This is a genomic window from Streptomyces sp. NPDC060366 (assembly GCF_042725135.1).
GTDB lineage: Bacteria > Actinomycetota > Actinomycetes > Streptomycetales > Streptomycetaceae > Streptomyces.
Genome location: NZ_JBHXDC010000004.1, coordinates 455798 through 512377, shown reverse-complemented (window position 1 = coordinate 512377; position 56580 = coordinate 455798). Strand labels below are relative to the sequence as shown.

Genomic DNA, 56580 nt, shown 5'->3' with positions numbered 1-56580 from the left:
GTGAAGGTCTTCCGCGAGTCGGCGAGGCCCATCTCCAGCTTGAACTCGGCGGTGGCGTTCGCCGGATCGTGCTCCACGCGGTCGCGCGCGGCACGGCCGACGTGGACCCTGCCCTCCTTGGGCATCCACACCGCCGAGGGCGTGATGTCCCAGCCGTCGTTGTTCTTGATGACGGAGACGGTGCCGCCCTCGACGAGGGCGATGGCGCTGTTGGTGGTACCCAGGTCGATACCGAAGTCGACGGTGTCACGCATGATCGGTCCTCTCGTGGTCCGAGCTGGACGGTGTTTCGCGGGCAGAAGCGGGAGCAGGGACGGCGTCCTCGGGCTCCGGTACGGGAACGGGCCCCGGTACGGGCTCTGGTACGGGCTCCCGCTCCGGTACGGGAACGGGCTCCGGTGCGGGATCCGGCTCCGGTGCGGAAACGGAAGCCGGCGCCGGAGGGCAGCCGACGATCACCTGGCCCATCTGGATACGACGGCCGTGCAGATAGATCGTCGGCCTGATGGTCTCCAGGACCGTCTCGGCCGTCAGCGACGGATCCTCCTGAAAGGTCAGCGCCTCCAGCGATCGACCGGTGTGGAACGCGTCGCCCTCGTGTTCCTGTACGAGCAGACCGGCGTCGTCCAGCGCCTCGCGGCACGACCGCAGATAGCGCCCGGTCTGCCGGGAGCGCGAGGACGCCGCCTCGCCCTGCCGGGTGAGCCTGCGCTGGGCGCGCCACAGATTCGTCGCGGCGTCGGCGAGCGCCTTCGCGTCCAACGGATCATCGGCGCCCGGGAGTTGTGGCCCGCCGTCGCCGCCCGGCCCTCCCGCCGAATCCGCCGAATCCGCTGCCGAATCAGTCCCCGTACCAGTCCCTGTACCAGCCGCCGTATCAACAGCCGCGACCGACGCCGCCACCGATGCCAGCAGCCGCTCCAGCTCCTCGCGCGACGGTTCGTCCCACGGCAGCGGTGCGATCCGGAAGGCGCGGTGGTGCCGACGCTGCCGGAGGTCCTCCCTCAGCCGGGACAGTCGCCCGCTCACATCATCACCCCCCGGCGCCACAGCGTGAGCTTGGACAGATACCGGTCGCGCAGGTACGGCGACAAGTTGACGGCCTCCTCCATGAGGTCGGCGGCGCGGTCGAGTTCCCCCGGCGAGCGGGCCAGTGCGAGTGCTTCTTCGGCCAGTCGTCGCGCACGTTCCGTGGGCGGCCTGACGGGACGTCTGGTGGCGGGCTTGGGCTGCTCGCCCGCCGTGTGCGAGGCGCCGGGCGTACCGGAGCCGGCGGCACCGGCCGCCGCGCCGGCCATCGACTCCGCGCGCTCGCGCAGCGCGTCCGCGAGGAACTGGGCCGTGGCCGGCCTGTTCTGCGGATCGAGTTCGAGAGTGGCCAGCACGATGCGGTCCAGGTCCGCGTCGACCTCGTCGTTGTAGCTGCTCGGCGGGAGCAGCGACCGGTTGAACCGCCCGAAGGAGAACGACGAGAACTCCTCGCCGCCCTGATGGAACGGGAAGCGGTTGGTGAGCAGCAGATACGCGATCACACCGACCGACCACACGTCGCTGGCACACGAATAGCCCTGGTTACGCATCACTTCGGGCGCCATGAAGGCGTACGTCCCCTGGGCGCTGGCCAGATGCGTGAACGGGTCGGCCCGCTTCGCCAGCCCGAAGTCGCTGACCCGCACCCGCATGCCCGCTCCGTCATAACCGATCAGGACGTTGGCCAGGGTCACGTCCCGGTGCACGATCGGCGGGTCCTGGTCGTGGGCGACGGCGAGACCGCTCGCGATCTGTGTCATCACCTCGGCGACCAGATCCCTGGGCACCATCGACTTGTGTGCGGCGGCGAGCCGTTCGAGGCTGCCGCCCGCGACGTACTCCATCGTGAAGAAGCCCCGCAGCCCTTCCGGCGTGCGGACGGTGTTCGCGTCGAAGAGGCGGACGATGTTCGGGTGCCCGAGAGTCGACAGCAACCGCGCCTCGTCCAGCATCCGGCGCGTCTCCTCCAGGGACGCGACGCGCTTGAACAGCTTCATCGCCTGCCAGCCGAGATATTCGTGGCGCACCCGGTGGACCTCGGCGAACGCCCCCTCGCCCAGCGGACGGTCGATCACGAGGGTGTCGCTGACCCGGTCACCACTGACGAGCAGTGTCATAGCCCTGACGCCCCCTGTTCACCCGTACTCCCCCCACCCGCCAGCACGTTGAGCCGGTAGCCGATCCCCGTGACCGTCTCCAGGATCTTCGGATTCGACGGGTCCGCCTCGACGCAGCGGCGTACGGCGCGTACGACGCCCGCGATGTCGGCCCTGCTGTACGAGCGGTGTGGTGCCCATTCCTCGTGCGCGCCCCACAACGCCGTGATCAGCTCGGCGTGTTCACAGGCGACGGCCGCCCCGCTGGTGCTGCGACCCGCCATGTAGCGCAGCAACTGGTGTCCCTGCGGCCGCAGTCCGGTGATCAGGGTCTCCTCACCGTCCTCGTTGCGGTACGCCCGGGCGGCGACCCAGTCGTAGCGCAGGCACGGTCCGGTGTGGAGTACGTCGGACGGGGAGCCGAACGGCGCCGGGCGGGTGGTGTGCGGGTCCAGGAAGGTCAACTCCCAGTACACCGGCTCCCCTTCGGGGTCCATGTCGCCGAGGATCAGCAGGGTGTCCCCGTGCTGGATGCGTTTGCGCGCCTGGAGCCGTTCGATGGTGTCGCCGTGCTTCAGCAGCGTTCCGTTGACGCTCGCGTTGTCCGTCACCGACCACATGCCGTCGGCGAAGTCGAGCGTGCAGTGCAGCCGACCGACCCAGCGCTGTGGATCGGGCCCGAGTCCGACATCGGGTGCCCGCTCCGGTACGGCGCGGCCGATGGTCACCGACACTCCCGCCAGTTCGAAGACGGCCTGTGCCTTCTCCGGCGAACTGACCCGCAGCGCGGCCCCCTTGACCCCCACCACCCGTTTCTCCTCCATGGTCATCATCGGTAGTCGTGCGTCGGACGGGCTTGTTCCGCCGGACGGGCTTGTTCCGTCCGACCGGCGCGTCATCGGAGCCCGCCGGTGAATGTGCCGTCGCCCATGTAGGACAGGGCGCACATGGTGTATATCGGGCTGTCCTTGGCGTTCCACGTCCACCAGTCCTGGGCCGGATAGGTGACGTTCAGGGCCATGGCGCCCTCATAGCCTTCCGTCTCCTTCTCGCACGCCGACTTCGCGCGCACGTAGACGGTGTCGTTACCCGGCCACTCACCGGTGCCGTCGGGGTACAGGACGGGATAGGCCACGATCTCGGCCCAGTGGGGTTCCTCGCAGGGCACGATGGGGATGCCGACCGACTCGAGGGACAGGTCCTTCTTGGTCTGGACGCACGACCCCACGGGCGCGTTGTCCTCGATGCGCTGGCCGAACGTGCCCATCAGCGCCGGATCGGTCGTGACCGTTCCGTCCAGCGGCACCTGGTCCTCTTCCGTCATGAACCGGTCGTCCGGCCAGTGCGCCACACACGTCGTGTACTCGTCCAGCAGGGGTCCCTTCGGGTCCCAGGCGTCCTCACCGGGCACAGTGAAGGTCACCTTCAGCCCCTTCGCCTCCGGACCGAGCCGCGCCAGGGCGAGTTCGCACCGGAACCGGGAGAGCGCCGTCGCCTGCTCCGCCCCCGGATACTTCCCCGTCAGATATCTGGACGCACTGTCCGCCAGCAGTTCGTACGCCACCACCTCACCCCAGTGCGACTCGTCGCACGGGACCACGTCCACCTCGCGTTCGCCGACCCGCCAGTCCGACTTGCTCCCGATGCACCCGCCCGGCGGGTCATTGTCCTCCACCTTCTCCGCGGAGATGACGACTGTGCCGCCCTGCGGCCGGTAGCCGTCGTTGCCACCGTCGTCGTCGAAGGCCCCCGTGATCTTCGCCACCAGGAAGCCCAGGAGGACGAGTGCCAACAGCGCCCAGGCGAGCGTCCGCCCGCGCCGGGGGCGCGGACTGTATGTCCCCGGCCTCGGATCGCGGAGACCGGCCAGCATGCGGTCGATCTCGTCGGCCCCCGGGCCGCCGGCCAACTGGCGTTTGACGTTCAGCAGCAGTGTTCTTGCCAGGCTGATCTGTCCGGCGGCGACCAACTGGTCGACCTGGGACCGGATCTGATTGAACGTCGTCATCATGTCGCGCAGACCGTCGCGGTTGGTCCTGACCGTCTGCTTGGTGACCGGGTCCGTCGCCAGTTCGGCCGCCGTACGGAACCATTTCGACGCGTTCAGGTTCGCGGCCGGACCGAGCCCGTCCGTGGCGGCGGTGGCGCAGTTGTTGAGCAGGACAGCGATGTCGTTGCGGGCGCTCGCGGTACGCCGGTGCCGGGCGTGCGGGACGAGCGACTCCAGCAGCGCCAGTGCGGGCAGGGCGTGGTCGTACACCTCGGCCGCGGCGCCGTCCCAGTTCCCCCCGTCCAACTGGGACGACGCCCGTTTCGCGGTCGCGCGCAGCGACTCGTAGTGAGGCGCGGCGGCCTCTTCCAGCTGGTCGTCGACCATGCCGGACGGTACGAGTGGCCAGTCGCGCGCCAGTTTGGCGAGCCGGAGTCGGTCGGCGGGCGCCGAAGCCCCTGCGGCGAGCTCGATGAGCGGTTTGACGAGGGTGCCCGGCATCGCGTCGCGGAACGTGTCGATCACCGACTCGTCGAGCTGCCGGTCGTCGAGTACGGCGATCCGGTGCCGCACGTGGTCCCAGAAGACGGCGCGTCTGAGGACCTGGCCCCAGAGCCGGGCGGCGTTGGACCAGAGCCGGACGGCTTCGTCGAGTTGGGGTCCGGCCGACACCGCGTCGTTCTCGACCTCCAGGTCGAGTGCGGCGCTGTGGGCGCGGACGGCGGCGTCGTGGTCGTGGTGCAGGGTCTTGGGGCACGAGCAGGCGGCAGTGGTCGTGGCGGTGACCGTTGTCGTCGCGGCGCCCGCGCCGTTCGAGGAACCGTCGGCCGCCGCGTCCCACAGCCAGAACAGCTCGTCGACCAGCCGACGTCGCGGATCGCCGAGTATGCGGTCGAAGGCGCCGCGGACATCGTCGAGCCGGACGGGGAGCGAGTGCCCGAGGTCGACGTCGGCGCCCAGCTCCAGCGCGGGCGTGATGCGCTGCTGACGCTGCCGCACGGCCCGCCGGTCGGCGTTCGTGGGCAGGCCGGTGATACGGAAGGCGTTACGCCGGTACATCTGCGGACCTGCCGCGTCCAGCAGTCCGGCTGTCGTCTCGTCGATCACAGCACGCTCCGAATCGACCATGTCGAGGGTTGTCCCTCTGGAAAGTATGGCGATCCCGCGCGCCCTGCTCCATGGCAACTGAATGGAATTCACATGGGTAACGCCCCCTTCGCCGGGCCCGGTTGACCGATGAACCGGGGCTGGGCGAAGGGGGCGGGAGAGGTGGTGAAGAAGGTGCGGAAGTTACGGGGCGGACGGCTACCGTCCCGGTTGGCCCGGACACCGCCGCGTGCGCGGGTCGGTCTGTGAGCGCGTACCAGCCGTCGGTCGCCGGGCGTCAGTCGTCGTGCACGTGCGTGGAGGACGTGTCCTCCGGCGGTACGGTACGCCCGCCGTCACGTCCCGAGGCGATCACCGCGACCAGGACACCGATGACGGCCACGGCCGCCACCCGGCCCGTCAGACGCACACTCCAGCCGGCCTTCGAACCGCGGTGCGCGCTCGGCGACACGAGGCGTTCCGAGCGGCGGGCCGGACGGAGGAGCCGGAGCAGGAAGAGGGCGGCGATGGGGAGTTGGAGCAGCCACACGGTGTTGCGGAAGGCCCCGTCGTACCAGACGTTCGTGCCGTACAGCAGGGTGTGCCACACGCTCAGGACGTACACGACGAGCACGAAGCGGTGCAGGATCCGCCAGGTCTTCGGGCCGATGCGGTGGCGTACGTAGAAGAGCAGGCCGAGCGGGATGGCGAGGTAGAGGGCCGCCTGGCCGATCGGCATGGCCCAGACGCCGGTGCCGGAGTTGTAGCCGCCGGGGATGAACGTCTCCAGTACGGCGGTGCCCACCCGTGAGGGCCAGGCGTCCGTGTCCTGGTAGATCAACTCGGCGGCGAACAGCAGCGCGTGGGCGACGATGAGCGCGATCGTGTTGAGGCTGGTGGTGCGGTGCAGGCGCTCCAGGCGGGGGCCCGAGAGTGGCAGGCGCGCGGGGCGCGGACCGGAGAGCAGCAGTCCGATGATGACGGTGCCCCACGCCCAGAGCAGGGCTGACCAGCCGAACGCCTGGCTGAGGTAGTACATCCAGAAGGCACCCGTGTCCGCCATGAACGGCATGACCGTCAGGGTGGACGACGTCTCCGCCTTGATCCTTATGAAGAGGATGACGAAGACGGCGGCCGTCACGACCAGGGCGACCAGGCCGTCGAGCCAGCTCGCCCGGATGTCCGAACGGAGGGTGACGCGCGAGGGCGTGGCGGCGGCCGGGGCGGCGCTTTCGCCGGCGGCGGCGCCAACGGCGGGGATCATGGGCGAGGCCGGGGCCGGGGCCGGGGTCTTCTCTGCGTCGGGCGTCGCGGGCTCTGGGGGCGGATTCATCGGGCGGTCTCCGGTTCCGTCATCTTCCGTCGTACGGATTGGTGCGCGGTCGTACTGTTGGAGGTGTCGGTGGCCGGACCCGATAAGTTCCCGAGGCTTTCATGTGAGCTGGATCACACCAACTCCTTGTCCCCGCATAGCGCGTGAACATCCGATGTATGCCCATCAGGTGGGCTTTACCGACAGCCCTGTCACGCTGGCACCATGACGGCCATGGGAGCCGGACCCGCACTCCGCCTCGCACGCACCGCGGTCTTCGCCGCCGTGTGTGTCGTGGTGTCCGGGCTCGGCCACGCCCTGTCGTCCGGTGGCCCACTGCCGCCGCGCGTCCTCGCCCTCGCCTTCCTGCCGGTGTGCGCGGCCGGCTGGTGGCTGTCCCGGAGGGAACGCGGCGGCGCGGTGATCGTCGGCGCGAGCGTCGCCGGACAACTGCTGCTGCACGCCGTGTTCAGCGGACTGCATCCCCTCCCGCCCGGCGGTCACGTCGGACACGGAGGCCACGGGAGCGGCGAGCGCGGTGGCGTCGGTACGTCTGCGAGCGACGCCGGTACGCCTGTGACCGACGGCGGTACGCCCCTGCCCGACGGCGGCGAGATCTCGCACGAGGCCTTCGGCGAACTCCTCAGCCTGAACGGGCTGTCCGGGCTGCTCCAGAGCTCCGGCTTCACCTCCGGCATGCTCGGCGCCCACCTGCTCGCCGGCCTCGTGTGCGGCTGGTGGCTGTGGCGCGGCGACCGCGCCTTCGTACGACTGGTGGGCGCCCTCGCGCTGTTCGCCTGCGAGTTCGCGTACGGCTTCGCGTACGCGCGGCTCCGGTTCGCCCACGAGGTGCTGAGCGGCGGCGCGCCGACCTATCTCCGGGTGCTCGCACCCCCGGTGCCGTACCGGCCGATCCGGCCCCCGGCCCAACTCCCGGCCCCGCACGTCGTGTCGCGGCGCGGACCGCCACTCCTTCCGTCCTGAGCGATTTCCCCACTCCACGCACTCCCCCGCTCCGATCCACGGGCCCGGCGGCCCGGACGCGAAGGACTTTCCGTGATACCTGCTGCCCGGCACACACCTGTGCCCACGCGCGTACCTCCTACACACATACCCCCCACCCGCATACATCCGACGACCAACCACCGTGCGCGCGTCGGCGACTCGGTCGGAAACTCCGCCGACGACTCCGAGATCACCGCGTGGGCCCTGGCCGCCGGTCTCGGTGACCGCAGAGCAGCCGAACTGTTCGTACGGGCGACGTATGACGACGTACGCCGGTTCGTCGCGCACCTCAGCGCCGACGTGCGCGGCGCCGACGACCTCACGCAGGAGACGTATCTGCGGGCGCTGGCGAGCCTCGCGCGGTTCGCCGGGCGCTCCTGCGCGCGGGTGTGGCTGCTGGCGATCGCGCGCCGTGTGGTCGTCGACCGTTACCGGCGGGCGGCCGCACGGCCGCGGATCGCCGACACCGCGGACTGGGTGACCGTCGCGGACCGGGCCCAGCCGCGGCATCTGCCCGGCTTCGAGGAGTCCGTGGCGCTCGCGGACGCGCTGGCCGCGATGGACCCGGGGCGCCGGCAGGCGTTCGTGCTGACGCGGCTCATCGGGCTCTCGTACGCGGAGGCCGCCGACGCCCTGGGCTGCCCGGTCGGGACGATCCGGTCCCGCGTCGCGCGCGCCCGGCGCGATCTCGCGGCGGTCTGGGAGCCGGAGGCCGAGGGCGCGGAAGCCGAGAGCGCGGAGGCGGCGGAGCCGACGGTGGCCGTTCCCGTCTAGGTCCTGTCCGGCGGATCTTCGGGGATAAGCCCGGGGCGTCCGGTGCGGTACATCGCAAGGCGGAGGATCGTGCTCGTACTGGACGTACTTGGATGATGCGACAACGCGGCGAGGTGCCGTGCCAGGCGTCCCGGGCCCCCGAAGATCCGCCGGACAGGGCCTAGCACGCACGTCCACGTCAGCGCGGGTGGCGAGCCCCCACAAGCTCGCCACCCGCGCGGCGCCGCGCCCGCGCCCGCCGCCGTGTCCCCGCCACGCACACCACCAGCAGCGCGGGCAGCACCACCGCCTGCGCGCTGACGACCAGCCAGAACACCGGTACCGCCGAGGCCCGTTCGGCCGCCCCGTACAACTGCCCGCCGATCACGGCCGCCGCGAACGCCCCCAGCCCGGCCGCCAGCCGCTGTCTGCCGAAGACCGTCGCGGAGGGGGCGGCGGACCGGTCGAGCGCTTCCAGGTCGTTCTTCAGGAAGAGGACGATCTCGCCGAGGCAGAGCAGTACCGCCCCGACCGCGATCCCCGCCCGCCCGCCGAGCGCGAGCACCGCCGTACCCGCGGCCATCGCGCCGAAGCCGATCCGGAGCGCGGACGCGTACGGCAGCGCGGCGAGGCGGCGCGCGAAGAGCGGCTGGGCGACGACGAGAAGGATGGCGTAGCCCATGAGGACGGCGCCGTAGAAGGCGGTGGAGGTGCGGGGAACGGCGTAGAGGGCGAGGTAGTGCTGGAAGAACATGAAGACGTAGACGGCGAGCACGGTGAACGCGAACGGCGGGAGGGCTGAGGGGCTTGGAAGGTGTCGACCGGAGGCCCCGCCACCCTTGGCCCCGCCGTCCTCGGCCCCACCCTCCTCCGCCTTCTCCTCCGCCTTCTCCACTCCTCCCGCCTCGTCCGCCACCCGCGGCAGCAGCGCATGCCCCGCCCCCACCAGCGCGAACAGCACCGCGACGCCCGTGAACAGTCCTGCGGGCGACGTCAGTACGAACGGAGCCGCCGCGGGCGGTCCGAGCGCGATGCCCGCGTTGAATGCGGAACCACTCGCCGCCAGCAGCCCCGGCCGCCGCTCGTGCCCGCAACCCGCCACCAGATAGGCCTTGTTGGCGGGCAGATACAGCGCCGCCCCGCACGACACCAGGAACAGCGCGCCCACCGCGACGAGCGGCCGGGTCAGCCCCGGTACGAACGCGGCGAAGCCCACCGTACGTACCGCGAGCGCCACCAGCATCGTCGCCCGCAGCCCGATCCGGGCCGCAAGCGCGGCCCCGACGACACCGCCGGAGAACTGCACCAGCGACGCGACCGCCAGTACGACGCCCACCACCCCGAGGCCGAGCCCGAACCGGTCGTGGAGCAGGACCGACATGTACGGGAGGACGGCGAAGCTGCCGAGTGTGATCAGGAACGAGGCCCCGAGCAGGAAGACTTGGGGCATCGTCAAGGCCGACGTCGGCGTCGACACCGGGGTCGGCCTCGGCGTCGACACCGGCGTCAGGTTCGACGCGGACCGGAGCAGCCTCGGCAGCCGCACACCTCACCCCCGCTCGGCCGTCTTCATCACGGGCCGCACCGTCGTCGCCGCGCTCCACGCCCGGTGCTGGGCCAGCTCCGCCGTCGGCGCCTCGGCGAGCACCATGCCCGTGCAGCCGCGCTGGTCGCCCACGTGCCGCACGGTGTCGCCCGCCGCCCGGACCGGATACCAACCCACCTCGCCCGGAAAGGCGTTCAGGCCCTCCAGCCCGGCCCACCCCTCCAGAACGCCCGGCTCGTCCGCGTACACGAGGACGAAGGCGACGGCCGGTCCGGTCGGGCGTAGCGGCGCGTCCAGCAGGCGTGGGCGCCGGCCGAGCGTGACGTCCACCAGCGCCTCGTACACATTGACGTCGAGCGTGCGGCACATGGCCTCGGCGACCAGGGCGCCGCCGATCCTGCGGTTGATCTCCACCAGCTCGGGTCCGCTCCGCGTGAGGACGAACTCGACGTGCGCGAAGCCCTGTTCGTGCCCGGCCGCCGCCAGCACGTCGCCCACCCACCGTTCGATCGCGGCCAGTTCGCCGGGCGGGAGAGCCACCGGGAAGGCGGCGGCCTCCTCCCGTACGGCGGGACGGCGCGACGTCTGGCGGCTCAGTACTCCCAGCAGCCGTGTGTGCCCCTCCCAGCTCAGGGTCTCCGCGCTGTAGAGCGGCCCGGCGAGGAAGGGCTCGGCGAACAGATCCCCGTTCAGCCCGCCCGCACCACCGGCCCCGCCCGCACCGCCGGCACCACCCGCCCCGCTCACCCCTCCCGCACGCTCCTCGGCGTCCCCGAGCGCCGCGCGCAGCCCCTCGTAGTCGTGCACGATCCACACGTCCCGCGAGGACGTCCCGGCGGACACCTTCAGCACGGCGGGCAGCCCTACGGCTTCGCGCACCAACTCCGCGCTCTCCGGCCGGGGTTCGATCTCCACCGCCGTGCCCGCGCTCAAACCCGACCGGTGCAGCGTCCGCCGTACGCGCGCCTTGTCACGAAGCAGTTTTACGGCCTCCGGATCGGGACCCGGCAGACCGAGTTCCTGTGCGAGGTCGGCCGCGGGCACGCTCCAGGTGTCCGTCGTGTTGATCAGCCCGGCGAGGTCGGGCAGGCTCGCGAGCGCGTCGCGCACCGCGACCGGGTCGAAGGTGTCGACGTCGATGACGTCCACCCCGTAGGCCCCGTCCGCGGTGGCCAGTTCATGGCGGTACACACTCCGGTCACCGGTCAGCAGGACGAACCGGTGACCGGCGGCGTGGGCGGCCCGCGCCGTGCGTCCGAGTCCGAAGGAGAGCGCTTCGAGGGCGGCGATGGTCATCGGACCGCCTCGCTCTCGGGCGTGACGACCGCGGCGGGCGGCGCGGGTCGGCCCGCCCACTCCAACACGGCCCATGGCGGGCGGAGTTCGGCGAGCTCGTCGATGCGCTCGGGCCGCAGGGTGCTCGGATCGGACGCCTCGGCGTGCCGCGCGAACACCCGCTCCGCGTAACGGTGTCCGGTGTCGGCGCCGAGGACCAGATGCGTACGGCGCGGATCGCGGGCCGCCTCCCAGCCGGCGACGAGATGCGCGGCGCCGGTGGACAGCCCCGCGAACACCGCGTGCTGCCGCAGCAGTGCGACCGAACCGGCCATGGCGTGCCGGAAGTCGAGCCAGTGCATGGTGTCGTACAGCTCGTGCCGCACGTTCCCGAAGGGGATGGAGCTGCCGATGCCCGCGATGATCGCTTCCGGGTCGCTGAAGCCCTCGCTGCCGAACGTCACACTGCCGAAGGGCTGGATGCCCACCAGCCGGACCGTGCGGCCGTCGGCGCGCAGCGCCCGCGTGAGCCCGCCGGTCGAGGCGCCGGTGCCGACGGTGCCGACGACGGTCAGGTCCTCCCCGGGCAGCGCGGCGGCGGCCAGGTCGGCCAGCTCGCGGTAGCCGGTGTGGTGGACTCCGTCGTGGTACTGCCGCATCCAGTGGAAGTCCGGTCGTTCGGCGAGGAGTTGGCGCACGTGCCGTACGCGCCGCTCCTGATCGAGCCGCAGGCTCCGCGAGGGCGGCATCTGGTCGACGGTGGCGCCGAGGACCTCCAACTGGGCGCGCATCGTGGCGTCCACGGTGGTGGAGGCCACGATGTGGCAGCGCAGACCGTGGCGGTGGCAGGCCATCGCGAGCGCGAGGGCGTAGATGCCGCTCGAACTGTCCACGAGGGTCTGGCCGGGCACGATCCGGCCGCGTTCGAGCAGCGCGCGTACGGCGCCGAGCGCCGCGTACACCTTCATGGTCTCGAAGCGGGCCAGCACCACGTTCTCGGAGAGCCGGAGGAAGGCCGGGGCTTTCATGGCGTCGGTGATGTGATCGTGCACGGGGACCGTGAGTTGGGGGGTGGCGGGGCTGAGCTGGGGCATGGCGTACGGGTCCTCCAGAACTGTGGAGCGTGGCGTACGGACGTGGTGACGGGGTGTGCGGCCGGAGGCGGGCCCCGTACGCGGTCGTCGCCGGGCGTCACTTCTTCAGGCCCCGGACGATCAGCCGGCGCGAACTCTGGTCGTACGGACCGCCGTCGAAGTCCCCGAAGCACTCGACGTCCGCGAACCCGGCGGCCACGAACAGGTCGTGCAGTTCGGCGGCGCTGTAGAGGAACGACCTGATGGACGCGGTGCGGGCGGTCTCCCCACGGACGAGCGTCCAGTCGGTGCGGAGCCTGCGCCAGCTGTCCAGGACGGTGTCGCGTTGCACGATGTACGAACCGTCCGGCAGGTCCACAGCCTGTGGACGGCCGATCCAGCCCGCGAGCACCTCCTTGCCCATGACGTCGACCAGCAGCCGGCCGCCGGGGGCGAGGCTCCGCCACGCGTTGCGCAGGACCTGGGCGTTGTCGTCAGCGTCCTCGAAGTAGCCGAAGGAGGTGAAGACGTTGAGGATCACGTCGTAGCTCTCGGGGGCCGCGTACGTGAGCATGTCCTCGCGTACGAGCCGGACATCCGCCGCCGCCTCCCGGCAGGCCGCTTCGGCGCGCTCCAGCATGGCCGGGCTCAGGTCGACGCCGGTCACATGGTGGCCGCGAGCCGCCAGGGGGACGAGGAAGAGGCCGGGGCCGCAGCACAGGTCGAGGACCCGCGAGCCGGGCGGGAAGTCCAGCAGCGGGGCGGTGCGGACCAGCTCGGCGACGGTCTCGGCGCGGGCGCCGGAGAACATGGCGGGGGCGAAGTCGACCCACAGGCTGTCGTCGTCGTACCAGTCGCCGCTCGTCGCCCCGCTCGTCGCCCCGCTCCTCACGTCGCCGGTCACATCGCTCGGCACATCGGCCTCCAGGTTGTCCGTCCCCGCTCTTGTCGGTCCTTGTGAGTTGTCGCGGCGTGGCGGGCCCGAGTTCCCGGAGTGCGCGAAATGGCGAGAGATGGCCACGACGGGTGGGGCGGGAACCCGGCCGCTCGCGCCGGGCGTTCTACCGTCGACCGTCCGGAACAGACAGCCGACGCATACGGCCGGAACGGAGAAAGGGGGCCGCACGATGCTCGACCTGATCCCGGGCGGAAACGTGTCCCTGCCCGGCGGTGTCCTCGCGATCCGGGTGCCGGGCCCCTTCGATCTGTCCGTCCTGATCACCGGCGACGACGGAAAAGTGTCCGGTGACGGGGACTTCGTCTTCTACAACCAGCCGTCGGCGCCCGGCGCGCGTCTGCGGGGCGACACGGTCACGGTGGACGTGGGGCGGCTGCGCGCCGGGGCGAGCCGGGTCACGGTGGTCGTGAGCGCAGCCGACCCCGCCGTCCCGCTGGGCCGGCTGCCCGCGCCCACGCTTTCGGTGACGCGAGCGGACGGACCGGGTCCGCCGCTCGCCCGGTTCGCTCCGCCACGCCCGGCGCACGAGAGCGTCCTGCTGCTCGCGGAGATCTACCGCCGGGGCGGCGGGTGGAAGCTGCGGGCGCTGGGCCAGGGGTACGCGGACGGACTGGCGGGGGTCGCACGCGACTTCGGCATCGAGGTGGCCGAGGACAGCGCCCCGGCCACCGCCTCCACCGCCTCGGTCCCCGGCGACGGCATAGTCTCCCTCGTCAACGCCGAGCGCTCACGCTCCGGTGCGCCGCCCGTCACGGCCGACGCCCGCCTCGCGGCGGCCGCACAGGCGCACTGCGCCGGCATGGCGGCCGAGGGCCGGCTGGGTGCCGCTTCCCGGTCGGGTACGTCCCTCTACCAACGGGTCACGGCCCAGGGATACGCGTATCTGATCGTCGCCGAGCAGCTGGTCTCCGGTCCTCGTACGGAGGCCGACTTCCTGGCGTACTGCCTGACCTACGCGCGCATGGGCCGTACGGTCCGCGACCCGGCCCTCTCGCAGATGGGCCTCGGCCGGGCCCCGGCCCCCGGCGGCGACATCTTCTGGACGGCGGTGTGGGCCCGCCCGCTGACCCCGCACGGCCTGGCGTCCGTGGCGTCCGACGTCGTCGCGCTCACGAACCGGGAGCGTACGGCCGCCGGTCTGCGCCCGCTGGCCGGCGACCCCCGGCTGACGACGGCCGCGCAGGCGCACAGCGACGAGATGGTCGCGCGGGGCTTCTACTCGCACACGAGCCCGGACGGGCGGCAGCCCTGGGACCGGGCCGCCGCCGCGGGCTGCACCCACCGGGGCATAGGCGAGAACATCGCGTGCGGCCAGCGCTCCGCCGCCGAGGTGGTCCGGGGCTGGATGGACAGCCCCGGACACCGCGCCAACATCCTCAAGCCGGACTTCACCCACATAGGCATCGGCTTCCGCGGCGGCGGTGAGGCCGGGACGTACTGGACCCAGCTGTTCGGCATGTCGGGCTAGGAAGACCCGGAAGGCACCGGCACGACTGTGCAGGGCGGCCGGGCCCAGGGCTCAACTCGCGCAGTACACGTCCCGCTCCGGGCGCTCGCCCGTCGTCAGGAACGTGGTGACCTTGCTGTCGCCGCACGCGTTGCCGTTGGCCAGGTACATGCCGTGGCCGCCCTGGTCGACGGTGACGAGCCTGGCCCGGTCGCCCAGCGCCTCACGCATCTTCAGAGCGCCGAAGTACGGGGTGGACGGGTCACGCAGGCTCTGGATCATCAGGATGTTGGACGGGCCCCGGTCCGTGATCCGGGTCGGCTTCTCCGCCGGACCGCTCTTCCAGAAGGCACAGGCCAGGACGTTCTTGGGCATGCCCGCGGTGAGCGGATAACGGGCGCGGTCCTCCTTCATGGCCCGCGCGTATCCGCCCACGGAGGACGGCCAGCGCACGTCGTTGCAGACGACGGCGATCATGACCGACGCGTCCTCGTCACGGATCGGCTGGGCGATGTCCGGGGACAGGACGGGCTTGGCGGCCGGGTCCTGGGCCGCCTGGACGAGCCGCGCGAGCTGGGGAAAGACCGAGTCGCTGTAGAGGCCGTTCAGGAACGCCTGCCGCAGCATGCTGCCGGTCAGCGGATTGCCCTCGGTGGTCGACTCCTTGGGCGCGTGGTCCAGCTCCGCCGCGAGCGCGATGAACAACGGCCGTACGTCCTCGGCCCGTTCGGCCAGCCGCAGCCCTTCGTCGTCCCGTTCCGGGTCGGCGGCCCAGGCCGCGAAGTCGGGGAAGCGGTCCTCCACGGCTCTCGACGTGTTCGCCATCCAGCCCCGCTCGACACGCGTCGGGTCCGGGTCACCGCTGCTGTCCAGCACCCAGCGGTCGGTCCGCTCCGGGTACTTCTGCGCGTACACGGCACCGATGTACGTACCGTACGAGGTCCCCCACGCCGACAGCTTCTCCTCCCCCAGCGCCTGCCGGAACCGCTCGATGTCCCGTACCTCGTTGGCGGAGGTGAAGCTCCGCAGCACCGCGCCCCCGTTCTCGTCGCATGCCTCGGCGGTACGGCGCGAGCGGGCCACGTTCTCGCCGATCCGCCCGTCGGCGCCGGGCCACGACCGCAGCTTCGCCACATACCGGTCGTCGGCTTCGAGCCCGCAACTCGCCGTCGTACTGCCGCCGACCCCGCGCGGATCGAAGCTCACGACGTCGTACGCCCCGTCCAGCTCCGGGAGCAACGCGTTGCCCTTCCTGGTCAGCGCCTGCACCCCGGATCCGCCGGGCCCGCCGGGGATGAACAGCAACGTCCCGCGCCGCGCCGCCGGGTTCTCGCTCCGCACCCGCGACACGGCGAGCGTCAACTGCCGCCCATCGGGCTTCCCGTAGTCCAGCGGCACCTCCAACTCCGCACACTCCTGCCCCGCGGGCCCCCCGGCCTGCGCACACGGCTGCCACTTCAGCCCACCCCCACCCTCGACGGCCCGCGCACCCCCGACGGGCCCGGCGACGGCCAGCGAGCCGGCCACGGCGGCGGTGGAGAGGGTGAGGAGGAGGGTCTTTCGGCTGTTTTTCCGGTAAGTCGTCATGGTGCAAGGGTTGTTGAGCGGGCCGCTGTTTCCCATGCGGCAGGCAGGCATCCAGGGGGTGGGGGTAGCCCCCGAGGGTTCCCGCACGTGTCCGGGGACCCCGACCCGATATGAAAAAGTGCTCGGACCACCTACCGGGTGGCCGGGCCGGACCGCCCGGCCGGACCAAGCCCGCCGGGACCGCACCACACGGGGGATTTCCATGCGCGGTACGACCGCCTCGCTGTGCCTTGCCACAGCCCTGCTCCTGGCCACCGGCGCCACCGGCTGTTCCGGCGACGGGGAGGACCCGCCGCTGGCGGTCGGGACCACCGTCACCCGGGAGTTGGAGGGCGGCGGCAAGGCCGCCTACACGCTCAAGAGTGTGATCGATCCGGCCGAGATGAAGCCCGGGGAACTGGGGCCGCTCCTCGAGGGAGGGTCCTGGGCCGCATTGGAATTGAGCTTTGAGAATGTGGGGGAGAAGGACATCGAGGAGCGGCCCCTCTATCGGACGGCTGTCGGGCCGCGCGAGGGCGAGAAGCCGTTCGGCACGACCGCCACCGACTTCGAACCCGTTCAGGGACCCGCACTGCCCCAGGTCGTACGGCTGAAGCCCGGCGAGAGCGTCGAAGGGTTCCTCGTCATGGAGGTTGGGCGGCCGGGGCCGGTTGTCGGCACGGTGACGTACTCGCCCGGCCGCAGCGGGGACATCGTCTGGCAGGTCGACTGACCGCTCCGGGCGCCGTCACCAGTCGCGCTCGGCCACCACCTCTTCCAGATCCGCGTCCGCGAACCCGTAGGCAGACGCCACGAACCCGAAGTCCCCGGCTATCTCGTCACGGGCCATGGTCTCGATCTCACTCCCCGCCGCCCAGAACTCCTCCTGGAGCCGGTTGAACTCCTCCGTCGCGACCGCGGTGAGCACGTACAGCCCCGCCAGATCGGCCGGCCGCTCCGCCTCGATGCGCTCGCACAGCCGCAGCAGGATGTCCCGCCCCTTGTCGAGGAGCCGATCCGGGAAGTACTCGTCCCCGTACAGCCCCCGCAGAAACTCACGCCCGGCGACCTGCTGGTTCGTGATCGACATGGTGATCCCCATCCCCTTCGAAGAGCCGACGCGCCGATCCTGCACCACGGGTCTGACACCGCCGGGCCCGTCAGGTGGAGCAGCAGGTGTCCGGTGGGCTCGTCGTGTCGAGGCGGCAGAAGCAGGACGCGGTGATCGGGACGTCCGCCAGCGCGGTCGCGGTCGTGAGTTGGTGGGACACGATCTGGGCCTCGCCCGTCTTGCCCAGCCGCACCAGGCACTCGTAGAAGCCGTGCAGTGCCCATACGTTCCCGGGGTGCCGGGAGGGTCTGGGGAGTGTGTCGTCGAGGCCGAGGTCCGCGCGGTAGACGGCTTCGGCCTCCGCGACGCGGCCCTGTTCGAGCAGCAGCGCCCCGTACGCGTGGCGGGTCGGTTGCATCCAGCCCCAGGGCTCGTCGAAGGGGAGGCTGTCGTCGAGCGCGATCGAGCGTTCCAGCGAGGCGAAGGCCAGGTCGTACTCGCCCTTGCGGTAGTGCAGTTCGCCGTCCAGCATCGCGGACGCGACGCCGAGGATGTCCCGGCAGGTGTTGTTGAACAGCATCCGGCTCTCGGGCACCCGCTCGACGGCGAGGTGGAAGGCGCCGCGCTCGGCCTCGGCCTCGGGGATGCGGCCGGTCGCCGAGTACGCCACTCCCCGGGCGTAGCGGATCATCGCGGTGGTCACGCAGTACAGATCGGCGTCGGCCGGCAGCGGCAGGGCGAGGATGTCCGCCCACCGGCCGAACCGGATGAGCACATGCACCCGCATGGCCAGGAAGCCTTCGAGCCAGTCCGCCATGGGCGGGCTCTCCACGCGCAGCAACTCCTCCGGGATGGAGGCTTCGAGCTGTGCTGCGGTTTCCAGCGCTGTCCCGGACTGTCCCAGGAACATCGCGCCGTAGATCTTGAAATGGTAGTTGTGCGAGCGGTAGAGCGTGTAGAAGTTCATCGCGCCGGCCCGCCGCCGGTACCGCTCGTCGGCCCTGATGGCCTCGCTGTTGGCCGATACGACGCGCCGGTAGTCACCGCACAGGACGTCGAGATGCGACGGCATGTGGTGCAGGTGCCCCGCGTCGGGCATGGATCCGCGCAACCGGTCGGCGACCACCAGAGCGTCCTCCGGAGTCGGAGACATCTCCATCAGATGGATGTACAGGTGCAGGGCGCCGGGGTGGTCGGTCCCGGCGTCGCTCAGCAGCACCCGGTCGAGGACCGCCTTCGCCTCCGGTGTACGGGCGTCGGCGGCGGGCTCGCCCGTACGCAGATCCCAGAGCCGCCAGGGGGTGAGGTTCATCAGCGCGTCGGCGTAGAGCGTGGCGACGTCGGGGTCGTCGGGCGCGAGTTCGTAGACGCCACGCATGGCCTCGGCGTAAGGCAGGTTCCAGACCGAGCAGTCCGCCACGGCCTGTGAACGCGGGTAGCGCGCGAGGAGCGCCTCGATGAGGGCGCGCTCGGTCGGTGTCGCGCCGGCGCGACAGGCGCGGGCCCGCTCGACGGCTGCACGGGTCCTGCGGACGGTCCGCTCCAGGTCGAGCGGGTCGAACGAGTCCCACGGCTTGTTGTAGTTGGGCCCCATCGCGTACGCGATGCCCCAGTGCGCCATGGCGCAGCCGGGATCGGCCTCCGCCGCCTCTTCGAAGCAGCTGACGGCCTCCTCGTGGTTGAACGCGTACGTCCACGCCAGCCCGCGGTCGAACCAGCGCTGCGCCTCGGCCGAACGCGTCGACACAGGCCGTGTGAGAGTCCCGAGGTCGAAGTACTCCATGAACATCTCCTTCGAAGGGTGGTGCCGCCCGCCCGACCGACGCGCGCGTGATCTTACGGTCCCGTGACATGCCGTGGCGGGTACCGACCGCTCCGTGATCGCGCGCCTAGCGTGGGCCGTATGCGTGTACTTGTCACCGGCGGAGCCGGATTCATCGGGTCGGAGATCGCCCGCACCCTCGTGTCGCGTGGTCATGAGGCCGTCGTGTACGACGCGATGCTGCCCTCCGCGCACGGCGGGGCCCCGCCGCGGCAAATGCGGGACGGGGAGCGGCTGGTCGTCGGGGACGTGCGGGACCGGGAGGCCTTGGCGGGGGTGCTCGCCGGGGTGGACGCCGTCTGTCATCAGGCCGCGATGGTCGGGCTCGGCAAGGACTTCGCCGACGCGCCCGCGTACGTGGGGTGCAACGACCTCGGCACGGCGGTGCTCCTCGCCGCCATGGCCGAGGTGGGCGTGCCCTCCCTGGTGCTCGCCGGGTCGATGGTCGTCTACGGCGAGGGGCGCTACGACTGCCCGCGCCACGGCCTGGTCCGGCCGGGGCCGCGCGCCGCCGCCGATCTGGACGCCGGGCGGTTCGAGCCCAACTGCCCCGACTGCGGCGCCGAGTTGGTGCCGGGTCTGGTGGCGGAGGACGCGCCCGTCGATCCGCGCAACGTGTACGCCGCGACCAAGCTCACTCAGGAGCACCTGGCCTCGTCGTGGGCGCGGGCCACGGGCGGGCGGGCCGTGTCCCTGCGCTACCACAACGTCTACGGGCCTGGCATGCCCCGCGACACCCCGTACGCGGGGGTCGCCTCCTTCTTCCGGTCCTCGCTGGCGCGCGGCGAGGCGCCCCGTGTCTACGAGGACGGCGGCCAGCGGCGGGACTTCGTACACGTACGGGACGTGGCCGCCGCCAACGCGGCCGCCCTGGACGCGGTGTGCGCTGCGGGGCCCGCCGGCTTCGCCGCGTACAACACCGGCAGCGGCGAGCCGCACACCATCGGCGAGATGGCCGCCGCGCTGGCCTCGGCGCACGGCGGGCCCGCGCCCGTCGTCACCGGCGAGTACCGCCTGGGGGACGTACGCCATGTCACCGCCGATTCACGGGCGTTGCGCGACGAGCTGGGCTGGAAGCCTGAGGTGGGCTTCGCCGACGGCATGGCGGAGTTCGCGACGGCGCCGCTACGCGAGCCGGGACGCGTAGTCGACGAGCCGCGCCTGTAGCTCCGGATACGGCGTCGCCTCGGGGACGGCGCCGCCACCGCCACGTACCGTGTCCGCCACCCGTACGGCGGCGTGCAACGCGGCCCGGTACGGCAGGGATCCCGTACTCACGCGGCGAACGCCCAGCCCCGCAAGCTCGGTGAGCGAAAGGGCCGGGACGGCGAGGACGTTGAGGGGGACGGTGACGGCCGCGGCCAGTTCGCGCAGTACGCCGGGCTCCGTGACGCCGGGGACGAACACGCCGTCCGCGCCCGCCTCGACGTAACGCGCGGCGCGTTCGAGCGTCGCGTCGACGGTGGCGTCCTGCCCGAGCCAGTACGTGTCGACGCGGGCGTTGACGAACACCTCCGGGCAACGCCGCTTCACCGCCGCGACCTTCGCGGCGTGCGCGGCCGGGTCGATCAGCGTCTCGGCGGTGCTGTCCTCGATGTTGACGCCCGCGACGTCCGCGACATCGGCACCGGCCGCGGCGAGCGTGGAGACGTACGCGGCGACCTCGTCCGGGTCGACGGAGTAGCCGTCCTCAATGTCCACGCTGACATGCACCGGCAGCGGCGCCAGGGCCCTGGCCAGCGCGACATTCGCGTCACGCGTCGACCGCCCGCCGTCCGGACGGCCGAGCCCGGAGGCGACACCGAAGCTCGTCGTGCCGACGGCCTCGAACCCGGCGTCGACGAAGGCGAGCGCCGAGGGGACGTCCCAGGCGTTGGGGAGCACCAAGGGCGCGGTGCGGTGGTGCAGTTCGCGGAAGCTGAGGGCCGGGGGAGTGGGCGGGGAGGCAGGGGAAGTCATGGATGAACCGTACGGAGCGCCGGCCGCGCGGCGCGGACCGCGGGGCTTCGGGCGTGTCCGGCCTCTCCGGCCTCTTCGGCGGGTCGAGCGGGGACAGCCGTGACGCGGGTCAGGCGGCGGGGAGTGTCACTTCGAAGCAGCAGCCTCCCGCCACGTTGCGGACCGCCGCACGGCCCGCGTGGGCCTCCACGATGCCTCGTACGATCGCGAGACCGAGGCCCGCGCCCGCCGGGGGTGTGCGGGCGTCGCTCCCGCGCCAGCCCGTGTCGAAGACGCGCGGCAGGTCCTCCTCCGGGATTCCGCCGCAGCCGTCGGTCACCGAGAGCACCACGCCGTCCTCGGCGTGCCGCGCGGTGACCGCGACCGTGCCGTCGGCCGGGGTCCGGCGGATGGCGTTGACCAGCAGGTTGCCGAGGACCCGGCTCATCTCCTTGCTGTCGACCTCCACCGGTACGGCGTCGATACGGTCCCCCACGAGCCGTACGCCCAGCTCGCGCGCCAGCGGATCGGCACCGGCCAGGGCGTCGCCGACCAGGTCGTACACGGATATCCGGGTGGGGGTCAGGGTGAGCGATCCGGCGTGGATCCGGGAGAGTTCGAAGAGGTCGCCGACCATGTCGTTCATGCGCTCGACCTCGGTACGTATCTGCCGCAGATAACGCGGGGAGTCGACGGCCATACCGTCCTCCAGCGCCTCCGACATGGCGCGCAGCCCGGCGAGGGGCGTGCGCAGATCGTGCGAGATCCACGCGACGAGTTCGCGCCGCGAGGTCTCCAGCGCGCGTTCACGCTCACGCGAGCTGTCGAGCTTGGCGCTCGTGGCCGCCAACTCGCGTGTCAGCGCGTCCAGTTCGGCCGTCGCGGGCTCGACGGGCGCGGCGAAGACGCCGCCGTCGCCGAACGATCGGGCGGCCAGGGTCAGATCCCTGCTGCGGGCGACCATCCATCTCCCGAGGAGGACGGCGGTGACGAGCGAGACGACGGCGGCCATCGCGACGACCGTGGTGACGACGCTCAGATCGTGCGGTGACAGGAACATCGCCCAGGCGACGGCGAGCGTCCCGGCGAGCATCGCGGTCACGGCGACGGCTGCGACGACGGTCACGGACACGACGAGCGACCGGTGGCGGAACAGGCGCAGGGCGAGGGCCCCGAGCAGGCCGGCGGCCGCGGCGCCGAGAAACGCGATGAGAGCGATGAGGAGCATGTCGGTCATGGCCGGTCGGACCTCCGGGGGCTGGGTGACGGGTCCGGTGATCGGCGGGGCGGGTCCTGCGACGACGGTGACGTATCCGGAACGCCTTCCGCGTCGGATGCGGTCCACGTGTCCGGCGGCGGATGGTCAACACCCGCATCCGCGCCCGCACTCTCACCGACGCCCGCGCTCTCCCCCGTGTCCGCGCTCTCCGTCTCCGCCAAGCGGTAACCGACCCCCCACACCGTCTGGATCAACCGCGGTCGCGCCGGGTCGTGTTCGATCTTGGCGCGCAGGCGGCGGACATGGACCGTGACCGTCGACAGGTCGCCGAAGTCCCAGCCCCAGACCTCGCTCATCAGCTCCTCCCGCGAGAACGCCCGCCCCGGGTTCCGCAGGAAGAAGGCCAGCAGGTCGAACTCCCTCAGGGTGAGCGCCAGTTCGCCGCCCTCGCGGGTGGCGCGGCGCGCCACCGGGTCCAGGGAGAGGGTCGCCGTACGCAGCGCGCCCGCCGTCGGCGACGTACCGGGCGCGGGCACCGGCAGCCGCGCCCGGCGCAGCACCGACTCCACACGCAGCACCAACTCCCGCGGGCTGAACGGCTTGGTGACGTAGTCGTCCGCTCCCGTCTCCAGCCCCAGTACGCGGTCCTCCTCGTCCCCGCGCGCCGTCAGCATGATCACCGGTACGGGGCCGCCCTGTTCGCGCATCCGGCGGCAGACCTCGAAGCCGTCCATGCCGGGCAGCATCAGGTCCAGGACGACCAAGTCCGGCCGCCTGCGGGCGAATCGCGCGAGCGCGGACGGGCCGTCGGCGGCGCGTGCGACGTCGTGACCGGCCCGGTCGAGGTAGCCGGCGACGACCTCGGCGACGGTCGGATCGTCGTCGACGACGAGAACATGGGCGGGCGCCCGCCCGTTCGCGCCGTCACCGCGGTCACCGCCGTTACCGCCGTTGCCGCCGGTGGGATTGCTCTGCATACGTCCACCTTCGCACCGCGCCCGGCGCGACAGACTCCGCGAGCGCCCGGATCGGCCGAACGTCCGTGTTTCGTAAGGTCCAGAAGTCCGTTATGCGGCCTTACGATCCGTAGGGTGAGCGCCGTGACCCACCTCACTGATCTCACCGCCGATGTCGTTCTGCCCTGCCTCGACGAGGCAGCCGCGCTGCCATGGGTGCTGGAACACATCCCTGTCGGCTGGCGCGCGATCGTCGTCGACAACGGCTCCACGGACGGTTCGGCGGACGTCGCACGCTCGTTCGGCGCCACCGTCGTCCACGAGCCGCGACGGGGTTTCGGTGCGGCCTGCCACGCGGGCCTCCTCGCGTCCGACGCCGAGTACGTCTGCTTCTGCGACTGCGACGCCTCCCTAGACCCCGGCCTCCTCACCGAATTCGTACGCCAAGTCGCCCTCGGTGAAACCGATTTGATGCTGGGCCGCCGTCGCCCCCAGGGCCGTGGCGCCTGGCCCGCGCACGCCCGCGCCGGGAATCTCGCCCTCTCCCGGATGCTGCGCCGCCGCACCGGCGTGACGCTGCGCGACCTCGGCCCGCTGCGTGCCGCGCGCCGCGAGGACCTGCTGGCGCTGGGCATCACCGACCGGCGCAGCGGCTACCCGCTGGAGATGGTGGTGCGCGCGGCCGACGCCGGACTGAGGGTCACCGAGACCGACGTGCCCTACCGGCCGCGCACGGGCAGGTCGAAGGTCACCGGCACCTGGCGGGGCACCTGGCACGCGGTGCGCGACATGCGCGCTGTACTGAGCCGGCCACCCGCGCAGGCCGTACGACCCACGCGCACCGCACCGAGCACAGCACCGAACGCCCCCGCGGAGGCCGCCAAGTGACCTCCCCCACCACCACCCTCCTCGTCATCGCCAAGGAACCCCTCCCCGGCCGCGTCAAGACGCGCCTCACCCCGCCCTTCACCCCCGCCGATGCCGCCCGCCTCGCCGAGGCCGCGCTCGCCGACACCCTGCGGACCGTCCGCGGCCTCCCCGCCCGGCGCCGCGTCCTGGTCCTCGAAGGGCGCCCGGGACCCTGGCTGCCACCCGGCATCGACGTGGTGCCGCAGTGCGCGGGCGGGCTGGACGAGCGGCTGGCCGCCGCCTTCGAAAGCTGTACGGGGCCGACGCTCCTCGTCGGCATGGACACCCCGCAGATCACCCCCGCCCTGCTCGCCCCCGCGCTCGGCCCGGCCGGCTGGGACGGCTGCGACGCCTGGTTCGGACCCGCCGACGACGGCGGCTTCTGGGCGCTGGGCCTCGCCGCGCCCGAGTCCGCCCCGCCGGACCTCATTCGCGGAGTGCCCATGTCCGCCCCCGAGACCGGCGCCGTGCAGCGCCGCCGGCTCGTCCGCGCCGGGCTCACCGTGCGCGATCTGCCGCCGCTGCGCGACGTGGACTCGGCGGCCGACGCCGAGTACGTCGCGTCGGCCGCCCCGGACGGGCAGTTCGCGGCCATGCTGCGCCGACTCACCCCGGTGGGCGCCCGGTGAGCACCGCGGACACCGGCACCGGCACAGCGGACACCGACGCGACAGACACCGAAAGCCCGGAGACCCGCGCCGGAACCGAGGCCGCCGCCTGGAGCACCGATCCGTACGCCGACGCCCTCCGCGCCGGCCGCGGCCCGCTCTTCCTGCGCCGTACGGACGGCTGGCTGCTGCCGCTCGACGTCGAGCGCTGGTGCGCCCGCGCCGACGCCGCCGACCTCTCGGCCCTGCACCGCTGCGAGGGCGCCGTCCTGGACATCGGCTGCGGCCCCGGCCGTCTCGTCGCCGCGCTCGCGGCCCGCGGCCGGCGGGCGCTCGGCGTCGATGTCAGCGAGGCGGCCGTCGAACGTACGCTGCGGCTCGGCGGCACCGCCCTGCGCCGCTCCGTCTTCGATCCCCTGCCAGGTGAGGGGCGTTGGGGCACCGTCCTGCTCGTGGACGGCAACATCGGCATCGGCGGCGACCCCGCCGGGCTGCTCCGCCGGGCCGGCGGGCTGCTGACGCACGGCGGGCTGATCATCGCCGAGACCGCGCCCGTGGACATCGACGAGCGGGTACGCGTACGGGTGGACGACGGGCGCCACCCGCCGCCGGCGGACGGCCCCCGCGCCACGGGCTCGCACTTCCCGTGGGCCCGGCTCGGCACCCCGGCCCTGCTCCGGTACGGCCGGGCCCTCGGCTGGCTGCCCGTCGATCAGTGGGAGGCGGCGGGCCGCCCCTTCGTCGCCCTGCGCCGCAGCACCGCGCGCGTCACCAGACAGAGCGCCGAGCACACGAACAGCGCGGCCGTGACCAGCAACCAGCGCGCCAGGAACCCGTCGGGCGACAGGGCCGCGTACGGCTCGTAGCGCCTCACCCGCCCCGTGATCATCGGGAACCACACCAGCAGGAGCAGCGCGGACAGGAAGGCCGGTACGCGTACGTAGTTGACGAGTCGGCGCCGCGGTCCCAGCGCGGCGGTCACCGTACGGTCGGCCACCGTGTAGAGCGGCACCAGGACGAGGTCGTGGACAAGCGCGGCGCCGACGAACCAGACCACGATCAGGAACGTCTCGCCCACCAGCAGGCGTAGTCCCACATAGCCCGCGAACGCGAGGGTGGCGAGCAGCAGCACGATCTGGAACGGACTGCCCAGCAGGGAGCGGTACTTGAGGGAGTGGTGCTTGAGGACGCGGTACTTGGGAGCGCGCCCCGCACGGTTCCGGCGATTCATCACAGCGCTCCGAACGTCAGCCTGGTGACCCACTTCGTGTTCAGCACCCCGGGCGCGGCCGGGACGATGATCCGCGCCGGGAAGCCGTGATCGAGCGACAGGTCCGCGCCGTTGACCCGGAGCGCCAGCAGCGAACGCCCGTCGCGCACCTGGTTGTCGCGCAGCGCGCCCGAGCGGAAGCTGCCCCGGGGCTGGAGTGACTCCACGAACACGTCGGGCGCGTCGGCCGGGTACCCGGCCAGTGCCGCGAGGTCCCGCAGGCGTACGCCGCGCCACGACTGGTTCGACGTCGACCAGCCCTCCACACAGGCGATCGGCAGCTCGGAGGTGTGCTGGGGCATCGCGAGGAGCTGCGCGCGCGAGAACCGTATGTCCCCGGCCGGACCGCTGACGACGAGCCGCCACCGGTCCCCGGCGGTGTCGGCCGCCCTGACCCCGACCGCCGCCGCCGTCTTGTTGATCTGGAAGCCGTTCGGGCCACTGCCCGGGTCCTCCCAGCCGTGCGGGGCGAGCAGCGCGGTACGGCGCAGCGGCCCGTCGAAACTCCGGCCCGCCGTCGTGAGCAGCATGAACAGCGATCCCGCGCCGACGACGGCGAACGCGCCGCGTCGCGAGACGGTCGGCGCGGCGGGCGCCGGGGACGCCAGATCGTCCTCGGTCCTCGGAGCGCGGTGCGCCCCGGCCCCCGTACCGCCGTCGGTTCCCCCGGAGCGAAGCTCCCCGCTTCGGATCGCCCGCAGCGCCTTCGGCGTCTTCAGCGCCGCGTGCGCGACGAACGCCCCGAAGAACACCCACGCCCCGTAGAAGTGCAGCCGGTAGAAGGACCCGGGGAAGAGGTAGTCCAACTGGATGTTGAGCACCCCGGTGATGAACTCGAACAGCGCACCGCCCACCAGCAGCACCAGCGAGATCCGCTCCAACGCGTGCGCGAGTGAGGTGACCGGCGGCAGCGTGAACAGCCTGGGGATCACCGACCAGAGCTTCGCCAGCAGCACGGGGATCAGCGCGATGCCCACCGTGACGTGCAGCCCCTGGGTGAGGCGGTAGAGCCAGTACGGGTGGGTCGGCCAGTCGAAGAGGTAGAAGCCCAGCCACCCCCGGTCCGGCGTCTTGTCGTTGACGGACGCGAGATCCGGGTTGTACGCCGCGTACGACACCAGGCCCGTCACGAACAGCAGCGTGAGCCCGGCCATCAGCACGAGTCCGAGCACGGCGGTGAACCGGACGCCGCGCACCGGACTGCGCCAGAAGCCGGGTTCGGTCGGCAGCGGTGGCAGTGCGCCGACGGGGCGCTTCGACAGCCGTGGGGGGTGATCCATGCCGCGACCGTAAACCCGCGCACCCATCCGAGAGCTGGTACGACTTCTGACGAAATGGTGACGTGGCCCCGCCGTACCGCCGGAAGCCGCCGCCCGCTGCATAACGTGCCGGGGTGAAGACGGATGAACGAGGACACCCACTCGGCGACACGGACACGGACACCGGCGCGCACGCGGACCCGGACACCGGCACGCACACCGATGACCACGGACGCGACCGCACCGGCCGCCCGCCCCGCCGGGATCTCGTCGCCGCCGCCATCGGCCTCGCGCTCGTCACCACGGCCGCGCTCGTCGGCTGGGCGATCCAGCGCGCCGACGGCAGCCTCCAGGTCAACTGGCCCCCGCTGCTCGGCACTTGGGACCCCCGCGTCGGACCCGGCACCCCCGCCGCGCTCGCCGTCGCCGTCCTGATCATCGCGTACGGCCCCGGTCTAGCCGCCCGGCTGCCGTGGCGCGCGCTGCTCCTCACCACCTGGGCCGCCGCCCTGGCCTGGACGTTCTCGCTGGCGCTCGTCGACGGGTGGCACTGGGGCGTGGCGCGCCGGCTCACCACCAAGAACGAGTACCTCACCGTCATCGACCGCTTCTCCGACATCGGCGCGACGCTGCGCGGCTTCAGCGACCACATCGTGGTCGGCCCGCCCGGCAACTGGCCCGCCCATGTCGCCGGCCATCCGCCGGGCGCCACCCTCACCTTCGTCTGGCTCGACCGGATCGGCCTCGGCGGCGGCTCGTGGGCCGGGGTCTGGTGCATCGTGGTGGGCGGCTCGGCCGTGGCCGCCGTACTCGTCACGCTGCGCGCGCTGACCGACGAGCGCACCGCGCGCCGCGCGGCGCCCTTCCTGGCACTGGCCCCGGCCGCCGTCTGGATGGGCACTTCGGCCGACGGCTACTTCGCGGCCGTCACCGCCTGGTCGCTCGCCCTGCTCGCGCTCGCCGCGACGCGTACGGCCCGCTTCCCCGCCGCCGCCGCGCTGGGCGCCGGGCTGCTGTACGGGTTCACCTGCTACCTCTCGTACGGGCTGACGCTCATGGCGCTCCCCGGCCTCGGGATCCTCGTCCTGGCCCGCACCGCACGCCCGCTGCCCCTGGTACTGGCGGGCGCGCTGGTGGTGCCGGTGGCGTTCACGCTCGCGGGATTCAACTGGTGGGAGGCGTACCACGAGTTGGTCGTGCGCTACTACCAGGGCGCGGGCGGGGTGCGCCCGTACTGGTACTGGATCTGGGGGAACCTCGCCGCCACGACCCTGGCCGTCGGCCTCGCGACGGTGGCCGGCCTCGGCCGGGTGTTCGCGCTCGCACCCCGCGCCGTACGGAGTACCCGACCCTCGCGAGAGCCCACAACCCCCGTACTCCGCCTGGTTGTTCTCGTCCTGGCGGCGATGCTCGCGATCCTCGCCGCCGATCTGTCCGGGATGAGCAAGGCGGAGACGGAACGCATCTGGCTGCCGTTCATGCTGTGGCTCATCCCCGCCACCGCCCTGCTGCCCGGCCGCCGGCGATGGTGGCTGGCCGGGCAGGCGATCGTCGCCCTGCTGGTCAACCACCTCGTCTTCACCGGCTGGTGAGGTCGCGTCAGCCGGTCACATGACGGTCGTCGTGACCACCGTCAGCACGACGATCGCCGTCAGCGCGTCCTCGGCCGCCTTGACCGCCTGGCGCACCGCCGGCCCCGCCCACTGACCGTGCGCGACCTTCTCCATGTTCACCTTGGCGGTCGCCAACTGCGGCTTCTCGTAGAGCAGTCCGTGCAGCTTCGCGCCGTGCAGCAGGGCCACCAGAGTCGCCGTGCGCTCGTCCGGAGCCGCCCCGCGCATCACGACCTCGTCGAGCCGCTGCCGCAGCGCGGCCTCCACCGATCCGTCGGCCTCCGGGTAGCGGCGTACGGGGAAGAGGCCGAGCACCTTCTTCTTCTCCTCGCGGATCAGGCCCTTGGCCACGAGGCTCCCGGTCGTCCCGGCCACCGCGCCCTTCTTCAGGTGCTCGATCCACTCCTTCGTCTTGCGCGGCCTGCGCTTCTCCTCGCCGGAGATGTCGGCCAGCGCCGCGTCCAGCGTGGGGTCGTCCAGGGGCGCCGCGTCGAGGACGGTGACCTGGTCGTCGTTCACCTCGACACGGCCCGCCAGCACCAGTTCGACCAGTGACGCCGCCGCGATGGCGTAGGAGACGTTCATCGACTCCTTCTCGGCCCCGGACTCGTCGTCCAGCGACAGGAGCAGCAACTGCTCGCCCAGCGTGGTCTCGACCGGTGTGTTCGTCGGCGTATTCGTGGCGAAGTTCATGACGCTCGTCTCTCCTCGAACCGTGGGGGTAATCAGCCGTCTTCCCTCTGGGGACGCGTGGCGAACGGGAATGGCTCCCGCGCTCTCGATCGGTCCGTCGACGGTACGTACGCGCCCTGCCCTACTCCTTCGGAGCCGGCTCCGACACCGGCGGGTTCTTCGCCAGCTCCGACCGCCGGTAGGAGTACGCGAAGTACACGACGAGCCCGATCGCGAACCAGATCCCGAACCTCACCCATGTCTGCCACTGCAAGTACGTGATCAGCCAGAGCGACGCCACGACACCGATCGCCGGCACGACCGGCATCCCCGGGCAGCGGAACGCGCGCGGCAGGTCCGGCTGCCGGTAGCGCAGCACGATCACGGCCGTGCAGACGACCGCGAACGCCAACAGGATCCCGATGTTGGTCAATTCGGCCGCCTCGCCGATCTTCACGAACCCGGCGATACCCGCAGACGCGAACCCGACGATCCAGGTCACACGCGTCGGGACCTTCCGCTTGGGATGCGTCTTGGCGAACCATTTCGGCAGCAGCCCGTCCCGGCTCATCGCGAACCACACCCGCGTAACTCCGAGCATGAACGTGAACATGACCGTCAGGATGCCGATGATCGCGCCGACGGCGACGATGTCGGCGATCCCGTCCAGACCGACCGACGCGAAGGCGGTCGAGAAGCCGCTCTCCTTGTCGACGTCCTTGTAGTTCTGCATCCCGGTCAGCACCAGGCAGGCGAGCACGTACAGCACCATCGAGATCGCCAGCGAGTAGATGATCGCCTTCGGCATGTGGCGCTGCGAGTCCTTCGACTCCTCGGCGGCGGTGCTCATCGCGTCGTACCCGAAGACCGCGAAGAAGACGGTCGCCGCACCCGTGAACGCCCCGCCGACGCCGTACGGGAAGAACGGGTTGTAGTTGCCGAAGTCGATGTGGAAGACGCCGACCGCGATGACGAGCAGCACCACCAGCACCTTCAGCACCACCACGGCCATCTCGAAGCGGGCCGCGCTGCGCATGCCGAGGGTGAGCAGATACGCGATCAGCAGACAGAGCACGACGGCGAACAGATCGACCTTGTGCCCCTCGCCGGTGCCGGGCGCGCCCAGCATCCACGCGGGCAGATCGCCGCCCATCGACTCGACGAGGAAGCTGAAGTACCCGGAGATGCCGATCGCGACGACCGCGACGATCGCCGTGTATTCGAGCAGCAGGTCCCAGCCGATGAACCAGCCGGCCAGCTCGCCGAGGACCGCGTAGCCATACGTGTACGCGGACCCGGCCTTCGGGATGAGCCCGGCGAACTCCGCGTACGACAGGGCCGCCGCCGCGCTCGCGACGCCGGCGATCAGGAACGAGATGAGGACGGCGGGGCCCGCCGTGCCGTTCGCGATCGTCCCGGCGAGGGTGAAGATACCGGCGCCGATGATGCCGCCGACACCGATCGCGGTGAGCTGCCAGAGCCCGAGGGTGCGGGTGAGCTGCTCGCCCTCCGGGCCCTCGGAGTCCTGGATGGTGTTGATGGGTTTACGGCGCAAGACACCTTCACCCGCGCGGAATCCGGCCATGACGCGACTCCTTCCCAAGGTTCTTCAGGGCTTCCCGAGGCTTGCGACAGTGCGCCATGGTCGCGGATGCCCGGCGGCGGGGGGAAGGCATGGCGTGTAAGGGCCCTGTGACTGGACCGTGATGCACGGAACTTGTTGGGCCGGTCCCACTAAAGTTAGGTTTGCCTTAGTTACGTCCGGGCCGACTCCGGGCGGTCGTCAGGAGGCTTGCCCACCGTGTCCACACATCTCACTCGCCGTATCGGCGTCGCCGCCGCGGTCACCGCGCTCGCCGTCTCACTCTCCGCGTGCGGTGGCGACGGCGACGAGTCCTCGGACAAGGCCGAGTCGGGAGGGACGCACGCCGTCAAGACCGCCATGGGCGAGGTGAAGGTCCCGGACGACCCCGAGCGGGTCGTCGTCCTCGACACGGACGCGCTCGACTCCGCGATCACGCTCGGGATCACACCGGTCGGCGCGACGACGGCCGTCGCGGACACGCCGTTCTCCACCTATCTGCCGCAGGACAAGCTCAAGGACATCAAGGCGGTCGGGCTGATCGCCGAGCCGAACCTCGAAGCGATCGCCGCTCTCAAGCCCGACCTGATCCTGAGCAGCAAGGTCCGGGACGAGAAGAACTACAAGCCGCTGTCGAAGATCGCCCCGACCGTCTTCTCCGACACCACGGGCCCCAACTGGCGCGAGAACTTCGAGCTGCACGCCGACGCCCTCGGCAGGACGGCCGAGGCGAAGACGATCACCGACGCCTACGACACGCGGGTCAAGGAGCTGACCCCGACGCTCGGCGGCCCGGAGACGGCGAAGAAGACAACCTTCGGCTTCGTCCGCTTCGTTGAGGGCGCGGACACCCGTCTCTACCTCAACGACACGTTCGTCGGCTCGATCTACGGCGACCTCGGCGTCGGCCGCCCGGCCAACCAGGACAAGACCGGGTTCTCGCTCGACGTCAGCCCGGAGAAGATGGACCAGGCCAACGCGGACGTCGTCTTCTACTCCACCTACGGTGACGCGAAGAAGGCCAAGGAGACCGACATCATCGGCGGCCCGCTCTGGAAGAACCTGGACGCGGTGAAGGCCGAGAAGGCGTTCAAGGTCGACGACAACGTGTGGATGCTGGGCATCGGTTACACGGGCGCGGGCAAGGTGCTGGACGAGATCGAGAAGAACTACGGCGGCGCCGCGAGCTAGGCCCTGTCCGGCGGACAGGACCTAGGGCCTGTCGTTCGGATCTTGCCGGGCTCGCGGTCCCTGGCACGCACGCCCGCCGCGTTGTCGTCGGTCGCCAACGCTCCGCGTTGTCTCCCTCCTCCGCCTTGCGACCGCACGCACCAGACCCCGCTCCCTGATCCGGCCTGATCCAAACGACAGACCCTAGCTGGCAGCTCCGACGCACATCGCCGGGCCGGCTTCCGAGCCGGCCCGGCTTTCGCGGCTACAGCCGCTCGAAGCCGCGCATCCGCTCCCAGTCCGTCACCGACGTCTCGAACGCGGCCAGTTCGGTACGGGCCGCCTGCGCGTAGTGCGCGACCACCGGCTCACCGAAGACCTTCGCGGCGATCTCACTGCTCTCCCAGCGGTGCAGCGCCTCCGTGAGCGTGCCGGGCAGCCGGGGCACCGACGGATCGGCGAGCGCGTTCTCCCGGTGCGGGGGCGGGAGTTCGAGCCGGTGCTCGATCCCGTAGAGACCGGCGGCGACCGCCGCCGCGACCGCCAGATACGGGTTGGCGTCCCCGCCCGGCACCCGGTGCTCGACGCGCATCGAGGACCCCGTCCCCACCACCCGTATCGGACACGTCCTGTTGTCCCGGCCCCAGGTGATGCCGGTCGGCGCGAAGGCTCCCGGCTGAAGCCGTTTGTACGAGTTGATGTTCGGCGCCATCAGCAGGGTGAAGTCGGGCAGACAGGCGAGCTGACCGGCGACGAAGTGCCGCATCAGGCCTGACATGCCGTCGTCGGCGGACGCGTCGGCGAGTACGGCGGTGCCGTCCGTGCCGCGCAGCGACAGATGGATGTGGCACGAATTGCCCTCGCCCTCGTCGAACTTGGGCATGAACGTGAGCGCCACGCCCTCCTGGGCGGCGATCTGCTTGGCGCCGTTCTTGAAGAAGACGTGGTTGTCGCAGGTCGTCATCGCCTCCGCGTAACGGAAGACGATCTCGTACTGCCCCGCGTGGCACTCCCCGCGCGCCGTCTCCATCGCCAGCCCGGCCCGGCCCATCTCGCGGCGGATGCGGCGCACGACGGGCTCGATGTCGGTCAGGCCCTGGAGCGAGTAGTCGACGTTGTACGTGGTCGCGGACGTCAGGCCCTGGTAGCGGGTCTCGCGGGCGGCGCGGTAGGTGTCGAGGAAGACGAGGAATTCGAGTTCCGTACCGGCGAGCGCGGTCAGCCCGCGCTCGGCGAGGCGGTCGAGCTGTGTGCGCAGGATGTGGCGGGGGGCGACGGCGACCGGTGAGCCACCGGCGTCCGGCCAGTGCGCGTCGGCGATGACGAGCGCGGTGCCCTCGTCCCAGGGGAGGTGGGTGCGCAGGGTGGCGGGGTCGGGCCGCAGGAGGAAGTCGCCGAAGCCGGTCCGCCAGGCGTCGATGGCGTAGCCGGGGCGGGTGTCCATCTCGACGTCGGAGGCGAGGAGATACACGCACGCGCCGAAGCCGTCACCGGCTCCGTCCCTGCCGTCTTCGCCGCCGCCCCCGCCGTCCCCGCCACTCCCGCCCTCTATCTCGTCGAGGAAGTACGGGACGGAGAGCCGGCTGCCCTGGAGCCGCCCCTGGATGTCGGGGACGGCGACGATCACCTCCTCGACCCGCCCGGCGGCGGCCTCGGCCCGCAACAGCTCGTACCGGTCGCTCATTTCTGGTCCTCTATTCGTACCGGCGTCACTGCCAGCGGGTTCGGCACGGTGCCGTGCACGACGTCGAAGCCCTCGTCGCGCTCCGAACGGTCGTGGAAGCCGCCGCCCAGGAGCTGTTCGCGGTTCAGTGCGACGCGGTCGAAGGACGGGGCGAGGAGCCCGTACGAGTCGAAGCGGTCGGCCAGCTCCGGGAAGCGGACGTGGTAGCGCTCGATCTCGGCGCGTACGAGCGCCCAGAACTCGTCCTCGGGCAAGCCGAGTTGATCGGCGCACAGTGGGGCGAAGAACCGGAAGTGTCCGGCGAAGACCGCGCTGAGCAGCGAGTGCGCCAGCTCGTGGGCCGGCCAGCGCAGCAGGACGCGGTCGGCGCGCTCGGAGAGCGTGGCGTACTCCGGCCGGGCGCCGGGCAGCAGGTTCACGTCCTCGGCGAAGTCCTTGACCGCGATACCGATCGGGATCTCGTCGCGGTCGAAGATCACGACGGTGTTCTCGCCGTGCGGGCAGAAGGCGACGCCGTAGCGGTAGAGGTAGTGCAGCAGCCCCGGCAGCAGCGCCCCGAAGAATCGTTCCAGCCACGCCGCGGGGGTGAGCCCGGAGCGGTCGACCAGCTCGGCGGTGAGCGCGCGCCCGTCGGAACCGGTCTTGAGCAACGCGGCCATGGTGCGGGCGCGTTCACCCGCGTCCGTGTCCAGCAGCGCGGCGACCGGCTCGCGCCAGACGGCGCCCAGGAGTTCGTGGTAGCGGTACGGGGCGTCCTTCACCGACTCGTACAGCGGATGCCCCACGGCGACGGCCGCGACCTCGCCGAGCGGATGGATGCGCAGCTCCTCGCTCAGATACGGATCGGCGTCCCGTACGGAGTGCAGCCAGGCGCTCACGTCGGGCGCGGCCTCGGTCGGCCCGGTCGAAAGCCCGCGCCAGACAAGGGTGTTGCGGATGAGGAGCGGGACCTTGACGTTGCGGCGGTGCGGGTGGTCGATGTTGGCGAGGGTGCGGATCGACTGGAGGGGACGGTAGCGGTCGTCGCTCTGCCCGAGCAGCACGATGCGGCTCTCGGCGAGATAGGGCGCGAAGAGGGTGGCGACGGCCTCGTCCCAGTGGAAGGGGTGCACCGGCAGCCAGCTGAACTCCGCGCCGCTCAGGCCGGTTCGGGCGCACTCCTCGGCGAGGACGGCGGCGAACCGTTCCCGCGTCGCCGGATCCAGCTCCTCGGCGAGCAACCGCTCGGCGTCGAGTCCGGGAACGCCGGAGTACACGGCGAGGTCGCTGTGCACGGCGGCCCACAACAGCTGTACGGCGGAGGCCGACTCGGGCGCGTAGGCGGCGGCGTCGGACGCGGAGAAACCGAGACGGCCCTTGTTGAGGAGCATGCAGGGATGCCCGTCCTGGTACGCCTCCAGCTCCAGATGCCCCAGATCGGCCAGCTCGGCGGCGGGCAGCGCCCTGACGATCGCCTCGGCGTCGGCCCGCCGGGTGGCGGTCAGCTCACGCAGGACCTCGGCGGTGGTGGGACCGTCCCACCCGAGCACGCCGCGCGCGTCGAGCAGCAGGCGCTCGGGGCCGGCGTCCTGGCCGTCGGGGACGGCCGGTTGGCGGATGAGGCTGCCGGGTTCGACACGCCACGTCCCGAAAGTGCCGCGAGCGGCGCGCAGCGTCCAGTGCACGTCGTCGCCGAGGTCGAGCCGGTAGAGGCCCGCTGTCCCGGCGACGCCGTCGGGGACGGATACGGGGACGGGGACGAGCAGTTCCTCGTACGCGAACTCCTCCACGGCCTTGACCAGCAGCCGCCGACCGGCCTGTTCCCAGGCGTCCCGGTTGATGTGGTTCATCGAACGTTCTCCTCGGAGACGACGGAATGGGCGGAGGCGGGAGCGGGGAGGTGGGGGCGGGCGCCGTCCGTGGCGGAGCCGGGGCTCGGCACCCCGAACGTCGTCCACGCCGCCCGCTCCGGGACCCGCAGCACCGTCCGCCCGGCCACGGCGTTCAGGATCGTCGCCGCGCGCCAGGCGCCGAGCGTCAGGTCGGGCGCGCCGACGCCGTGGGTGTGCATCTCCGCGTTCTGGACGTACAGCCGGCCCGGGACTCCGGGGTCGAGTGCGACGCGGTAGTCGCCGTCGATCCGGTACCGGCCCTGTGCGTCCCAGTCCACGAGCGTGCCCAGACCTTGCTCGCCGTCGTCGCCGTCGCCGTCCAGGAAGGCGGGCCGGGACGCCGCGTAACCGGTGGCCGAGACGATCGCGGACGTGCGGATCTCGAAGAGGGCGTCCTGCTGCGCGTGACGGCACGTCAACACGTACTCGTCGGCGGCGACTTCGGCCGCCACGATCTCGACGCCCGGATGCAGCGCCGCCCTCGGGTCCGTCCCGCCGATCGTCCGTTCGTACATCTCGTCGTGCAGCTCGCCCAGCGTCTCGTCGCTGACGCCTTTGTACAGCTGCCACTGTTCCCGTACGAGCTGCTCCCGCCGGTCCTCCGGAAGAGCACGGAAGTAGCGGATGTAGTCGGGCGTGAAGTGTTCGAGCCCGATCTTGGAGTACTCCATCGGCGCGAACGCGTTCGTGCGGGCGAGCCAGCGGACGTACGGACCGCCCGCCCCGGCCCCGTCCTGGTGCCGCAGCAGGTCCAGCGCGACCTCCGCGCCCGACTGGCCGGCCCCGATGACGGTCACGTCGTCGCAGGCGGCGAGCCGTGCGCGGTGCGTCCGGTAGTCGGCGCTGTGCAGGACGCGGCCCGCGTGCGCGGCGTCCGCGAGCAGCGGGCGCAGTGGCTCCGGCACGACCGGGTTCGTCCCCACGCCGAGGACGACCTGCCGGGCGAGGACGCGCGTGAGGGCGCCGTCGGCCGCGCGATGGCCGACGACGAACAGCTCCCGCCGCCCGTCCCACCCCAACTGGACTACATACGCGTCGAACTGACAGGACGTCAGTCCCTGTGTGACCCAGCGGCAGTACGCGTCGTACTCGCGGCGCGGTATGTGGAAGCGCTCCGAGAAGAAGAAGGGGAACATCCGGTCGTGGTGGCGCAGATAGTTGAGGTAGGACCACCTGCTCGTCGGATCGACCATCGTCACGAGGTCCGCCAGGAAGGGCACTTGGAGGGTGGTGCCCTCCATCAGCAGACCGGGGTGCCAGGAGAACGCGGGCTTCGCGTCGAGGAACAGCGTGCGCAGCTCCGGGGCGCCGTCCGCCAGGGCGGCGAGGGAGAGGTTGAACGGACCGATGCCGACGCCGACTAGGTCGTACACAGGGGTACTGGATTCGGACTCGGGCTCGGACTCGGTCACCGCTGGGCCTCCGCGAGGGGGTTGGTCAGGTCGACGTAGACGGACTGGGACTCGACGTCCCCGACAAGCTCGTCGAGCCCGTCCACGCAGGTCAGGTAGTTGCCCTTGCAGCGCAGCACGGGCGCGTCCAGCAGCAGGTCGAGCAGTGCCTTCGCCCCGGGCTCGGCGGCCCGCAGCCGCTCCAGCCGGGCGCGCAGCACGCGCAGCAGGTCGCCCTCGTCGGCCAGCCCGAGCGCGCCGAACGCGCCGACGAGGCCGAGGAGGTTGTTGATGCCGAGGTAGTACGCGACGCGCTCGTCCACGAACGCGTCGTCGAAGACGAGGTCGAGCCCGTCGGCCGCGCCAGGCAACAGCCGCTCCACGTCGGCCGCGTGGGACGCGGCGACGTAGTAACCCTGGCTGTCGCGGTACCAGCCCGCGCGCGGCAGCCCGTCCGTGTCGAGCGCGACCAGCGTGTTCTGGTGGTGCGGCTCCAGCGCGATGCCGTACCAGGCGCGGAGACGGATGAGCGGGACGGCGAGCACGTCCAGATACGCGGCCAGCCAGCGCGCGGACGCCTCGGCGGTGGAGACGCCGTGGGCGCGGGCGGTACGGGCGACGGCCTCCGACAGGAGCGCGCGGTGCGCGGGCGGCGAGCCGTCGCCGGGCCCGGTGCGCTCGGCCACCAGCCCGGCGACGCACAGCCCTTCGAGCCCGCCGCCCCCGCCGCCCCGGAAGGGGTTGTCGCGTACGGCGGTCTCCAGCCCCGTCTCGGCGTCCCCGTCGACACCGGCCGACACCCACCCGAAGTCGCGCAGGATCCCGAACTCCGGATGCTCGGCCCGCAGCCGCCCGGCGGGCCCGGCGGCCAGCAGCCGCGCGGCGCGGACACCGAGCCGCATCTCGCCGCGGAGGTTGTTGCGACGGGAGTTGGTGATCCGCATACCGAGGGAGAGCTTCAGCATGACGTCGGCGTCGGGCCGGTGCACGGTCCGCACGGACGAGGTCGGATACCAGTCGGGCCCGGCGGGCCCCAGGGGCCGCAGCAGCCCCGCGTCCACGAGCGCCCGGACGGCGGGCCTGGCGAGCACGTCCCGTGCCTGCCACGGGTGCGCGGGCACCACGGCCATCCCGTCGGGTACGGACAGCCCGAGCCCGTCGGTGAGGGGCCGCAGCAGCTCGGCGGGGGTGCGCCCGTCGGCGCTCTCGCCGACGAGGACGTCCGGGTGCACGGCGAACCAGTGCAGCGGGAAAGACCCTCTCAACTCGGGTGAGTAAGCGTCGAGTTCGCTGTCCGACGCGCCCTCGCGGCTCTTGGGCGCGGGGTGGAAGGGATGCCCCAGGAGGAGCGCCTGCTCGGCATCGAGAAACGGCGTCACTCCTCGGGCCCCCGGTGTCTCGCCCCGCCGCCGCACGAGGTGCGCCCCGGTCCGCGCGGCGGAGTTGACGACCCGCCCGACGGCATCGGCACCAAGATGCGGCGGCGCGCCGCGCCCGAGGGTGGACTCCCGCACGAGCGCGGCGGCAACGAGCCCCACGTCGGCGGGCAGGCTGCCGCCCCGACCGGAGGTGACGACACGAACGCTCCCGAACCGGTGCCACCCGGTGAGAGACCGGTACAGCACCCGTACGCGCAGGGTCAACGCGCTGCAAGGCAGCACCAGATACAGCACGCCACCACTGCGGGGCACGTCGGTCCCGGTCTCCCGGACGTAGGCGCGGAGCAGGGTCTCGACGGCGACGGAGTCGGCGGCGCGAAGGGGATCGGTCAGATCGAGCGGATCAACCGCCACCGGCCCCTCCGCCCCGGACCTATCAAGCCCCTGCACCCGACCGGGACCGGCGGACCATTCAAGCCCCTCCGGCGATTGAGGAGCGGGGTCCGGGGCGGAGCCCCGCTCCACCCCGCTCACGCCCCCTCCTCCGCCACACCCGCGGCCACCACCGCACCCAGCAACCGCTCCACCTCCGCGACCGTCGCACGCGGGTTCAGCAGCGTCAGCTTCAGCCGCACGCGCCCCGGCCCCTCCCCCGGCAGCTCCGTCCGCCCCACGACCGCGCCGCCCTCGCGGAGCAACCGCCGGCGCAGCGACGCGTTCAGGCGGTCGGTGCGGGCCTCGTCCGCCACCCCCTCCGCCGGCACGTACCGGAACAGGAACGCCGTCAGCACCGGATCCCCGCCGCCCGGCTCGCCCCCGCCGTGCAGCTCCAGCCGCGGATGCGCGGCCACCGCCCGCGCCCCCGCCACCGCCAGCTCGTGGCACGCGTCGACGAGCCGCCCCAGCCCCTCCCGGCCCAGCGTCCGCAGCGTCACCGCGATCTTGAAGGCGTCCGCGCGGCGCGTCGTGCGCAGGGAGAGACCCAGCAGGCTCGGATAGCCCGCCTCCTCGTCGTCCGCCGGGTTCAGATAGACCGCGCGGCGCGCGAGCGAGGCGTACGTCTGCGACTTCCGCACCAGGAAGATCCCGGCGGCGGCCGGCTGCCAGCCCAGCTTGTGCCAGTCCAGGGAGACGGAGTCGGCCAGTTCGATACCGTCCAGCAGCGGCGCCAGCCGGTCGGACAGCAGCGCGCCGCCCCCGTACGCGGCGTCCACGTGCAGCCACGCCCCGTACTCCGCCGCCAGCTCCGCGCACTCCCGCAGCGGGTCGATCGCCCCCGTGTCGGTCGTACCGGCGGTCGCGACGATCGCGACGGGCAGTTGCCCGCGCTCGACGCACTGCTCCAGCTTCGCCGCCAACGCGCCTGCTTTCATGCGCAGTTGGGAGTCGACGGCAACCGGGATCACCGAGTCCTCACCGAGCCCGAGCAGGGCCGCCGCCCGCTGCACCGAGAAGTGCGCGGCGGCGGACGCCAGGATCCTCGGCCGCGCCCCGGCCACCGCCCCCAGGCCCACACCCGCGCCCGCCCTCGGCACCCCCGTCAGCTCGATCTGCCGACCCGTCGCGGCGCCGAGCACCCGGTCCCTGGCGAGCATCAGGCCCATCAGGTTGGACTCGGTACCGCCCGAGGTGAGTACGCCCGCCGCCTCGGCGGGGTCGTACCCGAGCATGGCCGAAAGCTCCTGAAGGAGCAGTGTTTCCAGGGCAGTTGCCGCAGGGGCCTGGTCCCACGAGTCCTGGGAGGGGTTCAGCGCGGACACCGCCAGGTCCGCGGCGACGGCGACGGCGAGCGGCGGGCAGTGCAGATGCGCCGCGCACGCGGGGTCGGCCGGGTCCGCGCTGCCGTGCGCGAGCAGTTCGGTGAGTTCGCCGAGCGCCGTGGGACCGCTCGCGGTGCGGAACAGCTCGGCGACGGCCGCCTCGATCTCGTCCGGCGCACCGGCCGCGACCGGCCCGCCGCGCCGTGCCGTGCCCGCCGCGAGCGCGCCCAGCACCTCACGTACCAGCGGCTCCAGCGCGGCGGCTCCGCCCACCCCGCCCGACAGCTCCGTCCCGGTCGCCGGCCGAAGTGCCCGCAGTGCTTCCTCGACGGCGGCGCCCAGCGCCTCCGTCGTCACGCCGCCCGCCCGGAAACGCCCGCGGCCCCGGAACCGTCCACAGACTTCGCCGCCTTCGCCACCTCGGCGATCGCCTCCGTCAGCCGTTCCAGCACCGACTCGGCCTCCTCGTCCGTGATCACCAGCGGCGGCAGCAGCCGTACCGTCGACCCGAACCGCCCGCCCAGTTCCAGGATCAACCCCCTCTTCAGGCAGCCTTCCTGGATCCGCGCCGCCAGCTCGGGCGCCACCGGCCGGGACCCGCAGGAGTCCAACGGCCCGTCGGGGTCGACGATTTCGACGCCGATCATCAGCCCGCGCCCCCGTACGTCGCCGATCAGCGGCAGTTCGGACCGCAGCCCTTCCAGCCGCGCGGACATCCGCGCCCCGACCATCGCCGCCCGCTCCACCAGGCCTTCGCGCGTGACGTACCGGAGCGTCGCCGCGCCCGTCGCCATCGCCATCGTGTTGCCCCGGAACGTGCCGGTGTGCGCGCCGGGCAGCCACCCGTCGTAATCCCGGTCGTACACGATCACCGCCAGCGGCAGCCCGCCGCCGATCGCCTTCGACATCACCATGACGTCCGGCACGGCGCCGCTGTGCTCGATCGCCCAGTAGGCGCCGGTGCGTCCGACCCCGGTCTGCACCTCGTCCACGATCAGCGGGATACCGCGCTCGCGCGTGATGCGCCGCATCTCGCGCAGCCAGGTGTCGGGCGCGGGCACCGCCCCGCCCTCGCCCTGGACCGCTTCGAGGATCATCGCCGCCGGCCGTACGACACCGCCCGACGGATCGTCCAGCAGCCGTTCGGTGTACGTCGCCGCCAGCTCCGCGCCGCGCTCGCCGCCGACGCCGAACGGGCAGCGGTAGGAGTACGGGTACGGCAGCCGCGTCACCTCGCCGCCCGCCGCGCCGCCGCCCGGCACCGGTTCCTTGACGGCCACACTGCCCGTCGTGGCCAGCGCGCCCGCCGTCATCCCGTGGTACGCGCCGGTGAACGCGAGCACCCCGCGCCGCCCGGTCGCCGTCTGCGTGAGCTTCAGCGCGGCCTCGACGGCGTCCGTCCCGGCGGGCCCGCAGAAGTGCACACGGGCGCGGTCGGCGAACGCCTCCGGCAGCGTCTCGAACAGCGCGTCGGTGAAGTCGTCCTTCTCCGGTGTCGCGAGGTCGAGCACATGCAGCGGGGCCCCGCTGTCGAGCGTGCGCTGGAGGGCCTCGCGCACGACGGGGTGGTTGTGGCCGAGCGCGAGCGTCCCGGCGCCGGAGAGGCAGTCGAGATAGCGGCGGCCGTCGATGCCCTCGATCGTCATGCCGTGGGCGCGGGCCGGGACGATCGGGAAGTTACGGGCGTACGTGCGCGCGGACGACTCCCTGGCGCGCTGCCGCTCCAGGATGGACTGGGCGTCACCGGCATTGCCGGTGTCCGAGTCACCGGCGGGACGCCCGGAGGCGGACAGCGTGAGCGCGGGAACGGTCATGGAACGGCTCCGGAGTATGAGGGTGGAGGAGACGGCTCAGAGCAGCTGGCGCCCGGCGACCGGGTGCCCGAGGAAGGCGTGCATCGCGAACTCCCAGCCGTAGGAACCCGCGTTGGGGAAGACGACGAGATCACCCGCGCGCACCCGCTCTACGTGCACGTCGCGCAGCAGGGTGTCCTCGGGCGTGCACAGCTCGCCCACGACGGTGACACGCGTGTGTTCGGCGGCGGGCCTCGGACACTCCTCACCCGCCTCCCACGTGTCGACGGGCAGCACGGCGACGTTGTGCACGATGTCCCAGGAGGTGGGCAGCTGGAAGTGGTTGATTCCGCCACGCAGTACGGCGAACCACTCACCGTACGAGGCTTTGACGTCCGTCACCTCGGCCGCGTACCAGCCGCAGTCCGCGACCAGGAACCGGCCGGGCTCCAGCACGACCTTCACCCCTACGGGTGGCTCGACGAGGGCGACGAGTTCACCGAACCGGATCATGTCGAAGGGCTCCTCGCCCTCGAACGCCACGCCTATGCCGCCGCCGATGTCGATGTGCCGCAGTTCGACGCCGGTGGCGGCGGCCGTACGTACGCTCCACTCGACGCACCAGCGCAGGTACGCCGCATGGGTTTCGGCGTCGAGGTTGTTCGACGCGGCGTGGATGTGGAAGCCGACGATGTCGAGGCCGGAGAGCTTGCCCGCCGCCGCCAGCACGTCGGGTACGTCGGGCTCGGCGACCCCGAACTGCGAGGGCGCGCCGCCCATGTGGAGCGAGCCGCTGATCGGGATGTCGGCCGGATTGACACGCAGCGCGACGCGCGCGACGAGACCTTCGGCGACGGCGATACGGCTGATGCGGTGGAGTTCGAGCAGGCTCTCGGCGTTGATCGCCTCGACGCGGGCGCGCACGAGCGCGGTGAGGACGGGTACGGACTTGGCGGGCCCGGCGGCGACGACGGCGGGGATGTCCGCGAACCCAGCGGCCGTCAGGGCGAGTTCCAGCTCGCTGACGGAGGCGACCTCGAAGCCGTCGACGTGCGGGGCGAGGGCGTGGACGATGCCGGGGAACGAGTTGGCCTTGACCGCGTAGTAGACGGCCGCCCAGTCGGGCAGCGCGGCGCGCAGCTCCCGGGCGCGCGCGGCGGCGACCTCTCCGTCGTACACGTACGCCGACACGGGTTCGGCGGCCCGCGCCATCTCCAGCAGTCGGCTGCGGACGGGGGCCGGCAGGACGTCCACGGGGTGGGCGACGAGCGGCGCGGCGGATGGCGGGAACTGGACGGACACGTCGGTTTCAACCTCGGCTGGGGGGTGGGGAATCGAACCGGCCCGGGTGGGGCCCTGTGCGGCGCCGGCCGTGGCCGGTGGGCCGACGCCCCGAGTGGGCGGGTCCGGGGCGCGTGTCGGGCGCTGACATGGGCACCTTCAGGTGGGAACAGAGCGGCCGACGGCGGCGGCACACGCCTGGAGACCGACCAACGACTTAGGCGAGCCTAACCTAAAGGGTTGCCGGGTAGATGCCAAAATGGCCCATGTGCGGGGGGCGATTTCCGGACACAGCACAGACGTTCCCCCGCTTCCGCGACTGGCCCGATCGCACCCCCTCGGTCCGACACCGACACCGACACCGACACCGACGCCGGCACTGACACCGACACCGACACCGACGCCGGCACTGACACCGACACCGACACCGACGCCGGCACTGACACCAACGCCGGTGCCGTCAGGCGTCGCATGCCCCGGACCTGACGTACGGCGACACCTGCCGCTCGGTGGCGTCGATGAACTCCTGCAACGTCCGGCGCGAGCGCAGAAGCGTGTCGATGTGATCGTCCAGTCCTCGCTGGCGCGTCCGGAGCATCTCCAGGACATCGTCGCAAGGCAGGAGGTCGGGCCCCGCGCCGGTGGCACAGGGCAGCAGGAACGCGATCTCCTCGGTCGAGAGCCCGGCTTCGAGGAGCCTTCTGATCTGCGTCACGGTCACGACCGCGTCGCTGCCGTACTCGCGGTAGCCGTTGGCACCGCGCTCCGGTTCGAGCAGGCCCTGTGCCTCGTAGTACCGCAACTGATGAGCGTGGACGCTCGTCCGCCGGCTCAGCTCCCCGATCAGCATGTCGGCTCCCCCTTGACCTTCATATCGGTATGAACGTTGAAGATTCTGTCACGCGCACCAAGCCATATCGAGGAGCGAAGAATGAATGCTGCTGCACCCGTGACCGTCCTGGGCCTGGGTCTGATGGGCCAGGCGCTGGCCGAGACGTTCCTGCGCGAGGGGCACGCCACGACCGTGTGGAACCGCACGGCGGCCAAGGCCGAACCACTCGTCGCCAAGGGCGCCGAGCTCGCGGACTCGGTCGCCGACGCCGTCGCCGCGAGCCCGCTCGTGGTCGTCTGCGTCCTGGACTACGACGCCGTGCACGAACTGCTCGACCCGGTGGCCGGCGCTCTCGACGGCCGGGTCCTGGTGAACCTGACGTCGGGCACCTCCGAGGGGGCCCGTGAGACGGCGCGGTGGGCGGCGGAGCACGGCGCCACGTATCTCGACGGCGCGCTCCTGACCGACCCGGACGGCGTGGGCACGGCGGACGCCGTCGTCCTCTACAGCGGACCGCGCGCGACCTTCGACGCCCACGAGCCGACGCTCAGGCTTCTCGGCGGGGGCACGACCCACCTCGGCGACGACCACGGCCTGGCGTCGCTGCACGACGTGGCGGTGCTGGGCCTGATGTGGGGAATCCTGAACAGCTTCCTCCAGGGCGCCGCCGTGCTCGGCGCGGCGGGCGTCGACGCCTCGACGTTCGCGCCGCTCGCGACCCAGAGCATCAAGATGGTGGCGGACTGGGTCCCCGGCTACGCGGAGCAGATCGACAACGGCGTGTACCCGGCCGTCGACGCCACCCTGAACACCCATCTGGCCTCGATGGACCACCTCGTCCACGAGAGTGAATCCCTCGGTGTCAGCGCCGAGTTCCCCAAACTCGTCAAGGCCCTGGCAGAGCGTTCCGTGGCGGACGGTCACGGCACCGAGGGGTACGCGGCGATGATCGAACTCTTCCGCAAGCCCTCGGGGACGCGGGAATAGCCGACGTCCCGTCACGACTTGGAGCCGGACATGACCACATCATCCGCACCGTCCACGCCGTTCAACCCGCGCGCACTGCTCGCGGAGAGCCGACTCGGCGTCCTCGCCACCATCAAGTCGGACGGCCGCCCGCAGCTCTCCCCCGTCATGCCCTTCTACGACGAGGAGGCGGGCATCCTCTACGTATCGATGACCGAGGGCCGCGCGAAGACGGCGAACCTGCGCCGGGACCCCCGGGCCGCCCTGGAGGTCACCAGCCCCGACGGCTGGTCCTGGGCGACGGCCGAGGGCCCGGTCACGCTCATCGGCCCGGGGACCGACCCCGACGGCCGCGAGGTCGAGGCCCTGGTGGACTACTACCGCCGCGCCTCCGGTGAACACCCGGACTGGGCCGAGTACCGCGCGGTGATGGTGTCCGACCGCCGGGTGCTGATGGTCATGACGGTGGACCACGTGTACGGCGCGAAGATCGCCTGACGCCGCGGCCCCGCGCGCGGGGCTCCCTTGGAGGGAGCCCCGCCGCGAGGGTCCGCTCCCGGCCGGGTGCTCAGCAGGCCCCGACCCACACGGAGCTGATGTTGTCCTCCCGGTTGTACTGCACGGTGTCGCCCCGCCAGTTCCCCACCGCCCAGGTGGCGCCGTCGCGGTTGATGTTCAGCCACGTGCAGAAGGTGTTGCCGGTCCTGTTCCACACCGAGGAGATCTTGTCGTTCAGCCGGAAGTCGCGGAGGTCGTCGGACCCCATCCGGAACCGCGCCATGTCACCCCACCCGCCCCTGTCCTCCCACACACAGAACCACCCGACCGGGCAGTCCTGGTAAGCGGTGATCGTCCTGCCCGTCGCGGGGCCGCTCGCGGACGCCTGGGCGCCGGGCCCGGATGCCATGAGTGCGGCCGCGGCGAGTGTCAGTGCGGCACAGAATCCTGTGAACCGTCGCATGAGGGTGTCGCCCTCCTTCGATCCATGCAGTGCCGGGAGATCCGGCCCTTGCTCTGTCCGAAGTTCTCTCCCTCACCCCACGCCTCACAACGCCGGCTCGTCGGCGCAGTGTTGCGTCCCGGGGGGCGCACGGGCGTGATCGGTGACGGAACGTCAACCACGCCCGGCCGAGACGGCGTGCTTCTCCGCAGGGGCGGGGGCGGGGGGCTCCCGGATGACGTGACGGCCTCACGGAGCGCCGCCTACAGCACGGAGCCGCGCCTCCGGGGCTGAGGGGTCCCCTGGAGGCGCGGCGGTCAGCGGCCCTGGTAGGACGCTCCGTCCGTGCGGGCCGGGCCCAGGACCGGGATCGCGCCCAGGACCTCGATCGGGATCACCGCGCCCGTGTCGGTGGCCTCGGGGCGGGTCAGGTGAACCGCCAGGTTCGCGATCTGCTGGGCGCGGTGGGCGCGGCCCTGGCGGGTCGTGCCCTCGGGGGAGCCGTACGTGATGACGTTGACGGTGATGTCCGAGCCGCGGCACTCGTGGACCAGGTGCCAGGCCAGGCTCATCAGGTCCGCGTGCGGGGCGCCGCCCGACAGGGCCGAGCCGCGGCCGAGGCCCTTCGTGGAGGCGATCAGCACGATGCGTCCGTGCCCCGCCTCGCGCATGCCGGGGAGCGTGCGGCCGATGATCGCGTTCGCGCGGGCCCGCGTTCCGGCCGCCGCCGAGTGGGCGGGCTCCTCGCCGTACCGGTCATGGCGGTCGGCGTCCACGACGAGGACGTCCACGACTCCGTGCCCGGTCTCGAACTCCGAGACGGCGGCGTCCAGTTGCAGCCCGTCGCTCACGTCGCAACGCACGTTGTACAACTCGTCGGGCGGGGTCCCCCGCTCGTACAGGAACCCGACCCAGTCGTCCTGGCGGGCGTACGCCGCGGCGACGCTCTCGGCGCTTCCGCTGGCTCCGCTGACGACCAGTACCGAACGGCTCACGTCTGCCACTCCCCCACCGTGCGTGACCCCGCGGTCGCGTACCGAAACCGGATCCGCGCTCGTCGGCCGGTACCAGGCCGTCCACCTGCGGGCGCGCGGAGGCCGCGGCAGACGGTGACCGGCGGCGAGATTCGCCGTGTGCGGAGGGGGCGCCGCGTGTGCGGGAGGCGCCGTATGTGCCGGGGGCTGCTGCCCGAGGGAAGATCTGCTCGCGTGGCGTGCTCCGGGGTGCGCCGCGGTGGTCTCACGCATGGGCTCCCACGTGGGGTCATCGGATGCGGCACCCCTCAGTGCGTCCACAGCAGCCTCTCCAAGCCGGGTTGGTCGGGGTGGCCCGTCGGGCAGCGCTCGTCGGGCCGTGATCCGGGAGTCGATCGGCCTCTCACGGCCGCGCGCCGACGCAGGGCACCTCGGCCGGAAGGGTGGCCGAGGCCGCCCAGCTGCCTTGCTGCGCGACGATGCTGACCTGGGTCCCGCATCGCTTCGTCAGAACGTCGGCCAGGCGCGAGCTGTCTCCGTCCGGCTCGACGCGCTTGACGCTTCCCGCACGCCCGGCCGGTTCGTTCAGCTCGGCCTGCCGGCTCTGCGGCGGCACCGTCGCCGACTCGGTGGGCGTGTCCAGGATCGTGACGCTGACTCTTATGGCGACGGCGTCGTCCTCCGGTCCGGGACGCTTCGTGACTCCGAGGTAGTAACCGCTGACGCCTACGACACCGATGGCGTGCCGGGCCAGATGGACAGCGATCTCCTCGCAGGCGGCGATCTTCGCCGGCGGCCAGCCGAGACCGTCCAGCTCCTTGCGGACGATGCGGCGCGCGACCTGGATCTGCTCCGGTACGGCCGGTAGTGAGACGTGCATGGCATCGGTTCTCCGTGACCCCCCGCCCTGTCACGCCTCTCGGTGTGTCCAGCGGGGTCGGTTCCCGAACCCTTCGCGGCGGTCTGGGGGGTACCGCGTAGGGGAACTCCAGACCCCACCATATCCACCTGACCGTGCACTCTGCAACGTGACAGAGTTCGACCGGCGGGTATCGTGGAGCGCGCCGAACGGAGAGGAAAACAGACCCTCGCCACCCGCGGACGCGAGGAGGGCCCGGTGAGTCAGCCACGATCCGGCCCCACGGTCGCTTTGCGGTGTTTCGGGGCAGATCTGCGCCGTCGGCGCGAAGCGGCGGGCATGACGCTCCAGAGCGTCGCCGAAAAGATCAAGAAGGACCGGGCGACACCGGCGCGCTGGGAGAACGCGGAGACGGTGCCGAACCCCCGCATGGTCGGCGTGCTGCTCGACCTCTACCAGACGCCCCCCGACGAGCGGACCGAGGTCCTGCGCGCGCTGGCGGAGGCGAAGAAGCCCGGCTGGTGGCACCCCTGGCGCGAGGTCGCCGAGGTCGGTGTCATCGACCTGGAATCCGCGGCGACCAGCATCCGCTCCTACGCGCCCGGCGTGCTGCCGGACCTGCTCCAGACCACGGAGTACGCGGAGGCTCTGATGAGTCTGCGGAACCCGTACGAGGACCCCACCGTGCGCCGTCTGCGGCTGGAGCTGCTGGAGGCCCGCAAGGAGCACACCATCGGCGGCGCGAGCGGCGACGGGAACGGCGACGACCGGGCCAGCCTGTGGGTGCTGCTGGAGGAGGCCACACTGCGCCGCCGTGTGGGCGGTCCCGGAGTGATGGCCCGTCAACTCGACTACCTTGAAACCCGTATCGCCGACGTACGTTCTTCGGTGGCCATCCAGGTCATTCCGCCGCGCGTACCGCACCCCCTGGCCATCAGTCTCTGCGGCCACCTGGAGATTCTCCGCTTCAAGGAGTTCGGGATGGGGGAGAGGCTGATCCAGATCGGCCTCCATCCGTCCATGACGCTCATCACCGACGACTCCGACGCAGTTGAGAACTACCGAATGGCGGTGGATGTGACCAGCGGGTTCGCACCGCCCCGTTTCACTCCCCTGCCCCTGACGAGTAAGGACTTCGGATGAGCGACTCCGTACGCCCCGGAACCAATGTCATGCCCACCGTCCCCAACTCCGCGCGGATCTGGAACTACGCGCAGGGCGGCCAGGACAACTACCAGGTCGACCGGGAACTCGGCGACGTGATGATGGGCGACTTCCCGGAGATCAAGACAGCGGCCATGGAGTCGCGGGCCTTCCAGGAGCGGGTCGCGGACCACGTGGTCCGCGAGTTCGGCATCCGCCAGCTCCTGGACCTGGGTACGGGCATCCCGACCGGCAGCGGCACCCACGGCATGGCACAGAGGGTGGCCCCGGAGTCGCGCGTCGTCTACGTCGACAACGACCCCGTCGTCCTCAACCACGCGAGCGCGCTGAGAAGTTCACCCGAGGGCAAGATCCACTATTTCCAGCAGGACTTCCGTGACGTGGAGGCCGTGCTTGAGGGTGTGTCGACGACTCTGAACCTGGACGAGCCCGTCGCCCTGCTGGTGCTCTCCACGCTCGGCCACTTCCCGCCCGCCGAGGCGGCCGACCTCGTCGAGAAGTACACGAGCCGCTTCGCCTCCGGCTCCTACCTCGCGGTGTGCGACACGATCGAGACGCCCGGCGTGCTCAGGATGCAGGAGCACTACCTGGAGGCCGACCCCGAGGGCGCCTACCTCGCCCGTACGCCCGAGCAGATCGCCGACTGCGCCCGCGGACTGACCCTGCTCCCGCCGGGCCTCCGCCCGCTGCCGGAACTGGTCCTGCCGGCCGGCGCCTCCCCTCCCGCCGGGGCCGAGGACTGCGTGCAGTGGGGATTCCTGGCGGTCAAGCCGTAGGGACGAGTACGAGTACGGATCCCCGCGCCTTTGGTACGGCTCCGGCCCGCCTCGCAGCAGCGGACGGGCTGCTGGGAGACGGCCGGAGGCCGGGGCGAACCGACCTTTCGGCGGCGGGAGTTGACGATCAGTCACCGGTCGGCGGCGGCTCCCGCGGCGGACGCGCCGCCGGTACGCGGTCGCAGCAGGACGGCGGCGACCAGCGCGGCGACCAGCATGATGCCCATGGCCACCAGCAGCCCGACACCGAAGCCGTGGACGGTGCCCGCGGTGACGGATCCGGAACCGGAGCCGTGCGTACGCAGATACGCCGCCGTCGCCGTCGTCGCGACCGTGTTGAACAGCGCCGTACCCACCGCACCGCCCACCTGCTGACCGGCGTTGAACGCGGCCGACGCCGTCCCCATGTCCGCGTAACCCACCTCCGCCGTCGCCAGACTCGTCGCCGCCGTGAGGACGATGCCGAGTCCCAGACCGATCAGGAGCTGCGCGGGCACCAGATACAGGGCCAGTACGTGCTCGCTGTCCGCCTCCAGGAAGGAGAGGATCAGCAGTCCGGCGGCCATGGCGAGCAGGCCGGGGACCATGAGCGTACGGACATTCACCCGCGACAGCAGACGGCCCGCGATCAGCATCGAACCGACCAGGGACCCCACGACCAGCACCATGATGGTCAGACCGGCCTCCACGGGCGAGTAGCCGAGAACGGTCTGCGCGTAGTAGCTCAGGAACAGGAAGCAGCCGAAGAGCGCCGCCAGCATCAGCGCGGAGACGAGGAACGCCGCGCCGCGTGCCCGGTGCCTCAACACCCGCAAGGGCAGCAGGGGTTGGCGCACACGCGCCTCGACAGCGACGAACGCGACGAGCAGTGCCACGCTCGCGAAGAGCAGGACCAGCACCAACGGGTCGTCCCAGCCCCGTGATTCGGCCCGGCTCAGACCGTAGACGAGCGCCGCGAGGCCGCTGACGCTGAGCAGCACTCCGGGGATGTCCAGGCCGCCCGCTCCCGTGCCGGAGGGCGTGCGGCTCGCGGGCTCGTCCCGGCGCACGTACGGCAGTCCGAGCAGCGCGACCGCCGCGATGGGCACGTTGACCCACAGGCACCACCGCCAGTCCAGGAACTCCGTGAGTACGCCGCCGGCCAGCAGCCCGACACCCGAACCGGCCGCGCCCATCGCCCCGTACACCCCGAACGCCTTCCCGCGCTCCTTCGGATCGGTGAAGGTCAGGGTCAGCAGCGACAGTGCCGCCGGGGCCATGGCCGCCGCGAAGACCCCTTGCAGCGCGCGGGCGCCGAACAGCACGCCGGTGCCGTTCGCGGCGCCGCCGAGCGCGGACGCGGCGGCGAAGCCGACCAGACTGATCAGGAACGTACGGCGGTGGCCGACGAGCCCGCTGATCCGGCCGCCGAGCAGGAGCAGCCCCCCGAACGGCAGGACGTAGGCGATGACCGCCCACTGCCGGTCGCCGTCCGACATGCCGAGTTCGCTCTGCATGGAGGGCAGCGCGATGTTCACGATCGTGCCGTCCAGGACGATCATGAGCTGGGCGAGGGCGATCACCATCAGCGGCCACCAGCGCCGTCGATCCGGCCGGTCCGCCACCACCTCTCCCGCCGCCTCTCCCGCGTCCCCCTGTTGAGGATCCCGCCATTTTTGATCTTGCCGAGACATACGTCTCCCACCCCTTCTGGTACAGCGTTCTGGGACTAGTACGTTGTACTGGTCGGCCACCATACTAGGCTCACCGCGACACCGGGGACGAGGAGGTGCGGGCCATCAAGGGCAAGCAGAGCGGGCAGAAACGCCAGGTCACAGGCCGTGCGGGCGGCGCGAGAAGTGTCTGGCTGCGGGAGTCGCGAGCCGCACGCGAACAGCCGCCGCTGACCCGGGCGCGCATCGTCGGCGAGGCGGTGGCGCTGCTGGACGAGGAGGGCATCGACGGCCTGACCATGCGCCGGCTGGCCGAGCGGATCGGCTCGGGCGTCACCACGCTGTACTGGCACGTCGACACCAAGGACGACGTGGTCGACCTCGCCCTCGACGCGATCTTCGGCGAACTGCCGCCCGCACCGCCCGCCGACGCGGAGTGGCGCGCGGCCATCGTCGAGCTGCTGCTGGACTGGCGTACGGCGATGCTCCGCCACCCCTGGTCGGCGGCGCTGCTCCAGCGCCCGACGCTGGGCCCCAACCTGCTCGCCCGGATGGAGTTCCTGCAAGCGACCCTCGTCCGCGCCGGATTCGGCGGCGACCACCTGCCGACGGCGACCTGGACGCTCTACAACTACCTGATGGGGGCGACGGTCGCGCGGTCCGGTTTCGCGCTGTCCGAGGAGGACCGCGAGGCGGCTCAGCAGCGACTGCGGGAGCGGAGCGGGGAGTACCCGACGCTGAGCGCGAACGAGTACATGCTGGAGGACGACTGGGACGGGACGTTCGTGCGGGGGCTCGGGTACGTGCTGGACGGGATCGCGGGGGCGGCGGGCCGCTGAAGCCGCCGTTCACCGGCGCGGTTCACCGGCGACCGGCCGCCGGTCGGGCGTCCCGGTCCGTCAGTCGGCCGAGGACCGTCTCGCCGATCGCCGCGAACGCCTCGATCTGCTCCGGGGACAGCAGGTCGGCGAAGTGCCGCCGGACGGAGTCCACATGGGACGGCGTCGGCGGTTCGATCGTGCGCGCCGTATCCACCCGGACCGCGATCGTTCCCGAATCGCCGGACGGGCCCCACGAGCCCGGCTAGCCTCGGATCCGTGATCACTACTTGGGAGCCCACGGCAGCGGGTGTGCTGCGACTGCCCTCCGGCCGGTTCGTACGCGGCCGGGGACTCCGGCACCCCCTCCCGGCGGGACCGACGCCCGCCTTCGCGCTCTATCTGCTCGGCAAGGAACCGCCCGCCGTCGACTGGACGGCCCGCTGGGTCCGCTGGCCGGACTTCCGCCTGCCGGCCGACCGGGCCGGGGCTGCGGAGGCACTGCGCGAGGCGCTGGACCGGGCCGGTGACGAGCGCGTCGAGATCGCCTGCGGCGGCGGCCGGGGGCGTACGGGCACGGCCCTGGCCTGTCTCGCCGTCCTGGACGGCGTGCCGAACGCGGAGGCCGTCGCCTACGTCCGCGAGCACTACTCGCGCCACGCGGTCGAGACCCCGTGGCAGAAGCGGTACGTGTCCCGCTTCGCGTAACCGCCGGACAGGCCCCGGGCCGCGTCAGCTCACCACCGCGCCCGACGCCAGCAGCAGGTCCGGCAGTGTGCCCTCGAAGTCCGGGGCCAGTCGGAGCGCGAGCGCCCAGCCCTCCGGGTCGTCCGAGAGGTGCTCGGTGGCGAGCGCGGCGACCGCGCGGCGGGTGGCCCGTACCTCCTCCGTGGCGGGCGAGTCACCCGGCGCCAGCGCCCTGGCCAGAAAAGCCACGGTCGCCTGCGCCGGGAAGGCGGTCCGCACCACTTCGTCCAGGGTGACCTGACCGAGCCCGTGCGCCTTCTCCAGCCAGCCGCAACGGCTGTGGGCCACCCGCATCGGAAGCTTCCTCAGCATCTCGGACGCCGTGGGCGGCTTCGCTCCCCGGCGGGGCCGGTACTGCGGGTGCGACAGGCGCAGACCGGCCGCGGCCGACTCCGCGGCGAGCGCGGGCGGGCAGCCGTCCAGTGCGGCAAGGCGGACGAGGAGCCGGTCGTGCAGGGTCTTCGTCTCGTGGGCCGCCGCCAGTTCCGCCCACGGAAACGGTCCCGGGCCGACCTCCTCGTCGAGCAGTTCGAGGGCCTTGGTCAAGTCGTCGTCCTCAGGGCCTGACCCCTTGTCGGAGAGGAAGTCCGCCCGCCCCGCCGGGCCCGCGGCGGCCTCGTACGCGGCGCGCAGCAGGGCCGGTCCGTCAGGCTCGGCCCCGGCGTCCACCGCCGCGCGTCCCGCCTCCAGGGTCACCGGCGACAGCGGGTGCCTGGGCTGCGTCTTGCGGCCCGGGAAGTCGGTCTCGTCCAGCAACGCCCTTACCTCGTCCGGGCCGTGGCGCTCCCAGAGACGTACCAGCATGTGCAGTTCCAGCGCCGGCGTGTGGATCTTCACCCGGGGACTGCCCAGCAGGATGCGGCACGGAACCGGGTCGCCCGAGTCGGCGCACGCCAGCAACCAGGGCCGCCGCGCGCTCTCCCGCAGGCCGTCGACCAGATTCTCCGTCAGCGGGACCCGGTCGGCGGCGGGGGTGTCGGCGGACTCCCCGTCCCGCCACCGCCGGCCGGACAGCACATGGCGGCGCTGGGCGGGGGTGAGATCGGTGTTCAGGAAGAGCGCGGCGTTGGCCTCGGGGTCGTTGTACGGGATCAGCTCCTCGATCACCTCCGGCCGGGTGTCCCAGCTCGACGCGATGCCCGCGAGGACGGACGGACCCCGCAACTGGACTATGTATGAGCGCAGTTCGGGCGACGGCCGGTGCCAGAGCAGCAACTGCTGGATGGCGCGCGCGTCCATGTGCTCCGCGAGCGCGCGGTGCGTCGTACGGTCCGCCGCGTCGTAGAGCCGCAGCCATGCCTGCCGGCCGTTCGGCAGCCTGCGGCTCGGGAACTCCGCCGCCATCGGCTTGGGCCAGGTCTTCCCCAGGTGCTTCGACGTCTCGGCGAGCGCGGCGTCGACAAGTCCCGTGACGGTGCCGGAGAAACGCGGCAGCAGCGAGTACACCGCCCGCCAGGGCGCGAAGTCCGTGCCCAGCCGGGCCCCTTGGGCGGCGAGGGCGGCCCGTACGTCCTCGTGGTCGTGCGGCAGTGCGCACAGCACACTGCGGGCCGGGGCGACTTCCGCCAGGACGCGGTCGGCCGGGAGGGCGCCCGACGTGACGCCGGGGCGCAGGAGTTGGGTCAGGCCGTGCACCTCGATGCCGTCGAAATGGGGGCTCTCCAGCATCGACCAGTGGACCGCGCCGCTGGGCCGCCCGCTGTTCCTGTTCCTCTCGTACGCGGCCAGGGCCAGCTCCTCCGGGCAGTCCGGGTGCGCCCACAGCGTCCTGAGCCCCGACTCGTGGAAAGGCTCGGCGCGGTGCTGCGCCACCAACTCGTCCCAGTCCAGGGCGTCCGCGGCGTCCGGGGTGCCGGGCAGCTCTATCGTGCCGCGGAAGTCCTTGTCCCTGAGGTCCCCGAGCAGCTCAGTCGTCGTCTTCGGGTGGCGTTCCCACGAGCGCCGGTTCTTCGGGGGGTTGGTGTTCGCCGGGTTGATGTTCGCCGGCTGCCTCGTCCGGGGGGTGCTGTTCGCCGGGCCGGTGGTGGCCGACGCCCCGGCGCCGGCGCCGGCGCCGGCGCCGGTCCCTGTGCCTGTGCCTGTGCCTGTGCCTGTGTTGGTGCCCTTGCCGGTGACGCGCCGCGCGACCTCCACCAGTTCGGGGAACGGGGCCAGCAGGGCCGGTGCCAGCCGTTCCGGGATCCTCGACGAGAGCAGCCTCGCCGGCAGGCTGTCCTTCGCTTGCCAGCCGGGGTCGTCTGCCGTGGCCGCCGCGCCCTGCCACACCGCAGCGCGCTGAGCGGGGGTGCGGTCCCACTCGTGGTGGCCGTAGAGGGTCACGGCCAGCGCGGGATCGCCCAGCGCGGCGAGCCGGTCGAACACGTCACCGCGATGCGCGGCGGACGAGGCGAGCGCGGCGAGCAGCTCCGGGTCCCGTGAGGCGATCACCTCGTCCAGCAGAAGCGGTGGCACCGCGGCGAGTTCGCTGCGCAGCAGCGCGACGGTCTCCTCCCGAACGCGCGGCATCAGCGCACGGGTGAGCTCCCGGTCGGCGAGGGCGTAGGCGGCGGATACGACGGTGTGTTCGGCGAGACGCATCTGGGACTCTCTCAGGCTTTCGGGCAACAGTGGCTGTGGTGGGGTGACGGTCCGGCCGGGGCGGTCCGAGGACGCCGTTCCGAGGACGCCGGTCTCAGGTCAGGACGCCGGTCCGAGGCGCCCGTCTCAGGACGACGCCGCGAGCTCCTTCATCCGGGCGAGCGCCCCCACCCAGTAGCTCTGCCGGGCCGGCGTCTGCCCGACGAGATGGGTGGCGCGCAGCTTCGGCGGCATATGGCGCAGCAGCCGTGCCACGACCTCGCCGTTCCGCTTGAGCTGGGACAGCTCGGCGTTGGCCAGCACCCGGTGCACCACGTCGGTGTCGTTCGTCCCCTCCGACGAGACCTCCGAGGCGACGGCGAGACGCTTCTCCCAGAGGTCGACGTCCCGGACCAACTCCCGGAAGCCGACGGCGACTTCCTGCCCCGTCCCGGCCAGCCTGGCTTCGAGCCCGGTCAGCGGCACCGGCGCGAACTCGCCCTCGCCGAGATAGATCAGCCCCGACATCAGCGGCTGGCCGGCCAGATGCAGTTTGATCAGCCGCTCCAGCGTCCGCTTGGTGATCCAGTCGCGGGCCTCGTCGTCGATGTCGTTCTTCCACCATTCGAGGACGGTCTCGGCGACCTCGCCGTATGCCGCGATGAGCCATTCGTTCGCCGGGATGTCCTCGGGCCGCACCTCGTAACTGACCGTGAAGCGGCTGGCCTGCGCCACGTTGTTTCTGCTGACCTGGAGCTTTCTGCCCAGGTGGTACGGCGGGTTCTGGAGAGCGATCTGCGCGCGCAGGCCCTCCACCGGCCGCCCGGCCAGCGTCCACTCCTGGGTGATCTCCATCAGCTTGGCGAACGCGGCCTTGTCCTTGGGCCGGTTGTACTCGTCCCAGACGATCACCTTCTCGCCGGGACCCGAG

General features: G+C 71.9%; 50 protein-coding genes (2 of these 50 only partly in view). 16 read left to right on the top strand and 34 right to left on the bottom strand.

Annotated features, from left to right (window positions below):
* The 6 genes from ACFWHU_RS14915 to ACFWHU_RS14890 all read right to left on the bottom strand — a co-directional run.
* Window positions 1-254, bottom strand: the beginning of a protein-coding gene (locus ACFWHU_RS14915; RefSeq protein WP_387225122.1) for an Hsp70 family protein. 2254 nt of this gene lie to the left of the window's left edge; 254 of the gene's 2508 nt are visible here — the first part of the coding sequence; its start codon is at window positions 252-254; its stop codon lies beyond the left edge, outside the window.
* Window positions 247-1029, bottom strand: a complete 783-nt coding sequence (locus ACFWHU_RS14910; protein WP_387225121.1) for a hypothetical protein — start codon at window positions 1027-1029, stop codon at window positions 247-249. Before ACFWHU_RS14910 ends, ACFWHU_RS14915 begins: the two co-directional genes overlap by 8 nt.
* Entirely contained in the window at window positions 1026-2147 is a 1122-nt protein-coding gene (locus ACFWHU_RS14905) for a serine/threonine-protein kinase (RefSeq protein ID WP_385792166.1), read from the bottom strand. Before ACFWHU_RS14905 ends, ACFWHU_RS14910 begins: the two co-directional genes overlap by 4 nt.
* Window positions 2144-2950, bottom strand: coding sequence for an FHA domain-containing protein (locus ACFWHU_RS14900; protein ID WP_385792165.1), 807 nt, complete (start codon window positions 2948-2950; stop codon window positions 2144-2146). The genes ACFWHU_RS14905 and ACFWHU_RS14900 overlap by 4 nt, the downstream gene beginning before the upstream one ends.
* Before the next feature lie 71 nt (window positions 2951-3021).
* Window positions 3022-5244, bottom strand: coding sequence for a septum formation family protein (locus ACFWHU_RS14895; RefSeq protein ID WP_387225120.1), 2223 nt, complete (start codon window positions 5242-5244; stop codon window positions 3022-3024).
* A 256-nt stretch (window positions 5245-5500) separates the two neighbouring features.
* The gene (locus tag ACFWHU_RS14890) at window positions 5501-6535 is read right to left on the bottom strand and encodes a ferric reductase-like transmembrane domain-containing protein (RefSeq protein WP_387225119.1); all 1035 of its coding nucleotides are present in this window, start codon (window positions 6533-6535) and stop codon (window positions 5501-5503) included.
* A gap of 204 nt (window positions 6536-6739) precedes the next feature.
* On the opposite strand from ACFWHU_RS14890, the gene ACFWHU_RS14885 reads away from it, so the two are divergent.
* A complete protein-coding gene (locus ACFWHU_RS14885) occupies window positions 6740-7498 on the top strand; it encodes a hypothetical protein (RefSeq protein ID WP_387225118.1) in 759 nt (252 codons plus the stop codon).
* A 141-nt stretch (window positions 7499-7639) separates the two neighbouring features.
* Window positions 7640-8293: a sigma-70 family RNA polymerase sigma factor gene (locus tag ACFWHU_RS14880; protein WP_387225151.1), complete on the top strand. Its 654-nt coding sequence runs from the start codon at window positions 7640-7642 to the stop codon at window positions 8291-8293.
* Window positions 8294-8471: 178 nt separating this feature from the next.
* Here the strand turns inward: ACFWHU_RS14880 and ACFWHU_RS14875 are convergent, their stop codons facing one another.
* From ACFWHU_RS14875 to ACFWHU_RS14860, 4 genes are all read right to left on the bottom strand, one after another.
* Window positions 8472-9722, bottom strand: a complete 1251-nt coding sequence (locus ACFWHU_RS14875; RefSeq protein ID WP_387225117.1) for an MFS transporter — start codon at window positions 9720-9722, stop codon at window positions 8472-8474.
* Between the two features lie 99 nt (window positions 9723-9821).
* Window positions 9822-11114 carry an ATP-grasp domain-containing protein gene (locus ACFWHU_RS14870; RefSeq protein WP_387225116.1) on the bottom strand — a complete coding sequence of 431 codons (1293 nt, stop codon included), beginning with the start codon at window positions 11112-11114 and terminating at the stop codon, window positions 9822-9824.
* Window positions 11111-12187: a pyridoxal-phosphate dependent enzyme gene (locus tag ACFWHU_RS14865; protein ID WP_387225115.1), complete on the bottom strand. Its 1077-nt coding sequence runs from the start codon at window positions 12185-12187 to the stop codon at window positions 11111-11113. Before ACFWHU_RS14865 ends, ACFWHU_RS14870 begins: the two co-directional genes overlap by 4 nt.
* 97 nt (window positions 12188-12284) lie before the next feature.
* The gene (locus ACFWHU_RS14860; protein ID WP_387225150.1) at window positions 12285-12977 is read right to left on the bottom strand and encodes a class I SAM-dependent methyltransferase; all 693 of its coding nucleotides are present in this window, start codon (window positions 12975-12977) and stop codon (window positions 12285-12287) included.
* Window positions 12978-13293: 316 nt separating this feature from the next.
* Between ACFWHU_RS14860 and ACFWHU_RS14855 the strand changes: the two genes are divergently transcribed.
* Window positions 13294-14592, top strand: a complete 1299-nt coding sequence (locus ACFWHU_RS14855; RefSeq protein ID WP_387225114.1) for a CAP domain-containing protein — start codon at window positions 13294-13296, stop codon at window positions 14590-14592.
* Between the two features lie 51 nt (window positions 14593-14643).
* On the opposite strand, the gene ACFWHU_RS14850 is transcribed toward ACFWHU_RS14855, so the two are convergent.
* Window positions 14644-16158 carry an alpha/beta hydrolase gene (locus ACFWHU_RS14850; protein ID WP_387225113.1) on the bottom strand — a complete coding sequence of 505 codons (1515 nt, stop codon included), beginning with the start codon at window positions 16156-16158 and terminating at the stop codon, window positions 14644-14646.
* Window positions 16159-16360: 202 nt separating this feature from the next.
* Between ACFWHU_RS14850 and ACFWHU_RS14845 the strand changes: the two genes are divergently transcribed.
* A complete protein-coding gene (locus ACFWHU_RS14845) occupies window positions 16361-16870 on the top strand; it encodes a hypothetical protein (protein WP_387225112.1) in 510 nt (169 codons plus the stop codon).
* A 15-nt stretch (window positions 16871-16885) separates the two neighbouring features.
* On the opposite strand, the gene ACFWHU_RS14840 is transcribed toward ACFWHU_RS14845, so the two are convergent.
* Together ACFWHU_RS14840 and ACFWHU_RS14835 are read right to left on the bottom strand one after the other, a co-directional pair.
* A complete protein-coding gene (locus ACFWHU_RS14840; RefSeq protein ID WP_387225111.1) occupies window positions 16886-17227 on the bottom strand; it encodes a DUF5713 family protein in 342 nt (113 codons plus the stop codon).
* A gap of 70 nt (window positions 17228-17297) precedes the next feature.
* The gene (locus tag ACFWHU_RS14835) at window positions 17298-18971 is read right to left on the bottom strand and encodes a tetratricopeptide repeat protein (RefSeq protein ID WP_387225110.1); all 1674 of its coding nucleotides are present in this window, start codon (window positions 18969-18971) and stop codon (window positions 17298-17300) included.
* Between the two features lie 120 nt (window positions 18972-19091).
* Between ACFWHU_RS14835 and ACFWHU_RS14830 the strand changes: the two genes are divergently transcribed.
* Window positions 19092-20177 carry an NAD-dependent epimerase/dehydratase family protein gene (locus ACFWHU_RS14830; RefSeq protein ID WP_387225109.1) on the top strand — a complete coding sequence of 362 codons (1086 nt, stop codon included), beginning with the start codon at window positions 19092-19094 and terminating at the stop codon, window positions 20175-20177.
* Here the strand turns inward: ACFWHU_RS14830 and ACFWHU_RS14825 are convergent.
* The 3 genes from ACFWHU_RS14825 to ACFWHU_RS14815 all read right to left on the bottom strand — a co-directional run bounded on the left by ACFWHU_RS14825 (window position 20136) and on the right by ACFWHU_RS14815 (window position 23144).
* Complete coding sequence (locus ACFWHU_RS14825; protein WP_387225108.1) at window positions 20136-20969, bottom strand: isocitrate lyase/phosphoenolpyruvate mutase family protein; 834 nt, start codon at window positions 20967-20969, stop codon at window positions 20136-20138. The genes ACFWHU_RS14830 and ACFWHU_RS14825 overlap by 42 nt on opposite strands.
* A 109-nt stretch (window positions 20970-21078) precedes the next feature.
* A complete protein-coding gene (locus ACFWHU_RS14820; protein WP_387225107.1) occupies window positions 21079-22185 on the bottom strand; it encodes a sensor histidine kinase in 1107 nt (368 codons plus the stop codon).
* Entirely contained in the window at window positions 22182-23144 is a 963-nt protein-coding gene (locus ACFWHU_RS14815; protein ID WP_387225106.1) for a response regulator transcription factor, read from the bottom strand. The genes ACFWHU_RS14820 and ACFWHU_RS14815 overlap by 4 nt, the downstream gene beginning before the upstream one ends.
* 123 nt (window positions 23145-23267) lie before the next feature.
* Here ACFWHU_RS14815 and ACFWHU_RS14810 point away from each other — a divergent pair, with 123 nt between their 5' ends.
* From ACFWHU_RS14810 to ACFWHU_RS14800, 3 genes are read left to right on the top strand one after another with little or no spacing between them, the layout of a single operon-like run.
* Window positions 23268-24011: a glycosyltransferase family 2 protein gene (locus ACFWHU_RS14810; RefSeq protein ID WP_385792149.1), complete on the top strand. Its 744-nt coding sequence runs from the start codon at window positions 23268-23270 to the stop codon at window positions 24009-24011.
* Window positions 24008-24661 carry a DUF2064 domain-containing protein gene (locus ACFWHU_RS14805; protein WP_387225105.1) on the top strand — a complete coding sequence of 218 codons (654 nt, stop codon included), beginning with the start codon at window positions 24008-24010 and terminating at the stop codon, window positions 24659-24661. The genes ACFWHU_RS14810 and ACFWHU_RS14805 overlap by 4 nt, the downstream gene beginning before the upstream one ends.
* Window positions 24658-25506, top strand: a complete 849-nt coding sequence (locus ACFWHU_RS14800; protein ID WP_387225104.1) for a methyltransferase domain-containing protein — start codon at window positions 24658-24660, stop codon at window positions 25504-25506. The genes ACFWHU_RS14805 and ACFWHU_RS14800 overlap by 4 nt, the downstream gene beginning before the upstream one ends.
* Before the next feature lie 364 nt (window positions 25507-25870).
* Here the strand turns inward: ACFWHU_RS14800 and ACFWHU_RS14795 are convergent, their stop codons facing one another.
* Complete coding sequence (locus ACFWHU_RS14795) at window positions 25871-27190, bottom strand: molybdopterin-dependent oxidoreductase (protein WP_385792146.1); 1320 nt, start codon at window positions 27188-27190, stop codon at window positions 25871-25873.
* 260 nt (window positions 27191-27450) lie between these two features.
* Between ACFWHU_RS14795 and ACFWHU_RS14790 the strand changes: the two genes are divergently transcribed.
* On the top strand, window positions 27451-28761 hold the full coding sequence (locus ACFWHU_RS14790) for a hypothetical protein (protein ID WP_387225149.1): 1311 nt from the start codon (window positions 27451-27453) through the stop codon (window positions 28759-28761).
* A gap of 15 nt (window positions 28762-28776) precedes the next feature.
* Here ACFWHU_RS14790 and ACFWHU_RS14785 read toward each other — a convergent pair whose 3' ends face one another.
* Window positions 28777-29475 carry a GPP34 family phosphoprotein gene (locus ACFWHU_RS14785; protein WP_385792145.1) on the bottom strand — a complete coding sequence of 233 codons (699 nt, stop codon included), beginning with the start codon at window positions 29473-29475 and terminating at the stop codon, window positions 28777-28779.
* A 121-nt stretch (window positions 29476-29596) separates the two neighbouring features.
* Entirely contained in the window at window positions 29597-31039 is a 1443-nt protein-coding gene (locus ACFWHU_RS14780) for an amino acid permease (protein ID WP_385792144.1), read from the bottom strand.
* A 216-nt stretch (window positions 31040-31255) separates the two neighbouring features.
* Between ACFWHU_RS14780 and ACFWHU_RS14775 the strand changes: the two genes are divergently transcribed.
* Window positions 31256-32227, top strand: a complete 972-nt coding sequence (locus ACFWHU_RS14775) for an ABC transporter substrate-binding protein (RefSeq protein ID WP_387225103.1) — start codon at window positions 31256-31258, stop codon at window positions 32225-32227.
* Window positions 32228-32471: 244 nt separating this feature from the next.
* Here the strand turns inward: ACFWHU_RS14775 and ACFWHU_RS14770 are convergent, their stop codons facing one another.
* The 8 genes from ACFWHU_RS14770 to ACFWHU_RS14735 all read right to left on the bottom strand — a co-directional run bounded on the left by ACFWHU_RS14770 (window position 32472) and on the right by ACFWHU_RS14735 (window position 44215).
* Entirely contained in the window at window positions 32472-33890 is a 1419-nt protein-coding gene (locus tag ACFWHU_RS14770) for a glutamine synthetase family protein (protein ID WP_387225102.1), read from the bottom strand.
* Window positions 33887-35719 (bottom strand): IucA/IucC family protein, encoded by a 1833-nt coding sequence (locus ACFWHU_RS14765; protein ID WP_387225101.1) that lies wholly within the window; start codon window positions 35717-35719, stop codon window positions 33887-33889. Before ACFWHU_RS14765 ends, ACFWHU_RS14770 begins: the two co-directional genes overlap by 4 nt.
* On the bottom strand, window positions 35716-37173 hold the full coding sequence (locus ACFWHU_RS14760; protein WP_387225100.1) for a lysine N(6)-hydroxylase/L-ornithine N(5)-oxygenase family protein: 1458 nt from the start codon (window positions 37171-37173) through the stop codon (window positions 35716-35718). The genes ACFWHU_RS14765 and ACFWHU_RS14760 overlap by 4 nt, the downstream gene beginning before the upstream one ends.
* On the bottom strand, window positions 37170-38945 hold the full coding sequence (locus ACFWHU_RS14755) for an IucA/IucC family protein (RefSeq protein WP_387225099.1): 1776 nt from the start codon (window positions 38943-38945) through the stop codon (window positions 37170-37172). The genes ACFWHU_RS14760 and ACFWHU_RS14755 overlap by 4 nt, the downstream gene beginning before the upstream one ends.
* A gap of 116 nt (window positions 38946-39061) precedes the next feature.
* Window positions 39062-40648 (bottom strand): pyridoxal phosphate-dependent decarboxylase family protein, encoded by a 1587-nt coding sequence (locus ACFWHU_RS14750; RefSeq protein WP_387225098.1) that lies wholly within the window; start codon window positions 40646-40648, stop codon window positions 39062-39064.
* Window positions 40645-42105, bottom strand: a complete 1461-nt coding sequence (locus ACFWHU_RS14745) for a diaminobutyrate--2-oxoglutarate transaminase (protein WP_387225097.1) — start codon at window positions 42103-42105, stop codon at window positions 40645-40647. The genes ACFWHU_RS14750 and ACFWHU_RS14745 overlap by 4 nt, the downstream gene beginning before the upstream one ends.
* Before the next feature lie 36 nt (window positions 42106-42141).
* Window positions 42142-43386 carry an alanine racemase gene (locus tag ACFWHU_RS14740; protein ID WP_387225096.1) on the bottom strand — a complete coding sequence of 415 codons (1245 nt, stop codon included), beginning with the start codon at window positions 43384-43386 and terminating at the stop codon, window positions 42142-42144.
* Between the two features lie 439 nt (window positions 43387-43825).
* Window positions 43826-44215 (bottom strand): MerR family transcriptional regulator, encoded by a 390-nt coding sequence (locus tag ACFWHU_RS14735; protein WP_385792135.1) that lies wholly within the window; start codon window positions 44213-44215, stop codon window positions 43826-43828.
* Between the two features lie 81 nt (window positions 44216-44296).
* Between ACFWHU_RS14735 and ACFWHU_RS14730 the strand changes: the two genes are divergently transcribed.
* A complete protein-coding gene (locus ACFWHU_RS14730; protein WP_385792134.1) occupies window positions 44297-45184 on the top strand; it encodes an NAD(P)-dependent oxidoreductase in 888 nt (295 codons plus the stop codon).
* Window positions 45185-45214: 30 nt separating this feature from the next.
* A complete protein-coding gene (locus ACFWHU_RS14725; protein ID WP_385792133.1) occupies window positions 45215-45661 on the top strand; it encodes a PPOX class F420-dependent oxidoreductase in 447 nt (148 codons plus the stop codon).
* 70 nt (window positions 45662-45731) lie between these two features.
* Here the strand turns inward: ACFWHU_RS14725 and ACFWHU_RS14720 are convergent, their stop codons facing one another.
* The 3 genes from ACFWHU_RS14720 to ACFWHU_RS14710 all read right to left on the bottom strand — a co-directional run bounded on the left by ACFWHU_RS14720 (window position 45732) and on the right by ACFWHU_RS14710 (window position 47957).
* The gene (locus ACFWHU_RS14720) at window positions 45732-46124 is read right to left on the bottom strand and encodes a peptidase inhibitor family I36 protein (RefSeq protein WP_387225095.1); all 393 of its coding nucleotides are present in this window, start codon (window positions 46122-46124) and stop codon (window positions 45732-45734) included.
* Between the two features lie 296 nt (window positions 46125-46420).
* On the bottom strand, window positions 46421-47098 hold the full coding sequence (locus tag ACFWHU_RS14715) for a hypothetical protein (RefSeq protein WP_385792131.1): 678 nt from the start codon (window positions 47096-47098) through the stop codon (window positions 46421-46423).
* 382 nt (window positions 47099-47480) lie between these two features.
* Window positions 47481-47957 (bottom strand): hypothetical protein, encoded by a 477-nt coding sequence (locus ACFWHU_RS14710; protein WP_385792130.1) that lies wholly within the window; start codon window positions 47955-47957, stop codon window positions 47481-47483.
* A 237-nt stretch (window positions 47958-48194) separates the two neighbouring features.
* Between ACFWHU_RS14710 and ACFWHU_RS14705 the strand changes: the two genes are divergently transcribed.
* Both ACFWHU_RS14705 and ACFWHU_RS14700 read left to right on the top strand, forming a co-directional pair.
* Window positions 48195-49079 carry a helix-turn-helix transcriptional regulator gene (locus tag ACFWHU_RS14705; protein ID WP_385792129.1) on the top strand — a complete coding sequence of 295 codons (885 nt, stop codon included), beginning with the start codon at window positions 48195-48197 and terminating at the stop codon, window positions 49077-49079.
* The gene (locus tag ACFWHU_RS14700; protein WP_387225094.1) at window positions 49076-49876 is read left to right on the top strand and encodes an SAM-dependent methyltransferase; all 801 of its coding nucleotides are present in this window, start codon (window positions 49076-49078) and stop codon (window positions 49874-49876) included. Before ACFWHU_RS14705 ends, ACFWHU_RS14700 begins: the two co-directional genes overlap by 4 nt.
* 131 nt (window positions 49877-50007) lie before the next feature.
* Here ACFWHU_RS14700 and ACFWHU_RS14695 read toward each other — a convergent pair whose 3' ends face one another.
* Window positions 50008-51549: an MFS transporter gene (locus tag ACFWHU_RS14695; RefSeq protein ID WP_387225093.1), complete on the bottom strand. Its 1542-nt coding sequence runs from the start codon at window positions 51547-51549 to the stop codon at window positions 50008-50010.
* A 95-nt stretch (window positions 51550-51644) separates the two neighbouring features.
* Here ACFWHU_RS14695 and ACFWHU_RS14690 point away from each other — a divergent pair, with 95 nt between their 5' ends.
* The gene (locus ACFWHU_RS14690) at window positions 51645-52367 is read left to right on the top strand and encodes a TetR/AcrR family transcriptional regulator (RefSeq protein WP_385792126.1); all 723 of its coding nucleotides are present in this window, start codon (window positions 51645-51647) and stop codon (window positions 52365-52367) included.
* A 22-nt stretch (window positions 52368-52389) separates the two neighbouring features.
* Here the strand turns inward: ACFWHU_RS14690 and ACFWHU_RS14685 are convergent, their stop codons facing one another.
* The gene (locus ACFWHU_RS14685) at window positions 52390-52563 is read right to left on the bottom strand and encodes a hypothetical protein (RefSeq protein ID WP_385792125.1); all 174 of its coding nucleotides are present in this window, start codon (window positions 52561-52563) and stop codon (window positions 52390-52392) included.
* 62 nt (window positions 52564-52625) lie between these two features.
* Here ACFWHU_RS14685 and ACFWHU_RS14680 point away from each other — a divergent pair, with 62 nt between their 5' ends.
* A complete protein-coding gene (locus ACFWHU_RS14680) occupies window positions 52626-53054 on the top strand; it encodes a protein-tyrosine phosphatase family protein (RefSeq protein WP_387225092.1) in 429 nt (142 codons plus the stop codon).
* 24 nt (window positions 53055-53078) lie between these two features.
* On the opposite strand, the gene ACFWHU_RS14675 is transcribed toward ACFWHU_RS14680, so the two are convergent.
* Window positions 53079-55670, bottom strand: coding sequence for a hypothetical protein (locus ACFWHU_RS14675; protein WP_387225091.1), 2592 nt, complete (start codon window positions 55668-55670; stop codon window positions 53079-53081).
* Between the two features lie 126 nt (window positions 55671-55796).
* Window positions 55797-56580, bottom strand: partial view of an AAA family ATPase gene (locus tag ACFWHU_RS14670; RefSeq protein WP_387225148.1) — the end only. 977 nt of this gene lie beyond the right edge of the window; only the last 784 of its 1761 coding nucleotides appear in the window; its start codon lies beyond the right edge, outside the window; the stop codon is at window positions 55797-55799.

What these genes read in the sequence shown, in the direction of transcription:
- ACFWHU_RS14905 (WP_385792166.1), bottom strand. Translation starts at nt 2,147, where the DNA reads ATGACACTGCTCGTCAGTGGTGACCGGGTCAGCGACACCCTCGTGATC.
- ACFWHU_RS14900 (WP_385792165.1), bottom strand. Translation starts at nt 2,950, where the DNA reads ATGGAGGAGAAACGGGTGGTGGGGGTCAAGGGGGCCGCGCTGCGGGTC.
- ACFWHU_RS14895 (WP_387225120.1), bottom strand. Translation starts at nt 5,244, where the DNA reads ATGGTCGATTCGGAGCGTGCTGTGATCGACGAGACGACAGCCGGACTG.
- ACFWHU_RS14890 (WP_387225119.1), bottom strand. Translation starts at nt 6,535, where the DNA reads ATGAATCCGCCCCCAGAGCCCGCGACGCCCGACGCAGAGAAGACCCCG.
- ACFWHU_RS14885 (WP_387225118.1), top strand. Translation starts at nt 6,740, where the DNA reads ATGACGGCCATGGGAGCCGGACCCGCACTCCGCCTCGCACGCACCGCG.
- ACFWHU_RS14875 (WP_387225117.1), bottom strand. Translation starts at nt 9,722, where the DNA reads ATGCCCCAAGTCTTCCTGCTCGGGGCCTCGTTCCTGATCACACTCGGC.
- ACFWHU_RS14870 (WP_387225116.1), bottom strand. Translation starts at nt 11,114, where the DNA reads ATGACCATCGCCGCCCTCGAAGCGCTCTCCTTCGGACTCGGACGCACG.
- ACFWHU_RS14865 (WP_387225115.1), bottom strand. Translation starts at nt 12,187, where the DNA reads ATGCCCCAGCTCAGCCCCGCCACCCCCCAACTCACGGTCCCCGTGCAC.
- ACFWHU_RS14860 (WP_387225150.1), bottom strand. Translation starts at nt 12,977, where the DNA reads ATGTTCTCCGGCGCCCGCGCCGAGACCGTCGCCGAGCTGGTCCGCACC.
- ACFWHU_RS14855 (WP_387225114.1), top strand. Translation starts at nt 13,294, where the DNA reads ATGCTCGACCTGATCCCGGGCGGAAACGTGTCCCTGCCCGGCGGTGTC.
- ACFWHU_RS14850 (WP_387225113.1), bottom strand. Translation starts at nt 16,158, where the DNA reads ATGACGACTTACCGGAAAAACAGCCGAAAGACCCTCCTCCTCACCCTC.
- ACFWHU_RS14845 (WP_387225112.1), top strand. Translation starts at nt 16,361, where the DNA reads ATGCGCGGTACGACCGCCTCGCTGTGCCTTGCCACAGCCCTGCTCCTG.
- ACFWHU_RS14840 (WP_387225111.1), bottom strand. Translation starts at nt 17,227, where the DNA reads ATGTCGATCACGAACCAGCAGGTCGCCGGGCGTGAGTTTCTGCGGGGG.
- ACFWHU_RS14835 (WP_387225110.1), bottom strand. Translation starts at nt 18,971, where the DNA reads ATGGAGTACTTCGACCTCGGGACTCTCACACGGCCTGTGTCGACGCGT.
- ACFWHU_RS14830 (WP_387225109.1), top strand. Translation starts at nt 19,092, where the DNA reads ATGCGTGTACTTGTCACCGGCGGAGCCGGATTCATCGGGTCGGAGATC.
- ACFWHU_RS14825 (WP_387225108.1), bottom strand. Translation starts at nt 20,969, where the DNA reads ATGACTTCCCCTGCCTCCCCGCCCACTCCCCCGGCCCTCAGCTTCCGC.
- ACFWHU_RS14820 (WP_387225107.1), bottom strand. Translation starts at nt 22,185, where the DNA reads ATGACCGACATGCTCCTCATCGCTCTCATCGCGTTTCTCGGCGCCGCG.
- ACFWHU_RS14815 (WP_387225106.1), bottom strand. Translation starts at nt 23,144, where the DNA reads ATGCAGAGCAATCCCACCGGCGGCAACGGCGGTAACGGCGGTGACCGC.
- ACFWHU_RS14795 (WP_385792146.1), bottom strand. Translation starts at nt 27,190, where the DNA reads ATGGATCACCCCCCACGGCTGTCGAAGCGCCCCGTCGGCGCACTGCCA.
- ACFWHU_RS14785 (WP_385792145.1), bottom strand. Translation starts at nt 29,475, where the DNA reads ATGAACTTCGCCACGAATACGCCGACGAACACACCGGTCGAGACCACG.
- ACFWHU_RS14780 (WP_385792144.1), bottom strand. Translation starts at nt 31,039, where the DNA reads ATGGCCGGATTCCGCGCGGGTGAAGGTGTCTTGCGCCGTAAACCCATC.
- ACFWHU_RS14770 (WP_387225102.1), bottom strand. Translation starts at nt 33,890, where the DNA reads ATGAGCGACCGGTACGAGCTGTTGCGGGCCGAGGCCGCCGCCGGGCGG.
- ACFWHU_RS14765 (WP_387225101.1), bottom strand. Translation starts at nt 35,719, where the DNA reads ATGAACCACATCAACCGGGACGCCTGGGAACAGGCCGGTCGGCGGCTG.
- ACFWHU_RS14745 (WP_387225097.1), bottom strand. Translation starts at nt 42,105, where the DNA reads ATGACCGTTCCCGCGCTCACGCTGTCCGCCTCCGGGCGTCCCGCCGGT.
- ACFWHU_RS14735 (WP_385792135.1), bottom strand. Translation starts at nt 44,215, where the DNA reads ATGCTGATCGGGGAGCTGAGCCGGCGGACGAGCGTCCACGCTCATCAG.
- ACFWHU_RS14730 (WP_385792134.1), top strand. Translation starts at nt 44,297, where the DNA reads ATGAATGCTGCTGCACCCGTGACCGTCCTGGGCCTGGGTCTGATGGGC.
- ACFWHU_RS14725 (WP_385792133.1), top strand. Translation starts at nt 45,215, where the DNA reads ATGACCACATCATCCGCACCGTCCACGCCGTTCAACCCGCGCGCACTG.
- ACFWHU_RS14720 (WP_387225095.1), bottom strand. Translation starts at nt 46,124, where the DNA reads ATGCGACGGTTCACAGGATTCTGTGCCGCACTGACACTCGCCGCGGCC.
- ACFWHU_RS14710 (WP_385792130.1), bottom strand. Translation starts at nt 47,957, where the DNA reads ATGCACGTCTCACTACCGGCCGTACCGGAGCAGATCCAGGTCGCGCGC.
- ACFWHU_RS14700 (WP_387225094.1), top strand. Translation starts at nt 49,076, where the DNA reads ATGAGCGACTCCGTACGCCCCGGAACCAATGTCATGCCCACCGTCCCC.
- ACFWHU_RS14695 (WP_387225093.1), bottom strand. Translation starts at nt 51,549, where the DNA reads ATGTCTCGGCAAGATCAAAAATGGCGGGATCCTCAACAGGGGGACGCG.
- ACFWHU_RS14675 (WP_387225091.1), bottom strand. Translation starts at nt 55,670, where the DNA reads ATGCGTCTCGCCGAACACACCGTCGTATCCGCCGCCTACGCCCTCGCC.